This is a genomic window from Sphingomonas sp. DG1-23 (genome assembly GCF_030730875.1).
In the GTDB taxonomy this organism is placed as follows: Bacteria; Pseudomonadota; Alphaproteobacteria; order Sphingomonadales; family Sphingomonadaceae; genus Sphingomonas.
Genome location: NZ_JAVAMA010000012.1, coordinates 1 through 57,671, shown reverse-complemented (window position 1 = coordinate 57,671; position 57,671 = coordinate 1). Strand labels below are relative to the sequence as shown.

Sequence of the window (57,671 nt, the reverse complement as noted above, 5' to 3'; positions counted from 1 at the left end):
CGCTGGTGACGCAGACGATCGCCTTGACGCCGGGCGCCCGGCGCGCCGCCTCGAGCAGATGCACCGTCCCCATCACGTTGGTGGCATAGGTCTCGACCGGCTCGCGGTACGAAAGCCGCACCAGAGGCTGGGCGGCGAGGTGGAAGATCACTTCGGGCCGCGACGCCTCGACCACCGCACGGACCGCGGTGAGATCGCGGACATCGCCCTGGTGATGCTCGATCAGGTCGGCGATCCGCGCCGCTCCGAACAGGCTCGGATCGCTGGGCGGCGGCAGCGCGAAGCCGGTGACTTCGGCGCCGAGCGCGTGCAGCCACAGGCTCAGCCAGCTGCCCTTGAAGCCGGTATGGCCAGTGATCAGGACCCGGCGGCCGCGCCAGCCGTTCACCAGCGCTTCCACGGCGCGTTGCCGGCCTTCCACAATTCGTCGAGATAGAGCTTGTCGCGCAGCGTATCCATCGGCTGCCAGAAGCCTTCGTGGCGATAGCCCATCAATTCGCCGCCGCGCGCGAGACGCTCGAGCGGCCCGGCCTCCCAGACGGTGTCGGGTCCGTCGACCAGGTCGAGCACCGAAGGATCGGCGACGAAGAAGCCGCCATTGATCTGGCCGCCGTCGCCCGCAGGCTTCTCCTTGAAATCGACGACCTTGCCCGCATCGAATTCGAGCGCGCCGAAGCGGCCGGGCGGCGAGACCGAAGTGATCGTCGCGCGGTGGCCGTGCGCTTTGTGGAAATCGACGAGGGCGCCGACGTCGATATCGGCGACGCCGTCGCCATAGGTGAAGCAGAACGGCTCGTCGGGATCGAGATAGGGACGGATCGCCGCCAGCCGTCCGCCGGTCATCGTCGAGGCGCCGGTCTCGACCAGGGTGATCCGCCACGGCTCGCTGCGGGCATAATGCACCTCCATGCCGTTGCCGCCGCGCAGATCGATCGTCACGTCGGAGGTGTGGAGGAAATAGTTCGCGAAGAACTCCTTGATCAGATAGCCCTTATAGCCGAGGCACACGACGAAGTCGTTGAAACCGCTCGACGAATAGATCTTCATGATATGCCAGAGGATCGGCATGCCGCCGATCTCGACCATCGGCTTCGGCCGCACCGACGTCTCTTCGCCGAGCCGGGTGCCCAGACCGCCGGCCAGGATTACGGTTCGCATCGTCACTCCACGTCATCACTTCAGCACGATGACGGAACCCTCCCCCCCAGCCCGTAAGCCGAATGGCGATTCCTGGACGCAGCGCGGCCTATTGCTGCTGATATTGCTGGTCGCGGCCGGGCTGCGGGTGCGCGGGATCGGCTTCGGGCTGCCCGCGCTCAACGATCCCGACGAGCCGCTGTTCATGATGACCGCGATCGAGATGCTGCGGAACCACAGCCTCAACCCCGGCTGGTTCGGCCATCCGGGCACGATCACGCTCTATTGCCTCGCGGCGGTCAGTTTCGCGGTCGGCGCGATCGGCATCGCCACCGGGCATTATGCCGATAGCGATGCGTTCGTGCGCGCGGTCTATGCCGATCCCGGGATATTGTTTCTCCCTGCCCGGCTGCTGATCGCGGCGTGCGGCGTGCTCTGCGTCTATCTGACGTGGCGGCTGGGACGGCGGATCGGCGGGGTGCGGACCGGGCTGATCGCCGCCGGCTTTCTCGCGGTCAATTCGCTGCACATCGACTATTCGCAAGTGATCCGCACCGACATCCAGGTGAGCATCTTCATGCTGCTCTGTCTGATGTCGTCGCTGGCGGTCGCGGAGAACGGCCGGCTGCGCGACTATCTGCTGGCGGGGCTGTTCGTCGGGCTCGGCTGCGCGACCAAATGGCCCGCCGCGACGATCGCGGCGAGCCCGATCGCGATCGGGCTGTGGCGGATCGCGCGGGGCAATCGCGATGCGCCCAGATTGCTGGCGTTCGCGGCGACGGCGGTGGCGGGGCTGCTGCTCGCCTCGCCCTATCTGCTGCTCGATTATCCGACGGTGATCCGGAACCTCGGCGGCGAGGCGCGGCCGATCCATCCGGGTGCCACCGGCGGCGGGCTGCTCGCCAATCTCGGCTGGTATCTGGGAGGCCCGATGCTCGAGTCGTTCGGCGTGGCAGGTCTTGCGCTCGCCGGGCTGGGCATCGTGCTGCTGCCGCTGCGCAACCGGGTCGCTGCGGTCGCGATACTGCCCGGGGTCGCGGCGTTCGTCGTGCTGATCGGCATCCAGGCGCTGCGCTGGGAACGCTGGCTGATCCCGCTGCTGCCGATCGCGGCGATCGCGGCGGGTTATGCGCTGACCTGCAGTGCCGACTGGCTGCGGGCGCGATCGGGCCGGCAGCTGCGCGGGCTCGAGCCGGTCGCGGCGCTGCTGCTGATGGTGCCGATGGTGTCGGCGGCGCAGGCGCGGGCGGATGCGCGGGCGGACGACACCCGCCAGCGCGCCTCGGCCTGGGCGCGCGCACACATTCCGGCGGGAAGCAGCATTCTCGTCGAGCATGCCGCGATCGATCTGATCCACGGACCGTGGCACTTGCTGTTCCCGCTCGGCACCGCCGGCTGCATCGACGCCCGCGCCGCGCTCGCCGGCCGCATCCGCTATGCCGAGGCCGAGACAAGGCGCGCGGGGAGTCCGCTGGTCGACCTCGGCAGCGTCACGCTCTCCCGCCTCCCCGGCTGCCGCGCGCGCTTCGCGATCCTGAGCCACTACGACCGCTATCGCGACGATCGAGCGCAGTTTCCGGCGGAGTGGCGGCGCTATGCCGAGCTCAGCCGGGGGAGCGCATTGCGGCAGGTGATCGCACCCGTCGCCGGCGTGCGCGGCGGCCCGACGATCTACATCTTCGAGATCGCGCCCGCACCCTGAACGATCGGCAAGGTGACGGCGAAGCGCGTGCCCTGCGCCACCGGCACGAGCGTGAGACGGGCGTGCTCGGCGCGGAGCAGCGACATCGCGATCGCCAGCCCGAGACCGGTGCCGCCCGCGGCGCGGCGCGTGGTGAAGAACGGCTCGAAGACCCGCTCGGCATCGGCCGGCGCGATGCCGCGGCCATTGTCGGTGACCGTCATGGCCAGATCACCGCCCATTTGCGCCAGCGCGATCGTCACCTCGCCGGCGCCTGCCTGCCGGGCATTCTCGATCAGGGTAGTGAGCACCATTTCGACGGTCGAATCCTGCACCGCGACCAGCGGCAAGGCCGCACCCGCATCGAGCCGCACGCGGAAGCCCGGCCCGTCATGCGCATCGGCCACCCGGCGGATCGCCGCCAGCGCATCGGCGGCGACGTCGGGGCCGGGCTGGGCCATGTCGGCGCGGGCGAGATCGAGCAGCCGGGTGACCAATTGCGACAGCCGCGCGGCATCGGCCTTGATATTGCCGAGGAAGCGTTCGCGCTCGGTCGGCGTCATGGTCGCGCCGTGATCCTCGAACAATTCGATCGCGCCCGATATGCCGGCGAGCGGCGTCTTGAACTCGTGGCTCACCGACGCGGCGAAATCGCGCAGATAGCGCGAGCGGCGGTCGATCGCCGCGGCCATCGCGCGAAAATTCTCGAACAGGGCGCGGATCTCGATCGCCGCGGTGACCGGCGTGCCGGGCACCGAACCCGTGCCCTTGGCGACGCCGCGGGTCGCTTCGCCGAGCGCCTCGATCGGCCTGGCGATGCCCCGCGACAACAATCCCGTCAGCAGCAGCAACACGACGAAGATCAGGCCGATGCCGAGCAATATCTTGCCGCGATCGTCATAGAGCCCGCGGAACAGCGCGCGCGGCGAGCGCGACAGCAGCAGCGCGCCGACGACGTGGCCGTCGACGACGATCGGCCGGACGTGGTGGATCCTGAGCGACGAGGCGCGGCTGAGCCATTCGAAAGCGTAAACCTGGCTGTACGCGCCGTTGGTGCGCAGCACCGTCCGCACCCTGCCCCGCAGCGCCGCGGCGACCTCGGGGAGCCGGGCATAGGAGCCGCCGGCTTCATGCCCGATCAGCACCACGCCGTTGCGGTCGATCAACTGGAGCGAGGCGAGCGTGGTGCGCGCGGTCTGGGCGAGGATCGGATGCAGCCGCCCGGCCATCGCGAGCGCTTCGGGATCCGGCGCAACGGTACGCGGCACCGCGTGCGGACGCTCGGGCAGCACCTGCGTCGTGCGCAGGTCGATGGTCGAAGCTTCGGCGCGCCAAGGCCGCGGATCGGTCGAGCCGGGCGCGACTCCCGGCCACAGCGCCTGCGCCGCCCCGGCGAGCGCGGCGCCCTGCGCGATCAATTCGGCCTCGGTCTGGCGGACGAGGGTATTCTCATAGACCCGCAGGAACAAAGCTCCCACTCCCGGCAGCGCCGCGGTGAACAGCAGAGTGCCGAACAGGATCGTCCGCAGCCTGAGCGCCGGCCAGTGCCGCTTGAGGACCGCCTTGAACGCGCCGATCACGCCTGCGCGCCCGTGCAGCTCCCGATGCGATAGCCCACCCCGGCGCGCGTCTCGATCACGTCGGTGGCGCCGACCCCGGCGAACTTGCCGCGCAGATTGCGGATATGGCTGTCGATCGTCCGATCGGTCACGGCGAAGCCGGGGCCGTGGAGCCGATCGATGATCGCGTCGCGGCTGAACACCTTGGCCGGCATCACCGCCAGCGTGCGCAGGATCGAGAATTCGGTGACGGTCAATGCGATCTCGTCCCCCGCCCAGGTCGCGCGCCAGCCGTCGACGTCGAGCGCGAGCCGGCCATGCTCGATCCGCCGGCCCTCGTCGATTTCGGGCGGCCGCGCGCTCGCCCGCCGCAGGATCGCCATCGACCGCGCCACCACTTCGCGCGGCGAGAAAGGCTTCACGACATAATCGTCGGCACCCAGCTCGATCCCGAGCACGCGATCGATCTCGTCGTCGCGCGACGACAGGAACAGGATCGGCAGATCGCCGGCGGCGCGCAACCGCCGACAGGTTTCGAGCCCGTCCATCCGCGGCATGTTGATGTCGAGCACCACCAGATCGACCCGCTGCCGCGCGACCAGATCGAGCACTGCCTCGCCGTCATCGGCCTCGATCGTGTCGAGTCCGGCCTTGGCGAAGGCAAAGGCGAGCAATTGGCGAATGTGCGGATCGTCATCGGCGATCAGGATGGTGCGCGGCATGGGGCACATGATCATCGCACAGGCCCTTCCGTCAATGCCGGCATGGGCACGAGTTGCTCGGCAACCGATGCGGTCGGCTCGGGGGCCTCGGCCGGCGCCCGCTCCGCGGGAGCGGGCGGAGGCAGCAGGAAGCCGTTGCAGTCGCGTCCTGCCGGTCCGGCGGAGGGCACCGACAGCCTGCTTCCGGCGAGCATGGTCCGGACCTGCCGCAACCGGCGCGAGTCCCGCCACGTCCAGTCGCCGCCGCGCTGGCGATCGAGCGTCTGGTGGAGCGCGCGGTGGCGCACCCACGCGACGCGATCGGCGAAATCGGGCTTTAGGTCGGGACGCAGCTCGAGCGCGACCAGCGAGGTCAGCGCGGAAGACCCGAGGCCGTCGAGATAGCAGAGGTCGAGCGCCGCCCCCTCGCCGCCCACTTCGCGCGCATGGCGGACATTCCACGCCGCGGCGGTCGCGCCGAGATCGATCATCGTGGCGCCGCCGAGCACAGCCAGCGCAGCGGCGACATTGGCGTTGATCAGCCATCCGGCGCTACGCCCGTGCAGCATCCGCCAGACGATCAGCATCAGCCCGAGCGCGACCAGCGCCATCCAGATCAGCGCGGCGATGCGCAGCCCGGTCAGCGAATAGGCTTCGATATAGTCGATCGTGCGCAGGATGCTGGAGGCGACGAGGAACACGTTCTGCGCGATCCACAGCACCACCAGCCGGCGGATCGCCGGAACCGCCGCCGTGGCCGAGCCGGGCCGCAGCGCGACGAGGACGAAAAGCCCGGCGAGCAATGCGGTGGCGATCAGCGGATAGGCGCCGCGATGGGCATAATCGGCGAGAGTCACGCCTTCGGGCAGCGGCGCGCCGCTCCACAGGAACGCGATGTCGAGGCCGTTTTGCAGCGCGAACAAGGCGTTGAAGGTAAGCAAGGCGAGCAGCACCGATCCGGTGGAGATTCCGGGCAGCGTCAGCGGCGCGCCGGCCGAGGGCGCGATCGCGGGGAGATCGATCCGGCGCGGGCGCAGCGTCGCCCAGACAATGGTCAGGATCGCGATCCAGAACAGGAAGCGGCCGATCGATTCATCGTCGAGGCGCGGCGCACCGATATTGTACAGCGCGTCCCCGATCACCGGGTTGGCGCTGGCGAACAGAGCGAGGAACACGGCGCCGCCGATCAACGGCAGCGGCAGCAGGGGCAGGATTCGCCGCTTCGGCAGGTTGCGGCCGAGCGGCCGGCGGAGCTGCAAGAGATCCTGCCACGGGCCAACTGCGCTCGCGATGGCGTGCAGGATCAGCCGCAGCACCCAGCGACCGGCATGATCGAAGCCCGGCGCGCGCGGCAGCAGCACCGTCATCGTCAGGCTGGTCCAGAACAGGATCAATGCGACCAGACCGGGCGCGTCGAGCAACGGCGCCGCGAGCAGCAACGCACCGATCGCGGCAATCCAGCTGCGACGGTCGCGCCGGATCCTCGGCGCGAGCGCGAGCGTCGCGACGACCCACGCCAGCGCGAAGAAGCCGAGCGTCGAGCCGGCGCCTTTCTCGACCCAGAACAGCCGGTCGGCCAGCACGACCAGAACCGCCGCGGCGAAAGCCTTGGCAAGGAAACGCGACGATATTCGCAGCAGCATAGGAAGCTCCCCAATGTTCGGGGTGCTTCCTCGCGCCTCGGTGTGCGGATCGCGCGGTGGTTGGTGTCAGCCTGTCATGGGCTTGTCGTGCAGATCCGGTGCAGACGCGATCTAGTGCACCGAAGTCGTCGCCTCCCGCCGGAGGATCGGGGCGCGGCCCGCGAGAAACGCGAACGCGCACAATGCCGCATAGCAGGCTGCGGGGACGATCAGCGCAAAGGCATAGCCGTTGCCGTCGGACACTGCGCCGACCAGCAACGGCAGCAGCGCGCCGCCGACGATCGCCGTGCACAGCAGCCCCGAGGTCGATTCCACCGTGCCCGTCGAGCGCTCGAGGGTCAGGGTGAAGATCACCGGGAACATGATCGAATTGAAAAGCCCGATCGACAATGCGACGAAGCCCGCGGTGACTCCGCCGACGGCGAAGACGTAGAAGCACATCGCCGCGGCAATCGCCGTGAACAGCGCGAGCAGCAGATGCGCGCGGACCACGGCGAGCAAGCCCGAGCCGATCGCGCGCCCGACCATCGCGCCAAGCCAGTAGAGCGCGACGGCCTTGCCGGCTTCCTGCAGCGAAACGCCGGGGACGCCGTCGCTGCCCATCAGATAGCCGAGCACCGGCACGCCGAACGCAGCATCGGACTGGCCCCAGACGCTGTTGTCGTTGAGCAAGAGCGCCATCTGGGTGCCGATCGACACTTCGGCGCCGACATAGAGAAAGATCGCGAGCCCACCGAACAATGCCCAGCGCGAGTTGAGCGCCGAGAACAGGCCCGCGGTCGAGGCGACCGGCGGTGCGGCTTCGGTGACGACGCGGCGGCTGAGCCAGAAGAACAGCGCCAGAGCCGCGATCAGCCCGCAGATCCACAGATAGGCCGAATCGATCCCGGCGAGCGCCTCGGCGCGCACCGCTTCGGTGATCACCTCGCCTTTCTTGACCTCGACGCCCTTGAGAAACAGGTGCGCCCCGAGCAGCGGCCCGAGAAAGGTGCCGAACGAATTGAAGGTCTGGCTGAGCGTCAGGCGAAGATGGCTGCGGCGCGGATCGCCCAGCGCCGCGGCGAGCGGATTGGCGGCGACCTGCAGGATGGTGATCCCGCTGGCGAGGATGAACAGGCCGAGCAGCACGAGAGTGAACACCGCGAGATTGGCCGCGGCGAGCATTACCAGACAGCCGGCGATCATCAGCCCCAGGGCGATCAGGATGGTCGGGATCGATTTGGCGCGCGAGAGCAAGGCCGCCGCCGGAAACGAGACGAGGCCGTAAGCGATGAAGAAGGCGAAGGCCGCGGCCTGCGCCTGCAGATTGCTGAGCGTGAAGATCCCCTTCACCGACGCGACCAGGGGGTCGATCAGCGAAGTGATGAACCCCCATGCGAAGAACAATGTCGTCACCGCCGCGAATGCCAGCGTGGTGCTCCGGGAGCTCGATCGCGCCAAGGCCTTATCCTTCCTGATGCCGCGGGTGCCGGTTCGCACCCGCATTTCTTATGTTTGTTTCGCTAATTCGCACGGCTTCGCCGGCTTGGCCAGACGCCGTATCGGTCAAGCGGCACGCACCGCGGCGGCGGCCAGCGCGATCGATCCCAGCGGCCCCGCCATGTCGCCCAAAGCGGGCTGGGTCACGTAATGCTCGCCCTCCGGCATCTGCATATAGCCGTTGAGGCTATCGAGCAGCGTGCGTTCGATCCGCTCCAGCAGATGCGGCTGGGCGGTGAGCACGCCGCCGCCGATCGCGATGCGCCGGGGCGCTGCGCCGCAGACCAAAGCATGCGCCATCGCGGCGATATAGCCGACGATCGGGTCCCAGACCGGATCGTCCGCCGCCACTTCGCGGACCGCGCGGCCGGCAAGGCGCGACACCAGCGCCGAGCCCGAAGCAAGCCCCTCGACGCAATCTCGATGGAAATTGCAGACGCTGGGATGATCGTCGGATGCGAGCCGCGGCACCCGCATATGGCCCCACTCGCTGTGCGCGAAGCCGCGGGTCGGCTTGCCGTGCACGACCAGCCCGACGCCGACGCCGGTGCCGATCGTGACATAGGCGAAATCGTCCATCTCCTTGCCGCAGCCCCAGGCGATCTCGGCCAGCGCCGCGCCGTTGACGTCGGTGTCGAAGCCGACCGGAACCCCGAACGGCGCCGACAGCACGCCGCGAACGTCGGTGCCCGGCCAGTGCGGCTTGTTGGTCGCGAGGATCTGGCCGTAAAGCGGCGAGCGCGGATCGAGCTCGATCGGGCCGAACGAGGCGATGCCGAGCGCGGCGAACCCGCCCGCGGCGTGCCATTCGCGCAGCACCGCGAGCAAAGCCGGGAGCGTTTCCCCCGGGCTGGTCGTCGGCACGGTCCGCTGATCGAGCACGCGATCGGGCCCGAAAGCGAGCGTGCACACGCATTTGGTGCCGCCCAGCTCGACGCCCGCATAGGGTTTTTCGCCCGTCACAGCGCCGTCCGAAACGCTCACTTCACCGGACGACGGCAAACCGTTCGACATTCCCCCTCCATTCGCGGCTATTGTCCGCCTGAGAATCCTTGGGCATGTACAGGCCCGGAGCCGGCATTAATAATCCAAATTACATAATTCAACGGCCGAGGAGAGGATTGCGATGAGTGCAACCAACGGCAAGCTGAACCCCTCGGCGATCATCGCCGCCAGCCTTGCGGGGCTTTTGTTCGGATTCGACACCGCGGTGATCGCGGGGGTGACCGAGGCGCTGCGTGGTACGTTCGATCTTTCGGCGGCGCAATTGGGGGCGGCGGTATCGGCCGCCCTGATCGGTACCCTGGTCGGCGCGCTCGGCGCGGGCCGGCCGGGCGACCGCTATGGCAGCCGCAACATCCTGTTGTGGATCGCAATCGCCTATATCGTCTCGGCGCTCGGTTCGGCGCTGAGCAGCGGGCTGGCGATGCTCGTCGCCTTCCGCTTCCTCGGCGGGCTGGCGATCGGCGGATCGTCGGTGCTGGCGCCGGTCTATATCGCCGAAGTGAGCCCGCCGGCACGGCGCGGCATGCTGGTCGGCTTCTTCCAATTGAGCATCGTGCTCGGCATTCTCGGCGCCTATGTCAGCAATTTCCTGATCGGGCAGGCGAGCGAGGGCGAACTGGAGTGGCGGCTCAAGCTCGGCGTCGCGGCAGTCCCTGCGGTGCTGTTCCTGCTGCTGATGCTGCGCGTGCCGCAGAGCCCGCGCTGGCTGTTCCATCGCGGCCGCGCCGCCGAGGCGAAAGCGGCGATCGAGACGCTGTCGATGGGCGATCCCGACACGCTCTTCGCGCAGTTCGGCCAGGGCCCCGCGGGAAGCGACAGGCTCAGCTGGCGCGCGCATTGCCGCCCGATCCTGCTCGCGATCGCCCTCGCCATGTTCAACCAGCTCTCGGGGATCAACGCGATCCTCTATTATCTCGGCGACATCTTCGCCGCAGCGGGGTTCGACACGGTCTCGGCCGATCTGCAGGCGGTGGCGATCGGCGTGGCCAATCTCCTCGCGACGATGCTCGGCATGGCGATCATCGACCGGGTCGGGCGCAAGCCGCTGTTGCTGATCGGCGCTGTCGGCACCGCCGTGGCGCTGGCGGTGGTCGCGGGGATCTACAGCTCGGGACAGGGGCAGCATTGGCTGCTGCCGGCATTGATCGGCTTCATCCTGTTCTTCGCGATCTCGCAGGGCGCGGTGATCTGGGTCTATCTGTCGGAGATCTTCCCGACCGCGGTGCGCGCGCGCGGCCAGTCGCTCGGCAGCGCGACGCATTGGGGGATGAACGCGCTGATCGCCTTTGGCTTTCCCGTAGTGGCACAATATACCCAGGCGCTGCCGTTCTGGCTGTTCGCTGGCGCGATGCTGGTGCAGGCTGTAGTGATCTGGCGATACTTCCCCGAAACCCGCGGTGTCGCGCTGGAGACGATGGAAAGGACAGTCGAGGGTCGAGGATGACAGGCGTGCAAGAAATGGCTTCGATTGCTGATAGCGCTACCGGCCGGGAAGCGCGGACCGGCGCCAAAATTCGTCCCGTTCACGACGTGATTCCCCGCGCATGACGGCAACCTCGCCGCGCGAACGCCCGCGTCTTTCGGGCACCAATCTCGAACGGGCCGCCGATCACAACCAACGCGTGACGCTTCACGGCATCCGCGTGCTCGGCCCGCTCACCCGCGTCGAACTCGCCGGGCTCACCGGGCTCACCGGTCCGGCGATCGCCAACATCACCAAGCGCCTGCTCCAGGACGGGCTGATCGAGGAAGCCGGGCAGCGCCGCGGCGGCCGCGGCCAGCCGCCGACCAAGCTCGTGGTGCGCGCCGACGCCTGCTATTCGATCGGGATCAACGTCGACCGCGATCACATCACCATCGTGCTCGTCGATTTCTCCGGGCAGACGCTCATCCGCGTCTCCGAGGAAGTCAATTTCGCGCTGCCCGATCATGTCCGCGGGCTCTACCGCCGCTCGATCCGGAACATGCTGCGCAAGGCCAAGGTCGATGTCGACAAATTGGTCGGCATCGGCGTCGCGGTGCCCGACGATCTCGGATTGGTCGACCTGCCCGGCCGGCCGGCCGAATATGCCACATGGGACAGCGTCGACGTCGCCGATCTGTTCAGCGAGCCGCTGCGGCTGCCGGTGTTCGTCGAGAACGATGCCGCCGCCGCGGCGATGGGCGAGATGCAATTGGGGCTCGGACAGAAGAACAACAGCTTCTTCTATATCCTGATCTCGTCGGGGCTCGGCGGCGGGCTGGTGGTCGACGGATCCTATCTGCGCGGCGCCGACGGGCGCAGCGGCGAGCTCGGCTTCATGCGCGCCGCCAACGGCACGGCGCCGGGCGAGCAGGTCCAGCAGATGGTCTCGCTATCGGGACTGGCGCGGCACCTCGAGCGCAATGGCTGCCACCTCGCCGACGTGATGGGCGATGCGGATCCCGACGCAAAGGCGCAGGCCTGCGTCGCGGCGTGGATCGAGGATGCGGCGCAACGGCTCACCGTTCCGCTCGACGCGATCAACTGCCTGATCAACCCGGCGGCGGTTCTGGTCGGCGGCCGGCTGCCGACCACGATCCTCGAGCGGCTGGCCGAGCGCGCCAACGAACTGATGCGCGCGCGCGCGGGGCTGCTGCCGACGGTGGCGCCGGTGATCCGCGCGGCCTTGTCCGAGGATGCGCCGGCGGTGGGCGCCGCGATCCTGCCGTTCAGCCACTTCCTGCTGCCCAAGCAGGGCGCGTTGTGGAAGGCTTCGGCTTAGCTTCCCTCTCCCATCGGGAGAGGGAGGGAGCCGACAAAGTCGGCGGAAGGGTGAGGGTGACTGACTGAGTCGTCGCCCTCACCCTTCCCACGCCTTCGGCGCGGGCCCCTTCCCTCTCCCGACGGGAGAGGGAGTTAGCCCGCCCCCCGCCCGAACGACGGTGGGCGATCCGCTTTCGCCGTACCGAAGCGCGAGGGCTTGGGGCCCATCACGAACTCCAGCTCGCCGCCCTTCGCCAGCTCGGCATGGCTGATCCAGTTCTTCGTCCACGGCTTGCCGTTCCAGCGCACCGACTGCACATAGGGCGCGTCGGGAGCATTGCCCTGGGCGACGACGCGCAGCGTCCTGCCCTGCCCCAGCCGCACCTCGGCCTTGTCGAACAAAGGCGAGCCCAGCACATAGACCGCGCTCACCGGGTCGACCGGATAGAAGCCCAGCGAACTCAGCACGAACCATGCGCTCATCTGGCCGCAATCGTCATTGCCGATCTCGCCGTCGGGATCGGCCTTGTACATCTCGGTGCACAAACGGCGGATCATCGCCTGCGTCTTCCATGGCGCGCCGGCATAGGCATAGAGATAGGCGACGTGATGGTTGGGCTCGTTGCCATGCGCATATTGGCCGACCAGCCCCGAAATGTCGGGCGGCGCATTCTCGGGCAGGGTCGACGGCGCGTTGAACAGCGCGTCGAGCTGCTGCTCGAACGCCGCGTCGCCGCCGAAATGCGCGATCAGGCCATGGACGTCGTGCTGGTTGAGGAAGGTCGCCTGCCAGCCATTGGCTTCGGTATAATCGCGATGCTTCTTGACGTCGTGACCGATCTGGATCGGGTCGTAATCCGCCCACCATTTGCCGTCCGAGAATTTGGGCTTCGCGAAGCGCGTCCGGGGATCGAGCACGTTGCGATAGTTCCGGCTGCGTTCGCGCAATTTGGTGGCGTCGTCCGTCGCCCCCGCCGCCTCGGCGAGCACCGCCATCGCCCAATCGTCATAGGCATATTCCTGGGTGCGGCTGACCGATTCCCAGATCTTGTCGGCGGGGATGTAGCCGAGATCGTAATAATAGCCGCGGCCGAGCGAGCCGTCGCTGTCCTTGAAGGTCCGATCGAAGGCGCGGCGGCGGATATTGGGCCACGCCGCGGCGTAATCGGCCTTGATCCCCTTGGCATGCGCCTCGGCGAGCACCGATACCGAATGCCAGCCGATCATGCAGCCGGTCTCGACGCCCTGCAGCTGCCAGACCGGCGGGCCATAGGGGCTCTGCCGGGTCTGGCGGACCAGATCGCGGGTGAACATCGCCGCGCGCTCGGGCTGCACCAGGGTCAGCAGCGGATGCAGCGCGCGATAGGTGTCCCATAGCGAATAGGTGCTGAACGCCGGCGTGTCGGCGGGCGCGCGATGCACCTCGCGGTCCATCCCGACATAGCGGCCGTCGCGATCGGTGAAGAGCGTCGGCGCGAGGAAGCAATGATAGAGCGCGCTCGCCATGATCGTGCGCTGGTCCGGGGTGCCGCCCTCGACCCGGACGCAATCGAGCTCCTTCGCCCAGGCCCGTCGCGCGGCGGTGGCGGCGCGATCGAAGTCCCAGCCCGGCGCCTCGCCCGCCAGCGCCGCCTTGGCACCCGCGACGTCGATCGCCGAGATGCCGGTCTTGACGAGGATCGGAGCGCCGCCCGCCTCGTCGAAGAACAATACCGCCTTGAGCTTGTTGCCGCTGACCGCCTTCGCATCTTTCGGCGCGGGCTTGTTGTCGTCGCCGAAGAACTCGACCCGACTCGGGCGGCGCGACAGCTGTATCGCGAAATGGATGTGCCGGCCCTTGGCCCAGCGATGCACCCGGCGGCTGCCGGTGAGCATGCCGTCGGCGTCGATCGCCAGCGAGGCCTGGTCGACGATCGTCCCCTTGTCCCACACGTCGAGGATCATATGCGCGAAATCGATCAGGATATGCCCCGCGCCCGGGGGGAAATGGTACCGGTGGAGCCCGGTGCGCTCGGTGACGGTCAGCTCGGCGAGCACGCCGGATTCGAGCTTGACCCGATAATAGCCGGGCTCGGCATGCTCGGCGGAGAAACGCTGGCGATAGCCCTTGTCGGGATCGTCGAGCTTGCCCGGATCGAGCTCGAGCGGCCCGCGGGTCGGCACCACCAGCACGTCGAGCATGTCGCCGATGCCGGTGCCCGAGAGATGGGTGTGCGAGAAGCCCATGATCGACGTATCGGTGCGGTGATAGCCCGAACAGGCGTCCCAGCGGCTATTGTCGGTATCCGGGCTCAGCTGGACCATCCCGAACGGCAGCGACGCGCCGGGGAAGGTGTGCCCATGCCCGCCGGTGCCGATGAACAGATCGGGCTTGGTCGCGGCGGCGCCCTGCCCGCGCGCAAAGCCCGGCGCGGCCGAGGCAAGGGCTACGAGCCCCGAGCCCGCGAGCAACTGGCGACGATTTGCGGCAATCATTTCGGTATTCCGATCAAAGGCGTTGGCTGAGCAGCGCGGGCGCACGCTTCTCGATGTCGAGGACGAGGTCGCCGAACAGGCCATTGGCCCAGGCGAACCAGCTGCGCGTGAACTTCGTCGGATCGTCCTTGTGGAAGCTCTCGTGCATGAAGCCGGTGCCGCCATGCGTCGCGACGAGCCGGCGAAGGCACTCGCCTACCACGCCCGGATCGTCGCTCATCAGCCCGCGGGTGATCAGCGACATCGGCCAGATCATGTCCATGCCGACGTGCGGCCCGCCAATCCCTTCGGCGACCTTGCCGGCGAAGAAATAGGGATTGCGCGGGCTCCATGCGAGCGCCGCGGTGCGGCGATAGAGCGGATCGGTCCGGTCGGCCGCGCCGAGCAGCGGCAGCGCCGACAGGCTCGGCACATTGGCGTCGTCCATGAAGATCGCATTGCCATAGCCGTCGACTTCGAACGCCCAGACCTCGCCGCCCTGCCCGTCGGGCATCTTGCCGTGCGCGTCGAGCGCCTGACGGACCTCGGCGGCGAGCGCCTCGGCACCCTGCGCCGCGGCGGCATCGCCGCGCGCCTCGCGCAGCACCGTCGCGAGCATCTTGAGCGCCGATACCGCGAACAGGTTCGACGGGATCAGGAACGGGAAGACGCAGGCATCATCCGAAGGACGGAAGCCCGAATGGATCAGCCCGACCTTCTTCGTCGGCGCGCCATAACCGCCGAACATCAGGGTCTCGGTCGGCGAAGTGTCGCGGCGCTGGAAGCGATAGCCGCCCGGCCCATCCTTGCGCTGCTGGTCGCGCAGCGTCGCGACCGCCAACGCCATTCCCTTCGCCCAGAGATCGTCGAACGGCGCCTTGTCGCGCGTCGCGGTCCAATAGGCATGCGCCAGCCGCATCGGATAGCAGAGCGAATCGATTTCCCATTTCCGCTCGGCGACGCCGGGCCGCATCTCGGTCCGGTCGTCGATCGCCGGCAGGTTCGATTTGGCCGCCGGATCGCGGGTATAGGCGTTGGCGAAGGGATCGATGAGGATGCAGCGCGCCTGGCGCTGGAACGCGCCGTGGAACAGCCGGCGCAGATCGGCATCCTTGGGCGTCAGATGGACATAGGTCTGGAGCTGCGCCGAGCTGTCGCGCAGCCACATCGCGTCGATGTCGCCGGTGATCACGAACGTGTCGGGCTTGCCGTCGACTTCGCCGAGCGTGACGGTGGTGTCGAGCGTGTTCGGATAGCAATTCTCGAACAGCCAGGCGAGCTCGGGATCGGCGATCTTCTTCTTCACGCGGGCGATCTCGGCCTCGACCGCCTTGCTGGTGAAGCGGCGCTCGGCTTTGGGCGGGCGCTTGCTCACCAGCCCCTGCGCGAACGCCATTCCGGGCAGTCCGGCCGCCAATGCGAGCGTGCCTGCGCCTGCGATCACTTCACGACGATTCATCTCACTCTATCCTTACTTGACCGGGGCGCTCATCGAGAAAGGCGCCGCGGCCTTGCTCGCGCCCCATTGCTTGTTCGGCGTCGCGCCCATTTCGAAGCGCAAGGTGCCGCCGGCCTGCAGCGCCTCGCGGGTCAGCCACGTCTTGTCGTGGCGCTTGCCGTTGAACGTCACCGACTGGATGTAAACGTTTTTCGGGCCGTTATTGGCCGCCTCGATCTTGAGCTTGCGGCCGTTCGGCATGCTGAGCTCGACATTGCGGAACAACGGGCTGCCGATCGCATATTCGCCGACTGCCGGGGTGACCGGGTAGAAGCCCAGCGCCGAGAACACGTACCAGGCCGAGGTCTGGCCGTTATCCTCGTCGCCCGGATAGCCGTCGGGCGCCGACGAATAGAGCCGCGCCATCACGTCGCGGACATGGAACTGCGTCTTCCACGGCGCGCCGGCCCAATCGTAGAGATAGGTCATGTGCTGGATCGGCTGGTTGCCATGGGCATAATTGCCCATGTTGACGAGCTGCATCTCGCGGATCTCGTGGATCGTCTGGCCGTAATAGCTGTCGTCGAACAGCGGCGGGGTCGAGAAGATCGAGTCGAGCCGGTCGACGAACGCCTTGTCGCCGCCCATCAGATCGGCGAGCCCCTGCACGTCCTGCATCACCGACCAGCTGTAATGCAGCGAATTGCCTTCGGTGAAGGCGTCGCCCCATTTGAGCGGGTTGAACGGCGTGGACCAGCTGCCGTCCTGGTTGCGCCCGCGCATCCAGCCGCTCTCCTTGTCGTACAGCTTGCGGTAATTCTGCGCCTGCGCGGCATATTTCCGCGCATCCTCGGTCTTGCCGAGCGCCGCGGCGAGCCGCGACAGCGCGAAATCGGCGGTGGCATATTCGAGCGTGCGCGCGGCATTCTCGTTGATGCCGACGTCATAGGGGACGTAGCCGAGCTTGTTGTAATATTCGACGCCCTCGCGGCCGACCGCAGTCAACACCCTGCCCCGCGCGTCGCGCGGGCGGCCCTCGGAGGTCGTCGCGTTCTTGACCATCGCTTCGTACAGGGTCTCGACGTCGAAGCCGCGCACCCCGTTGAGATAGGCGTCGGCGATCAGGATCGCCGAGTTGGATCCGATCATCACGCTGCGATGCCCCGGGCTCGCCCATTCGGGCAGCCAGCCCGATTCCTTGTAGGTGTTGACCAGACCCTGCATGATCTGGCTGTCCTGCTCGGGATACATCAAGGCGAAGAACGGGAAGACCGCGCGCCACGTGTCCCAGAAACCGTTGTCGGTGAACATCGGCCCGGGATGCACCTTGCCGTCATAGGGGCTGTAATGGACGGTCTGCCCTTGCGCGTCGACTTCGTGGAAGGTGCGCGGGAATTGCAGCATCCGGTACAGCGCCGAATAGAAGATGCGGCGGTTCTCGAGGTCGGGATCGCTCACCTTGATCCGCGAGAACTCCTTCTCCCACACCGCCTTGGCCTTGGCCTCGGTCGCGTCGAAGCTGTCGCCGCCGACCTCGCGGGCGAGGTTGCGTTCGGCCTGTTCGAGGCTGATGAAGGAAGAGGCGACCTTGACCCCGACCTGCTCGCCCTTCTTCGTCTTGAAGCTGACCACCGCGCCGACATGCGCGCCTTCGCTCCTGGCATTGTCGCGGAGCTGCCAATTCTCGTCCCAGGTGCGGGAGACGGTGAAGTCGTGGTCGAACTCGAGCACGAAATAATTGTGGAAATTGGCCGGCACGCCGCCGCTATTGTTGCGGACATAGCCGGTGATTCGCCGCCGCGCCTTGTCGACTGTCACCATCGAGCCTTCGTTATAGGCGTCGAGCAGGATATGGGCGTCGTCGCTCTCGGGGAAGGTGAAGCGGAACTGCGCGGCGCGGCTGGTCGGCGCGACTTCGGCGGTGACGTCGTAATCGGCGAGATAGACCTGATATTTATAGGCCCTGCTCGTCTCGGCCTTGTGGCTGAACCACGAGGCGCGTTCCTTCTGCTTGAGCTTGACCGGGCCGGTCATCGCCATCAGCTCGAACGCGGCGTAATCGTTCATCCACGGGCTGGGCTGGTGGGTCTGCTTGATCCCGCTGATCTTGTTGGCGTCATAGGTATAGCCCCAGCCATTGCCCATCTCGCCGGTGACCGGCGACCAGAAGTTCATCCCCCACGGCACCGCGACCGCGGGATAGGTATTGCCATAGGACAATTCGTAGTTGGAATCGGTGCCCATCAGGGGATTGGCGAGGTCGACCAGCGATTCCTGCTGCGCACTCTGGGCGAGGGAGGCGGCGCCGGGCAGGCACAATCCGGTGGTCGCGAGAAGCGCGACGGCGCCACGCAGCGATCGAGCAACACTCTTCAACGCAGGTCTCCCCTCGAAATCGAAACAATATCAGCGGCCATGGCGCGCGGCGATCGGGCGCGGCGGCACGCCTTCGTTGGTCATCACCACCGGCCTGATCGTGCCGTCGGGATTGAACTCCATCCGGTCGAGCGCTAGCTGGCGGCGCTCGCCGCGATCCTCGCTCAAGGGGCGGCGATGATAGGCGATCACCCATTCGTCGGTGCCGGGCACGTTGACCACCGAATGGTGCCCTGCCCCGCGCGCGATCTTGAAATCCTGCTGGAGGATCTTGCCCATCGGCTTGAACGGACCGGTGGGGCTCGGCCCCATCGCATAGGCGACGCTGTAGTCGGGACCGGTCCAGCCGCCCTCGGACCACATCAGGTAATAGACGCCCTTGCGCAGGATCATGAACGAGCCCTCGACATAGCCGGGGGGCGTGATTTCCTTGAACAGCGATCCGTCCGCATGCGGCACCACGGTCCTCAGGTCCTTGCTCAATTTGACGACGTTGCAGTGCTGCCAGCCGCCATAATAGAGATAGACCTGCCCGTCCTTGTCGCGGAAGGCGAAGGGGTCGATCGGCTGCGCGCCGTTGTGGAACTTGCCGATCAGCGGCTTGCCGATCGCGTCCTTGAACGGCCCGCCGGGCTTGTCGCTCACCGCGAGGCCGATGCCGCCGGTCTCGCCATCCTTCTGGATGTCGTTGGCGCTGAAGAACATGTAATATTTGCCGTTCGCCTCGATCACCGAAGGCGCCCAGATCGCGAAGGCCGCCCAGGCGGCGTTCTTCACGTCGAAGACATGGTCGTGCTTCGTCCAGTGGACCAGATCGGGCGATGAAAAGGCATTGAAGAAGGTCTGGAAGCCATAAGACGGCCGCACCATTTTCTGCCGCCGAAGCTCTTCCTGCGCGGGGGAGAAGCGCCGGACGCCGTCCGGGGTCGCGCCGTGATCCGAATAGGTCGGATAGATCCAGTAGCGCCCGGCGAAGACGTGGATCTCGGGATCGGCATACCAGCCGGGCACGATCGGATTGGGTGCCGGCGCCGATCCCGCCACGAGCAGCGCCGCGGCCGCCGCCATACCGATCTGCATTATACGCCGCATGCCGCCTCTTCTCTCAAATCTCTAAAGCGCATCTGTGTCGCACGCATTGCCGCCGCCGCACAAAAGCGGAGGTGGCCCGGGGGAAGGGCCACCTCCTAGGTGCCTTGGGGGGCATCGGGGTGCGTCGGATGCGACGCGTCAGAACTTGTACGACAGGCCGAGATAGGCGCGACGACCCGAATAGACGTTCGAGATGAAACGATCCTTCGTGTCGTTGCCCAGATGCGCGCGCTGCTCCGACTTGGTCAGGTTGATGACCGAGCCGGTGATCTGGAAGTTCTCGAACACGTCGAACGCAGCGTTGAGATCGACCTGGTCGTACGGGTCGTCATAGACGTTGAGGCCCGAAGCCAGTCCGCGCACGACCTCGCCACGACGATTGTACGATGCACGCAGCAGGACGGGACCGTGTTCGTAGAAGACCGACGCGTTGAGCTGGGTCTTCGCGCTGCCGACCAGGGCCGATTCACCCAGCTCGGTGCCGTTCAGCGTGACAGCGGCCTGCGAAGTGTCGTTATAGGTGAAGTTCACCTGCGCGCCGAGGCCGAAGTCCAGCGTGTGCTGGGCATAGACTTCGATGCCCTGCGACACTGCGCTCGTACCGTTCGCCTGAGTCGAATATTGCTGGACCGTCACGGTCTGGCCGGCGACTTCCTGCTCCAGATCGATCACGACCGGCACGATGAAGTTCGACACGTCCTTGCGGAACAGCGTCATGCCCAGCACCGAGCCGCGGTTGAAATACCATTCCGCGCCCAAATCATACTGCCACGCGCTGAACGGCTTCAGGTCGAAGTTTCCGCCATTGCCGAACCAGCCCGCCCGCGCGCCGAATTCGGCGCGATCGAACACGAACGGATCCGAATTGAACGTCAGACCGCGCGAACCCGCCAGATCGCCATAACCCGGGCGCGCGATGACCTTCGACGCCGCCGCACGCAGCACGAGGTTCGGCGTCACGTCCCAGGAAATGTTGAAGCTCGGCAGGAAGTCCGTGTAGCTCTTGCTCTCCGAATTGGGGCTGAACACGCGGACCTGGCGCTGCGATTCCGGGATCACGGTGCAATTGCCGTCGGCGCCCACGGGCTTGTTCGGGTCGAACGGACCACCGGGCCCGTTCACGCAATATTCGTTCTCGTAGGTGATGCGGTCGGTCGAGGTGCCGTCCTGCTTGGTATTGACCACGCGCAAGCCGATATTGCCGCGGACATTATCCGTCTTGAAGTTCGCCTGAGCATAGCCGGCCCAGATCCGCTCCCGAATGTTGTAGAGGTTCTGCGGCTCGGGAACGCGAACCGGCCCGCTATAGGTCTTGTTCAGATAGTTGATGTAATTCTTGATGTTGATCGCCGGGAAAGCGGTCGTCTGGAACCCGCCGGCGATGTTGCCGAGCGAATCCGGATAGAAGATCTCCGGCAGCGCCAGTGCGCCGCCCGGGGTATCCTGGAAGCGTAGCGTATTGGCGGCGTCCGAATACCATTCGAACTTGCCGGTCTCGCGATGGATGCGGCCGTCGCGCCACTTCGCGCCGACCTGGATCGAGTCGAGGAAATTCGAGTCGAACTTCCGGGTCACGTCCACCTGCGCGTAACGCTGGGAGATCGAGCTGTTGGTAAAGCCCGAGCCGGTCGAGCCGAGATCGATCTGCGCGACGCCGTTCAGCATGTTCTGGATCACGTTGGGCGAGAATGCCATCGCGATCGACTGATCGGTGAAGTTCCACTGGCTGAGCGCATTGCCGTTGACCGTGCCATTGCGCGGCTTGGCCTGGGCAAAGAACTGGAACGACGGGCCGCCCGTGGATTTGGTCTTGCCGAACACGAAATCGACGTTGAGGTGGCCGAGTTCCCAATTGCCGCGCACGTCATAGGTGTTCGAGACGGTCTTCTCGCGGACATAAGTATCCTGCGGCGCCGGGGTTTCCATCGTGCAGAAGGTCACCCGGCAGCCGGTGCCTTCGGGCGGAACCGTGAAGGTCGCGCCGGTCATGATCGTGCCGCTCTCGTCGAACGTCGCGTCGGAGAAGAACCGGCCAAAGCCCCATTCGGGGACCTTGATCGTGCTGCGCGTATAGTCGCCGTTGAGCTGGAACCGGAAATAGTTCGCGGTGATCTCGAGATTGTCGAACGGCTTCGCCTGCATCGTCGCCTGGATGCCGAGGCGCTTGCGCTTCTGGTCGGTGATCGTCTCGCTGACCGACTGGGGCGCCCAATAGCCGCTGTAGCGCGTGCCGCCCAGCGTCGTCTGGCCGGCATTGTTGCCGTCGTTCCAATAGTCGATCGCGGAATCGTTGGCGAAGGTGTTGCCGTCCACGTCGGTCGCGGGGTCGGTGGCCTTGTTGTCGGTCCACCAGTGCCAGCTGTCGCTGTTCGCGCTGAGCGAGCGATTGGTGCGGATCTGATAGGTGCCGCCGACGAGGAAGCCGAGGGTCTTGTCTTCGTTATGCCACGAGAGCAGCCCCGACACGTTCGGCTCGGCCTTCTTGGTAACGTCCGAATAGGTGCCTTCCGCCGAGACGCTGCCCGACCAGGGATCGAGGTCGAACGGCTTGCGCGTGTGGTTGATGATGACGCCGCCGACGCCGCCTTCGTCGAGCCGCGCTTCGGGCGACTTGAACACCTCGACGCTGCCGATCAGCGACGAGGGTAGCAGCAGATAGTTGAACGAGCGCGAGGGATCGTCGCTGTCGGCGCCCGCGATGAAATTGCCGTTGAGCTCGGTCAGCGTCAGGTCGGAGCTGAGCCCGCGGATGCTGACCCGGCTACCTTCGCCGCCATCGCGATCGATGATGACGCCGGGCACGCGCTGCAGCGAATCCGCGACGTTCTTGTCGGGGAATTTGCCGACGTCCTCGGCGGTGATCACGTCGACGAACGCGTTGGCGTTGCGTTTCTGCGACAGGCTCTGCTCGATCGAGGCGCGATAGCCGGTGACGACGATGTCGCCTTCCTGACCCTCGGCCTGCGGCTCCGCGTCCTGCGGTGCGCCGGCACCCTGGGTTCCGGCCGCCGCGCTGTCGACTGCCGTCGCGTCCTGCGCCTGTGCCGTGCCGCAAAGCGCGACCAGCACGCTCGCCGAAAGCATCAGATCGCGGGCGATCCGCTTGCGCGACGCACCGCGCAGTTGATTGCTGTAGAACTTCATCCCTCTCTCTCCTCCCTGTGCCGCGACGTTCTCGCCTCCGGCAGTTGGTATCGCGCGCGGCCCATGCCGCCGTGATCTCTCTCGCCCAATCCTGAATATAAAAAACAATTTGTCAATTGGATCGGGCCGGTTTGTGTTTCGCCCCCGACGACCCGTTGGAACCGGTCGCCCGACAGTCGCGAATGATGCTCGAATCAGGGTGCCGGCGGTGATGCGCCGGTGGAATCCGCGCCTTCCCACAGCGGCTTCGCCATCGCGGCAAACGCCTCGGCCGGTGCCTTGGCAACGGCACGATCATAGGTCAGCAGGCCGTTGATCTCGCCCTCGACATCGGTGGTCTGGGTATAGACCGCGGCGCTCAGGCCATGGACCTTGGCCTGCCGCACGATCTCCTCGAACTTGCGGCGATAGCGCGCGAGATAGTCGTCGGCGTCTCTGGCGACCTGATAGCTCCAGTTGCGCTTGCCGGCGCGCCAGAGATGGCCGTCGATCGGGCGCCCCACCCCGCCATATTCGCCGATCACGATCGCGCGCTCGGCCTGGCGGGTCGGCACTTTGGGCACGTCCTCGTAAGTGTGGATGTCGAGCACGTCGGAATCGCGCGACGCGACGTCGAGCCAGCCGCTGTCGGCGTTGACCAGCCGGCTGGGGTCCATGCCCTTGACGAAGCGAGTCAGCGTGGCGGAGTCGTACTGTCCCCAGCCCTCGTTGTTGACCACCCACATCACGATCGACGGGAAGGCGCGCAGATCGCCGATCATTTGCGAAAGCTCGGCCTGCTGGTCGCTCATCACGTCCGACGAAAGCACTGCCTGACTCTGGCTGGTGCCCGCGAGAAACTGGTCCTCGCCGCCGCCCGAGGGCATGTCCTGCCAGACCAGCATGCCCATATGATCGGCGTCGTAATAATAGCGCGCGGGCTCTACTTTGATGTGCTTCCGGACCATGTTGAACCCGGCTTTCTTCAGGAACTCGAGGTCGTAGCGCATCGCCTCTTCCGAAGGCGGGGTCAGCAGCCCGTCGGGCCACCAGCCCTGATCGAGCGTGCCGTTCTGGAAATAGGGCTTGTTGTTGAGCAGCAGCATCGGCTGACCGGTGACGCTGCCCGGGCCGACCGAGATCTTGCGCATCGCGAAATAAGCTTTGACCTTGTCGCGCGACGCACCGGTCACTTGCGCGCCGGCATAGGCCTCGGTCTCGCCCGTCGTGAAGCGCGAGTCGTAAGCGACGCGGTTGCGTTCGGGCTTGCCGGCATAGGGATCCTTGATCGTCACCAGCTCGGCATCGAGATCGTAGAGGAACGGATCCTCGGGCGACCAGAGATGCGCGTCGGGAATGGCGATGCTGGCATGGCGATTGGCACGGACGATCGTCGAGGCGATCGGCTGGCCACCCGAACGGACGGTAAGCCGCACTGCATCGGTGTCGTTCGCCCACGCGCTCAACGCGACATCGACTTCGACCTCGCCGGTATCGATATTCGGCGTGGCGCGGACATCGGCGATGTGGAGCTTCGACACCGGCTCGAGCCACACCGTCTGCCAGATCCCGCTCGACGCGGTGTACCAGATGCCCTCGGGCTCGAGGATCTGCTTGCCGCGCGGCTGGCTGCCGGCGCTGGTCGGATCGGCCACCTGCACCATGATCTGGTTGGTCCCCGGCTTGAGCGCCGCGGTGATGTCGAAGCCGAAGCTGTCCGATCCGCCCTTGTGCGCGCCGACCAATGCGCCGTTGACCCAGACCGCCGCCTCGTAATCGACCGCGCCGAAATTGAGCTTCACATTCTGCCCCGCCCAATCGGCAGGCACGGTGAATTCGCGGCGATACCAGATCCGATCCTCGGGCAGGACCTTCCGCGCGACGCCAGAGAGGCGCGATTCGACCGCGAACGGCACGAGGATCTTGCCGTCCATTTGCTGCGGCTGCGGCGTGCCGGCCTTGACGATGGCATAGTCCCACAGCCCGTTCAGGTTCAGCCATTTGTCGCGCTGAAGCTGCGGGCGCGGATAGCTGCGCCACGCATTTTCGGGCGTGACCGCCTTGCCCCAGCGCGTCGTGATCGCACCGGTATAGACCTTGTCGCCTTGCTCCTGCGCAAGCACCGCGGTCGCCGGGAGGAATGCCAGCATCGAGGCCAGGATCATCGTACGCATCAATCTTCCCCTTAACGGCGCGACATGGAAGGCGGCGCATCGCCCGGCGCGCTGCCCCAGCCCTTGTTCGGCTTCGGCCCCATCACCAGCACCAGCTTCGCGCCGTCGGCGATATCGGCGTGGCGGAACCATGGCTTGTTCCAGGGCCGGCCGTTGAGCGTCGCCGACTGGATGTAGAGGTTCTTCGCCGAATTGTTCTTCGCAACGATCTCGAGCGCTTTGCCGTTGCCCATCCGGAGCACCGAACGATCGAAGATCGGGCTGCCGATGATATATTCGTCGCTCGACGGATCGACCGGATAGAAGCCGAGCGCCGCCATCGCATACCAGGACGAAGTCGCGCCCTGATCGTCCATCCCCGAATAGCCATAGCCGCTGGCGTCGCTGCCATAGAGATCGCCCAGCACGCGGCGGGTCAGTTCCTGCGTCTTCCACGGCTGACCGCTCCACGCATAGAGGAACGGCGCCTGCTGATCGGGCTGGTTGCCATGGACATATTGGCCGATCATCCCGGTGCAGTCGCGGCAGATGCCCTTGGGATTGTACGGCCTGGTGAAAAATTCATCGAGCTTGGCGTTGAACGCGGCGCGGCCGCCGAGCGCATCGATCAGCCCCTGCACGTCGTGCGGCACCAGCCACAAAGTCGACCAGCCCGACGCTTCCTTCATCATGAAGTTGTAATAGGGCTCGGCCGGATCGAACGGGCTGATCCACTTGCCGTCGGCGGTGCGTCCGCGGACGAAGCCGATCGAGCGGTCGAACACGTTGCGCCAATTCGCCGCGCGCTTGCGGAACCGCCGCGCATCGTCGTGCTTGCCGAGCCGCTCGGCCATTTCGGCCATTGCGTGATCGTCCCACGCATATTCGAGCGTCTTGGCCGCGCCCGCCTTGCCGCCGGCATAAGGCGGGCTGGGATTGCCCGCCGGAATCTCGTCCGAGATCCAGCCCTGCTTGTCATATTCGGCGAGGAAATCGCGCGGCCCCTTGGGGTCGACGGCGTTCTTGCGGAGATATTCGTAGGCCGCTTCATAATCGAACGCGATCCCGCGCCGCATCGCGCCGAGATAGAGGAACACCGCATTGTCGGCATGGAACGAGGTGTTCATGAAGCCGCGCTCGCGCGCCATGTCGAGCTCGGACCGCATGATGTCGCGGACGGTCTCGGGCTCCATCAGCTCGAGCAATACGATCTGGTTGCGGCCGGTATCCCAGAACGGCACCGGGCCGTAGCGGTCATAGGCCGCGGTCTGGGTCTTGCCCTTGCCGTCGGTGAAGTCTTCGCCCTTGCGCGCGACCAGCCGCGGGCTGGCAAACGACTGGAACAAGGTCGAATAGAACAGCATCCGCTGCTTCGGCGTGCCGCCGCTGACCTGCACCCGATCGAGCAATTGCGCCCATTCGGCCCGCGCCTTGCCGCGGATGCCGTCGAAGTCCCAGCCCGGGCTCTCGGCCCGAAGCCGCGCCTCGGCGACCTCGTAGCTGGCGCCGTGCGCGATCTTGACCAGCACCGCCTCGCCCTGCGCAGTGGTGAAATCGAGATAGGAGCCCGCGAAACCGCCCTCGATCGTCCGCGTATCGGGCAGCACCTCCTTGTCGCCGATGCCATAGCCGCGGGCATTGCCGGGCGACTTGCGGAAGGCCCCGAAGCGCTTGAACGGCTTGGAGAATTCGGCGACGAAATAGCGCCCGTCGCGCGCCTCATGGTCGTTGCGCGCGGCGACGACGCCGCGGACCTTGCGGTCGCCGACAATCTCGACCGTGCCGCCGCGCCCCTGCAGGTTGAGGATGACATGCGCGCGCTCGGTCGCCGGGAAGGTGAAGCGCATCAGCGCAGTCGCCTGCGTCGCGGTCAGCTCGACCTTCGTCCTGAACGTGTCGAGGAACACCGAATAATAGCCCGGCGCCGCTTTCTCGCGCGCCTTGTCGTAATATGCCTCGGTATAGACCGGCGGGACCGTCCAGTCGCCGACGATCGGCATCAAGGTCGGGGTCGCGCGCGCGCCATAGGTCGGTCCGCCGCCGCCGGTGAAGCCGATCATCGTCGGATTGGTGTAGTAATACGGCGTCGCGACGCCCCAGGGATAGCTCAGCTCGATATTCGCGTTGACCGGCGCCGCCTCGACCGCGCTGTGCGGCAGCCGCGCGCCGGGCGATGTCAGCCCCGAATATAGCGGCTCGCCCGCGGGCGGCGCGTTGCCGATCAGCTCGGGCCGATCGAGCGGTGCGGTGCCGACCAGCGGGTTGGCTTCGTCGACGCCCGATTGCGGGGCGCGCTGTGCGTATAATGGCGCCGCGAACGACAAGGCCGTGGTCGCCAGCAGGAGAAGGGAGCCAGATACGCGGCCTGTCGACGAACCCTGATTCGGCGTGCGGACACCCTGCTTCATCGTCGACCCCTTCTCCCGCGGGCCGCTTTTGCGACCCGATCTTTTATCGGCAGCAGGCCCCGGCCACGCGGCGAAACCTGTCAGCCCCGCGAAATTCGATTAAATAAAACATTTTGTCAATTGGTTTGACGCGCAGTTTTGCTTGGGGTGCCTGGTCAAACCCTCCCTCGCGTCAGCGGGGGGAGGACGAGAGTCGCCCATACGCAAACGGCCGCCCCGAAGGACGGCCGTGCACGCATAACGGAAAGCGGGGTTCAGGCCTGCTGGGCCGACGCTCCGCCAAGGTCGAGCTCGCGCTCGATCCATTGCCTGATGCCGTTCTTGGGCAGCGCGCCGATCTGGGTCGCGGCAGGCTGGCCGTTCCTGAACAGGATCATCGTCGGGATGCCGCGCACGCCATATTTGGTCGGCGCATCGGGATTCTCGTCGATGTCGAGCTTGACGATGTTGACCTTGTCGCCGAGCTCGGTGGCGAGTTCCTCGAGCGCCGGAGCGATGATCCGGCACGGCCCGCACCATTCGGCCCAGAAGTCCACGAGCACAGGCTTGTCGGCCTGGAGGACATCGGCTTCGAAGCTGGCATCGGTGGTAGCCTGGGTGGCCATGGAAAATCTCCTCTTGGGTCTTGGGCAGTATCTATGTGCGCGGCGGTCCCGGCTCAAGCGCGCGAGCCCAAGCTTTGCTCCGTCGCGACCAAGTCGGCCTTTTGCGCGGCCAGCACTTCCGGGGGCAGGATGTGGAGAGTCGGCCCCGCGGTGTAGAGCAACGCCGCCTCGATGCGCTTGCCGGGAAAGATCACCGTCAGCGCCGCGGCATAGGCCGCCATCTGGCGCAGATGATAAAGCGGGATCGCGTCGAGGCCGGCGGGCGCGCGCCGCGCAGTCTTGAAGTCGACCACCCGCACGACATCCGCTCCGACGACCAGCCGGTCGACGGTGCCCGACACCACCAACCCGTCGACCACCGCCGCGATCGGCGCCTCGGCGAGCGCATCGGAGGCGAAGAGCTCGGCGAACCGCGGGTCCCCGATCACCGCCAAAGCCGCCGCGGCGATTTCGCTGCGTGCCGCACCGTCCTCGACGCCGCCCGGCCCCGCCAGCCAGCGTTCGGCGGCATCGGCGCGCGCATCGGGCGTCAGCGCGGGCAGCCGTTCGAACAAGGCGTGGAGCAGCCGCCCGCGTTCGGCGGCGACGCGCAGCGCCGGGGTCGGCGGCGGATCGGCGGCGAGATCCTCGCCCAGCGACGACGGCGCGAGCGGACGCGGCGGCCGCGCCTCGGCGGGCGCCGGCTGCGCGATCCAGCCGGGCAGCGCCGAAGGTTCGACCGCGGCCTCGCTTTTCCCCGCCGAGACCGCGACGGGTGCCGACGGCCGGGTCCCGCGAAACGCGCGCAGCTCCCCCTCGGGCACACCGAGCGCATCGAACGCCCGCGCGCATGCCGCGTACCAGCTCGCGGGCGGCGCCTCTCCTTTGGCCTGCGGCCCCAGCGCGCCGGCGATCACCAATTGCTCCTCCGCGCGCGTCGCCGCGACATAGAATAGCCGCCAATGCTCCTGCAGCTCGCGCCGGTCGGCGAATTCGAGCACCGCAGCGAGCGGCCCGCCGCGCTCGGCGGCGCGCGGGCGGAAGATCGGGAACGGCGCCCCGGCATGATCCTCGGGCGCCCAGAGCAGGAAGTCGCGCGGACTCCGGGTCGGATCGACCGTCGCGTCGGCGAGGATCACCAGCGGCGCCTGCAGCCCCTTGGCGCCGTGCGCGGTCATCACGCGCACCGCCCCCGCCGGCTGCGCCGCATCGCGGACGATCTCGACATCGCCGCGATCGAACCAGTCGAGGAAGCGCTGAAGCGACGGCGTCGCGACATTCTGGAAATTGAGCGCGGCGTTGAGCAATTCCTCGATCGGATCGCGCGCTTCCTCGCCCAGTCGCAGCAGCAGTTTCCGACGCCCGTCGAGCGGGCCGGAGAGGATCTCTTCGAGGAAGCGATAAGGCGTGGTGAAATCGGCGCGGTTGAGCAGTGCCTCGAGCGGGCCGATCCGATCCTTCGCCACATCGCGCAGATGCGACCAGAGCGTGCGGTCCTTCGGCCGCAGTGCCGCGGCCATCAGATCGTCCTGACTCCAGCCGATCAGCGGCGAGACCAGCAACGACGCCAGCGACAGATCGTCCTCGGGCTGGAGCACGAAACGCACCGCGGCGAGCAGATCCTGCACCGCCAGCGGCGCATTGAGCCGCAGCCGGTCGACCCCGGCCACCGGCACGCCCTCGGCATAGAGCCGCGCGACGATCAGCGAGGCGAGCTCGCCGCGGCGCTTGACGAGGATCATCACATCCTCGGGGCGCAGCGCCCTCCCCTTGCTCTCGAGCATCAGCCCGTCGGCGAGCCATTTCCTGATCGCCCGCGCAATGTCGCCCGCCAGCTTTCGGATGGCGTCGCCAACCCATTCCTCCTCGTCGGAATCGCTGCCGCCCTCGACGGTCGCCGGCCACAAGGTGACCGTCCCCGGCCCGGGCACTTCGCTGGCATGCGGCTCGGCGTCGCTGAGGTCGCCCATCCCCGGTTCGGGCAGCCCGCCCAGCGCCGCGTCAACGAATTCGAGCACCGGCCGGGTCGAGCGAAAGCTATGGGTCAAAGACAGCGATTCGAGTTCGGCAGCCTCGACATCGAACTCCGCCTGCACCCGCGAGGCCCGCCAGAAGCGCTCGAACGCCGCGCGGAAATAGATCGGGTCGGTGCCCTGGAAGCCGAAGATCGCCTGCTTGTAGTCGCCGACGGTGAACAGGGTCCGCACCACCTCGCCGCGCGCGCCTTCGCCCGCGAAGAATTCATCGGCGATCGCGCTGACGATCGCCCATTGTTGCGGATTGGTGTCCTGCGCCTCGTCGATCAGGACATGCTCGGTGACCTGATCGAGCTTGTAGCGCACCCATTCGCCCATGCCGGGCTCGGCGAGCAACGCGACGGTCCGCGCGATCAGATCGTTGAAGTCGACGGCGCCCACCCGCCGCTTCGCCCGGCCCCAGGTCTCGGCATAGGCGCGACCCGCCTCGAGCCCGCGCGCGAGCAGATCGGCGAAGTCGGCCTGGACCTTCATGCCCAGCAGCGCACCGCAACGCCCGTGCATTCGCATCGCCAGATCGGCATAGCCGGGTTCCTGCGGCGCTTGCCCCTTGCCGAACGAGCGCGGTTCGCCTTTGGCGGTCGACCAGACCGAATGCAGATCGGCGAGCCGCAGCGCGCGCCTGCCCGGCGGCAAGGTCAGCCACATCGCGATCTCCTCGGCGCGCGCCAGCCCCGATTTGGTCCCCCATGCGGCATTCATCGCGGCGATCTCGCGCAGCCCCGCGCAGTCGAAATCCGCGTCGGCGCAGCAGCGCTCGATCTCCGCGGCAATGTCGCCAGCCGGCAATTCCAGCGCGCGGCGGAGGAAAGGCTGGATCCCGCTCGGCAGCCCCGCCATCGCCTCGGCGTTCGACGCGCAGAGCCTGAGAAACGCCTCGGCCTTGCCCTCGCCCAGCCGCAGGCTCAGCGCGCCGACCGCGTCGATCAGCGAAACGCGCCCCTCGCGCCCGGCATCGACCAGCATCTCGGCCAGTGCCTCGCGTGCCAGCACGGCTTCCTCGCGCTGGTCGAGCGGGCGGAAGCCGGGGACCAGCCCCGCCTCGACCGGGAACGCCGCGAGCAGCGACTGGCAGAAGCTGTGGATCGTCTGGATGCGGATCCCGCCTCCCGGCGCATCGAGCACCTTGGCGAACAGGGTACGCGCGCGGGCCCGGCCCTCGGGCGAAATGCTCTCGCCCAGCGCCTCGAGATCGGCGACCAGTTCGGCGTCGCTCGCCCGCACCCAGCGCGCCAGCCGGCTGGTGATCCGCTCCGACATTTCGGCGGCGCCCGCCTTGGTGAAGGTCAGGCACAGGATCGCGCCGGGATCGACCCCGGCGAGCAGCAATCGCCACACCCGCGCGGCGAGCACCTGCGTCTTGCCGGTCCCCGCCGAGGCGGACAGCCAGATATGCCGCGTGGGGTCGCTCGCGCGGCGCTGATTGCCCTTGAGGGGATGGAGGGGGCGGATTTCAGCCACAGACGCTTCCCAGCAAGTCACCCTCACCCTTCCCACCCGGCTGCGCCGGGCGGGCCCCTTCCCTCTCCCATCGGGAGAGGGAGGGAGGCGCCGCAGGCGCCGGAAGGGTGAGGGTGAGCGGAATGCGCTCAATCCCGCCCATACCACTCATCCCGCCGCATCAGCTGGTCATATTCGGCGTACGGCGCGTAATCCGGGTGCAGCTTCGCCGTGAACGGTTCGTCGCCGGTCAGCCACATCCGCGCCGCGCCCTCGAACTGCGCCACCGCGCGATCCACGAATTCATCCGCCGGCAGATAGTCGCGCCGTTTCGGATCGCACGGGCTCTCGACATAGCCGAACGCCCCGCGATTGTTCTTCGACAGCGACCAATATTCGAATTGCTTCGCCTGGCCCGTGATCCCGTCATAGCCGCCACGCTCGGCGATCAACCCGAGCAGTCCCAATTGCAGGCTGAACCCCTCGCGCACCGCGGCGAGGCTCGGCGGCTTGCCGGTCTTGTAGTCGACGATCGCGAGGCTGCCATCGCCCATCCGGTCGATCCGGTCGAAAGTGCCGCTGAGCTCGACCCCGGCGAACGGGATCATGCCGCGCTTCTCCACCGCGATCACTTTCCGGGCCGGATCGGCGGCGATCTGGACCGCGATCCAGTCGATCGCCTCCATCAATCGCGGCGCCCATAACGCGCGCATCATCGGGTGCGTCCGCTCGTCCGCCAGCATGGCCTCGGCTCGCGCGCGCAACCTATCCGGCGTGCAATCGTCGAGTTCGAACCACTTCTGAAGAACCTCGTGCACCGCGGTGCCGCGCCACGCCGCGCTCGGATCGGCATCGACCGGGTCGAGCGGCATCAGCCGCAGCATCCGCCGCGCGTAAAAGGCATAGGGATCGGCCTTGAGCCGGTCGACCTCGGTCACCGACAGGGCCTTGGGGCGCAATGCGACCGGCGGCTGCGGCGCGGGGCGCTCGGCGGGTCGATGCTCGCCGGGATCGTCGATCCCGCGCAGCCACGCCTCGATCTGTCGCGCGCGCTCCAGCCCGCCCGACAGCGCTTCCAATCGCAGCCAGAAGCGCGAGGCGATCGTCGGCGCGCTGGCATCTCTTCGCGCCCTTGTCAGCAACACCTGCGGCGCGCCCAGCGCCCCCGCGAGATCGTGCGCCGAAAGCCCGATCCGGCGCTCCAGCCCCGGCAGCCCCAGTTCGGCGCGGATCCGCGGCGCCAGCCACGGATCGGGCGCGGGCAGCCCCGGCCACACGCCTTCGTTCAGTCCGGCGAGGATCATCAGATCGGCGGTCTGCAGCCGCGCCTCGATCAGGCCGAGGATCGCCAGCCGCGGATGCCCGCCTTGCGGCGGCCGCACCGCGACTTCCTCCATCAAGGTGCGCAGCATCGGCGCGAGCGCTTCGGGCTCGGCACGCGGCGGGCCGTTGGCCGCCTCGCGCTCGGCGGCATCGAGCAGGTTCGCCGCCTCGCGCCCCTCGGTCCGCGCCCATAGGGCATCGCCCCCCAGAGCCTGCGCAGTCTCGCGCAGCGCCGCTAGCAATGCCGGAACCGGCTGCGCGCCGCCTGCGAACACGTCTTCCATGGGTGCGAGCAGCGCCCGCGCCTCGGGCCACCAGCGCCGGGCGGCGCGACGCAGGTGCCCGTCCCTGCCCTCTTGCTCGGCGAAATGACGGTCGATCCCCGCCAGACCCGGGGCCGGGCGCGGCCCGCGCAGCGCGCGGTCGAGCAGGCGAACGCCTTCGAGCCATTCCCCACGCCGCTCCGCCATCACCAACGGATGCTTGAGCAAGGTCAGCAACGGCAATGGCGCGAAGCCCTGCGCCGCGGCATCGGCGAGCGCGAGCAGCAAAGTCCCCGGCGGCAGGATCGAGAGCGGCTGCCCCGCCGAATCGTCGACTGCGATTCCCCAGCGCGCGCAATGTGCCGCCACCCGCCGCGCCAGCGCGCGATCGGGGGTGACGAGCGCCGCGGTCCGCCCCGGCTTTTCGAGCACTTCGCGCAGCGCCAGCGCGATCCCCTGCGCTTCCTCGGCCGGAGTCGCGACCTCGAGCACGCGTACGCCGTCGAGCCGCCGTTCGGCGGCGGGCAATGCGGTCCAGCCGTAGGTCAGCTCGGGCGGCGCCATCGCCGATGCGATCGCCTTGCTGCGCGCAGGCGGCGCATCATGCTCGCTGACCACGCGCCACGGATCGAACTCGCTGCGATGCACGCCCATCCGATCGAGCAGCAATTTGAGATGATATTGCGGATGGCTTTCGAGGCTGCGCCGCCGCCGTCCGGTGACCGGATCGGGCCTGTGCGGCCCGAGCGCGTCCCATTCCGCGTCGCTGATCCCGGTGGCGAGTCCGGGCAGGACCACCATCCCCTGCGGCATCTCCGCAATGCTGCGCAGCAACCGCGCGAACACCGGTGCCGGTGCCGCCACGCCCGCGGCGCAGACGAAGCCCGCGGGCGGTGCGCTCCGCCAACGTTTGGCCATCTTGTCGATCAGCCGCCGCCGCCGCTCGGCGAGGTCGATCCGCCCGCGCCGTGCCAATTCCTTCGGCCAGCGGGTCAGCACCACTTCGAACAAGGCCAGCGAGCGTTCCCAATGCGCCGACAATTCCTGGCTGAGCTCGATTTCCTTGAGCGCGCCCGGGTGCACTTCCTCGATCAGCAACTGGTCGAGCGTGCTCGCCAGATCGCCCGCCAGGCGCACCGCCTCGGCGGCGTCGACCGGGGAGCCCGCGTCCTGGATCAGCCGCGCGAGGATCATCCGCCGCTGCAGCGGATCGACCGCGGGGGGAACGGGCATATCGTCGCCCGCGGCGTCGAACACCGCCTCGTCGAGCTCGGGATCGCCGACCGCGACCAGCCGCGGCAACAGCAGCCCGCCTTCGCTGGCGCGGACGAAGGCGTCCTGGATCGCCCGCCTGGCGCGATTGTTGGGGAGCAGCACCAGCCCGCGCGCCAGCTTGAGCGGGTCGCCGCCGAACCGCCGGATCAGCCCGATCGCCAGCGCATCGGCAAACGCGCGGTGCGGCGGGATGGTGTAGAGATGGAGCCGTTCGGGCATTGATCCAATCGCTAGCCGCCGAAGGGGCAAACGCCAACGTCAAGAATCTCAAAAGCCGTCACCCCGGCCTTGTGCCGGGGTCCACCGCGCGGCTTGGTCACAGCCTCGAGCCTCAATGGGTACCATCGCGGCACCGTGGCTCCCGGCACAAGGCCGGGGTGACGTTTAGTGGCGACCGGGCTACCCCGTCACAGCTCCGCCAGCACCGCCTCCGCCGCGCCCACCGCGGCCGGCGTGCCGACGTCGAACCACAGCCCCTGATGGACCACGCCCCATAGCCGCCCCGCCTCGAGCGCGCGATTGAAGAACAGGTTCGTCGAGAACGGGCCCTCGGGCCAGTCGCGGATCAGCCGCGGCGACAGGATCGACACGCCGATGAACACGAACGGCGCGAGCCGGCCCGGCGTGCGCCGTTCGGTGATCTGCCCCATCGCGTCGAGCCGGAAATCGCCCTGCCCCTTGTGACAATTGGCCCGCGCCAGCGGCACCACCAGCAGGAGCGCGTCCATCCGCGCATCGTCCCACTGCGCCGCGAGGGCGCGGATTGCGTCGACCGGCCCGTCGATCCACAGATTGTCGCTGTTGACGCACAGAAACGGCGCATCGCCGATCAGATCGCGCGCCTGGACGATCCCGCCGCCGGTCTCCATCAATCGCTTGCGCTCGTCGGAGATCAGCACCTCGACGTCGCTCGTCCGCGCGCGCAGATGCGCTTCCATCTGGTCGGCGAGATAATGCACGTTGACGATCGCGCGCTTCACCCCGGCGCTGCGGAGATGATCGAAGGTATGATCGATCAGCGTCTTGCCCGCCACCTCGACCAAGGGCTTGGGCCGCGTCGCGGTGAGCGGGCGCATGCGTTTGCCCAGTCCCGCCGCCATCACCATCGCCGTCTCGGGCACTGCGGCATCGGGCTGCGGCCGCAGCGAATAGATCGCGCTCATTCGCCGACGATCGCCAGCGGATCGCCGCGCAGCTCGGCGGGAACCTGCGCGCTGAACCAGTCGGCGACCGGCTTGAGCGCCGGATGCTCGAGGTCGCGCTCGAGATAGCCCCAGACGCGCGGACACAGCCCCGCATAGCGCTGCTTGCCGTCGCGCTTCCACAAACGGGTGAAGATCCCGACGATCTTGGCGTTCCGCTGCGCACCGAGCACGTGATAGGCGATGTCGAAGCTGTCGCCGGCCCCGGTGATGCGCTTGTAGCGATCGAGCATTGCCGTCTCGAGCTCGGGCGCCACGTCGCGCCGCGCGTCCTGCAGCAGCGAGACGAGATCATAGGCCGGGTGGCCGGCGAGCGCATCCTGGAAGTCGAGCAGTCCCAAACTCTCGCTGCCCTCGATCAGCATGATGTTCTCGGCGTGGTAATCGCGCAGCACCGTGACCGGCGTATGACCCGCGAGCACCGGCGCGAGCACCTCGTCCCATGCGTCGACATAGCCCTGCACGTCGACCTCGAGCCCGACTGCGGGCGTATACCATTCGGGCAGCAGCCCGACCTCGCGCTGATATTCGGCGAGATCATAGGGGCGGAGGTCGGCCGCTTCGTGCTGCCCCAGCCGGATCAGCAGGTCGACCGCTTCCTCGTATAGCCGCAGCTCGCTCTCGGGCGCTGCATCCACGGTCTCGCGCAGCCGGGCATCACCGAAATCCTGCAGCAGCACCAGCCCCTCGGCCAGATCCTCGGCAAGGATCCCGGGCGCCGCGAAGCCGCGCCCGGCGAGCCAGCGCGCGATCGAAATGAACGGCCGCGGGTCTTCGTGCGGCGGCGGCGCGTCCATCAGGATCGCGCTGCGATCGTGATGCACCACGCGGAAATAGCGGCGGAACGAGGCGTCGCCGGCGAGCGGCCGTATCTCGGCTCCCTCCCATCCGGCGGCGATCAGAAATTCGGGCGCCGCGGCGGGCGGGTTCATGTCAGGAGCCATCGGTCCCTCCATGCCGCCGGGACCTTCGCTGTCAAGACGCGCGCGCCGTCCGGCATGGGTTCCAGGCTGAGCCACAGCGCGTCGCGCCAATATGCGTCGGCGAACCGTTCGGGCCATTCGACGATCAGCAGCGAATCGTCGCGCGCATCGTCGAGCCCCAATTCCTCGGCCTCTTCCGGATCCTCGATCCGGTAGAGATCGACGTGCAGCACCGGAAACCGCACGTCCGGCGGATCATAAGGCTGGACGATCGCGAAGCTGGGAGACGGCGCCTCTTCCTCCAGTCCGAGCGCAGCGAGCAATCCCCGTGCGATGCTGGTCTTGCCTGCGCCGAGCGGGCCCGAAAGCGCGATCACATCGCCGGGACGGACGAGCGCCGCCAGTCGCGTGCCAAGCATGAGCGAATCTTCGGGAGAGGAGAGCCGCATCTAGAAACCTCCCCGAGCTCGTCTCGGGGAGGGGGACCAGCCGCAGGCTGGTGGAGGGGCGGCGGCGCAGCCGCCGTCTTCGACGGCGCCCCTCCACCACCGCTGCGCGGCGGTCCCCCTCCCCGAGCAAAGCTCGGGGAGGAATGAAGAGCCCCCCATCACCGCGGCAGCTCCACCGTCACCAGAGTCCCCGCGCCCGGCTCGGACAGCATCTCGATCCGTCCGCCATGCGCCTCGACGAATTGCTTGGCCAGCGGCAGCCCCAGCCCGAGCGCGCGCTCGCCGCTGCGCGAGATGCCGTGCTGGGCGAAGCTGTCGAACGCCCTGGCCACAGCGTCGGCGCGCATCCCCGGGCCATTGTCCGAGACGATCACCCGCGCCACCCGCGCATTGCCGTCGAGATGGAGCAGCACCCGTCCGTCCTCGGGCGTGCACGCCACGGCGTGGCGCAGCAGATGCTCGATCACTTGCCGCAGCCGCTTGAGGTCGCCGGTCACCACGCCCGCGGTGCCGGCGTCCTCGACGACGAGGTCGATCTTCTTGGCCTTGGCGAGCGGCGCGATCGCCTCGGCGGCGGCATTGGCGGCCAGCTCGAGATCGACCGGCACCTTCTCCAGCGGCGCGCCCTCGCTCTGGGTCAGATCGAGCACGTCGTCGACGAGCGCGCTCAGCCGATCGACCGAAGTCAGGATCGCCTCGGTATATTCGACTGCGTTCTTCGTCAGCCGCCCGGCAAAGCCGCCATGCAGCATTTCGGTGAAACCCTTGATCGAGGTCAGCGGGGTGCGCAGCTCGTAGCTCATATTGGCGACGAACGCGGTCTTGACCTGGTCCGCCGCCTCGAGCGCCTCGTTGCGGTCGCGCAGCGCCCGCTCGGCGCGGTGATGATCGGTGGTGTCGAGCATCGTCACCAGCGCATTGCCGTCGGGCAAGGGCACCGCGGTGATGTCGAAATGCCGGCCATCGGCAAAGGCGATCGTGCTCCCGCGCGTCTGCCGGTCCTTGGCCGCGAGCCGGATCAGATCGCCCAGCACCTCTGCACGCCCGGGATTGGTCAGCTTCGGGCCTGCCGCCTTGACCAATTGCCCGATCTGCGGATGCCCGTCGAGAAACGCATCCTCGAAGTCCCAGACCTGGCGGAACTTGCGGTTCCACAATTGCAGCCGTCCCTTGCCGAACACCCCGACGGCCTCGGCGAGGCTCTCGAGCGTCGCGGTGCGCACCTGCTGCATCTCGCCATGCTCGCGCTGCAGCTCGAACTGCTGGGTGCGATCCTCGAAGATCAGCAGCAGCCCGCCCTCGGGCAGAGGCTGGGCGACGACGCGGAGATGCGTCCCCGCGACGCTCCACGTCTCCTCGACGGCGTCGGGCGCGGTGAACCATTCGCGCCGCTCGGCCTTCCATGCCGGATAGTCGCGCACTTCGGGCAGGCGGTTGGCCTCGCGCATCCGATCGAGCACCCGATCGAATTCGGGGCGATCGGCCAGCCACTCCATCTTCATCGCGAACATGCGGCGGAACGGCTGGTTGCAAAAGGCCAGCCCGCGATCGGGGGCGAATTGCGCGACGCCCGCCGAGAGCCGGTCGAGCATCGCGCGCTGTGCCTCGCCGAAGCGCTTGAGCCCGCCGCGCAATTGCTCGAAATCCTCGATGTCGATCGCGAAGCCTGCGACGCCGCCGGTCGGCAGCGGCACGTCGTGGAGCCGCAGCATCCGCCGCGCCCCGCCGATCGTCGCCGGCATCGCCGAGGTCTGCGCCTCGCCGGTATCGCGCGCGATCGCGGCGTTGGCGAGCGGCCCGCCCAGCCCGGCGCCTTCGACCAGTTCGAGCCCGTGCGCCACGACATCCTCGCTGTCGCCGCCCTCGACCGCGCGGACATAGGCCGAATTGACCATCAGCAGCTTCAGGTCGGGGCCGCGATACCACATCGGCATCGGCGCCGCCTCGATCAACGCGGTCAGCGCGTCGAACGCGGCGCGCAGCCGGGTCGTCTCGTGCCGCAGCCGGTCGATCTCGCTCTGGCTCTCGGTCGCGTCGAGGAACCACAGGACCACCTGATTCTGCCCGCGCCCCGCATCGGGCGCGCGCTCGCCGATCACCAGCAATTCGCGGCCCGAACCTTGCGCGCGGACCGGCAAGGTGAACGGCTGCCCGGCTCTCTGCACGGCGAGCACCTGATTTTCGAGCAAAGCCGCGTCGCCCGCGACCAGCCCGCTCTCGATCCCGGCGAGATCGGAGAGTTCGCGCGGCAGCAGGTCGAGACCCAGCCAGTCGGCCAGCCGCCGCGGCACCTCGACGCGCCCGTCGGCGCGGACGATCATCGCCTGCGCCGGCGATCCGGCCATCAGGGCGGTCAGGCGCGCGTTGCGATCGGTCGCCTCCCGCGCTTCGGCGCGCGCGCGCAGCCCGGCGAACAGCATCCACGTCGCGCCGAGCACCAGCAAGGCGAGCACCGCGCCCGCCAGTATCGCCGCCGATTGCGGAAGCTCGATCAACCCGCCACTCCACGGCTTCGCATTGCCATCATCGCCAACCCTTAGGCAAAGCGTCGCGGATCGGAAAGCGGCTTGCGCGCACTAGACGCGCGCATCTCCGTCGCTTCTGCGCAACAGGCGACGCAGCAGGGGCTGGCGCGGGGCGGCGGCGGGCGCGGCGCTGTCCGCCGCGGGCGCAGCATTTTCGGGCGGTTCGATCGAGAGGTGCAGCATCAGGCGCCACGTCTCGTCTTCGAGCCCGTCCTCCTCGGGAGCGCCCAGGGCGGTACGCAGGATCTCAGCGATCCGTTCGCGTGCGTGCCCGGCATCATGATTGGCTTCGCTGTTCCTCACAATTCAGCGGTCGAACGAAGCAAGTGCCTCCTCAGCCGCAAGCGATTCCGCTCCGTCGCGACGGTCCGACGCAAATGCCAGATCGGCGGACTGGAGCATGGTCGGCTGCGCCGGAAGCTCAGGCTCCCAGGCGGATGCCGTGCGCTGCTTGTAGAATTCGAACGATCCGGACGCGGCATAATTGGCAAGCCCGACGCCCGCCAGGCTGCCGCACAAACCGATGCCGGCGCATCCCAGCGCCAGCTTCGCAATGAATTCGCGTCGCATCACAGACTCCCTGTCGGGAGCAGAACGTAGGTCGGACGATCGGCGTTCCGCGCGGTCCGGCCGAAAGAAAAGGGGCCCGGCGGACGCGGCCCCCTTCGCTTTTACCCGCCGCGCCTCAGAGGCTCGGCAGCTTCACCCGCGCCCCGACGAAGCCGAAGCGGCCGATCGAGTCGACCGGATAGGTGTTGGTGCCGATGTCGGGACGCTGGCCCCAGAGGTTGCGTACGCCGCCATAGATCTGGAACCGGTCGCTGACGTCGTAGCTGGCATAGATGTCGTGCTGCCAGCGCTCCTTGAGGTACATATATTCCGGGGCGACGATATCCGGATTGCCCGCGACTTCCTGATTGGTGAAGCGCAGCGTCTTGCTGAACCACAGAATGCCATAGTTCAGCGTCAGCCCGCCGGTCTGCCACGTCAGATCCGCGTTGACGGTGTATTTGGGCGCGAACGCCTCGCCGCGGCTGTTGGTCACGTCGGCGCCGGGGGTGCCGACGAATTCCAGCCGGTCGAGATAATTGCCGACCACGCTGAGATTGAACGTGCCCAGCTTCGCGGTGCGCAGGCGGTAGTTGAAGTTCACGTCGAGGCCCGCGGTGCTGAACTGCGCGACGTTCTGCGGCGTCACCGTGAAGCTGGTGATCAGGCCGGGATTGGCGCCGCCATTGTTGCGCACGATGCCCGAGCAGAACCCGTTGTTGAGATCGGGCTGGTCGACGCAGAGCTGCGCGAGCTGCTCCGGCGTGACCGTGTTGATCGCGTTCTTCAGCTTGATGTCATACCAGTCCGCGCGCAGCGAGAGGCCCGGCACGAAGCTCGGCTGGATGATCGCGCCCGCGGTCCAGGTGGTCGCCTCCTCTTCGGAAAGGTTGCGGTTGCCGCCCTGGAAGCCCGGCAGGTTGGTCGAGCGCGGATCGGTGAAGGTCGCCGGATCGGCGACGCCCAGCGACGCGAGCAGCGCCTGGCAGTTGGCGGCGCGATATTGCGTGCCGTTCTGGAGCTCGTTGGCGTTGCACGGATCGGTGATGAATTCGAAGGTCTGCGAATTGCCCGCGAACAGCTCGCCGATGTTCGGCGCGCGCACGGCCTTCGAATAGGTGCCGGTAAAGGTCACGTCGCGGATCGGCGCGAAAGCGCCGTCGACCTTCCACGACGTGGTGCTGCCGATCGTCGAATAGTCCGAATAGCGCACCGCGCCGCCAACCTCGAGCCGGTGGACGAAGCCGTTCTTGACCAGCGGCACGCGCAGCTCGCCGAACACTTCCTTGACGTCATATTCGCCGGCATCGACCGAGAGCGCGTTGGTGAAGGTCAGCCCGGCCGCGGCAAGCGGATCGGGAGTGAAGCTGCTCTTCTCCTTGCGATATTCCGCACCGACCGAGAAGCCGACCGCCCCGCCCGGAAGCGTGAACAGGCCGCCGAGGTCGCCGCTCAGATAGGCCGAGGCGACATGCTGCTCGATCCGCGAACGGTCGGTCGTGTCGGTGAGGATCCAGTCCAGCGCCGCCTGGCTGTTTCGGTTCTCGCCGAACAGGTTGATCGGAACGCACTGACCCGGCTGGAAGGTCGTCGGGGGGAATTCGTCCCGGGTCGAGTTGTACGGCTGGTTCGGAGTCCAGGCGGGATCGACATTGACACGGCAGGTCGGCCCGTTCGGCCCCTGCACCACGTCGATCGCCGCATAGAAGCGGTCGTCGAGGATGTCGTTAACGTAGCGGCTGCGCACGTCGGTGCGGCCATAGGTGTACGACGCTTCGTAGTTGAGATGGCTGCTCAGCTCGCCGCGCAGCCCGATCACGCCGCGCCACGTCTCGCGGCGGATGTCCTCGCCGCGCTGGCCGAAGTCGAAATTGTCGCGGTTGACGAGCACGCCGCCAAGGCCTTCGGCCGCCACGAGCGGCTGGAGCGCCGCGGGGATGAAGGGATTGTCCTCGGGGATCAGCAGATAGTAATCGAAAGTCGGCTGGGCGAGCGAGAAGCTGCGGATATTGGCGTATTTGCCCTCGGCGAAGATCGTCACGGCATCGGACACGTCGAAATGCGCGACTGCGTTGACCACGTGCCGCTCGACCTTGGGCAGCAGATCGTTGCCATAGTCGGAGACGAGCGTGGCGTTGCCGCCCTGCTGGTAGAAATTGGGGACGAAGCTGCCCGGATCGAACGGAGTCACCGCGCCGTTCGCACCGACGAGATAATCGGGGAAGCCATCCTGGTCGATGTCGATCCCGCCCTCGCGATTGGTATCGAAATAGCGGATGTTGGCGAGCGGCACATTGTCCGGGATGCCGTTGTCGGCGGGGCCGGTATAGCCGCCCTGGTTCTCGGGATCGTCCGGGTTCAGGAAAAAGCCGGTCGAGCGCGTGCCGCGCAGGCTGGGCCGGTCGCGCGTCTCGAGCCGGTCGTCGATGCCATATTCATAAGCGAGGGCGACGTTGCCGCGGCCGCCGGCGAAGTTCTTGCCCGCGGTGACCGAGATGAAGCGCTGGCCCGCATCGCCATGCTCGGAAATGCCGGCCTGCGCCCGCGCGGTGATCCCGTCGAAATCCTTCTTGAGGATGAAGTTGACCACGCCGGTGACGCCGTCGGCGCCGTAGATCGCCGAGGCGCCGCCGGTGAGCACCTCGATCCGCTGGACGAGATCGTTAGGAATGGTGTTGATGTCGATCGCCGCGCTGCCCGGCACGCCCGCGACATGGCGGCGGCCGTCGACCAGCACCAGCGTGCGCTCGGTGCCGAGATTGCGCAGGTTGAGCAGGTTGAGGCCGGTATAGCCGATGCCCGCGCCGCTGCCCGAATTGTCGGCCGAGGTCGACGAGCCCTGCAGCGCCGGATAGCCGGTCAGGAAGTCGGTGAGATTGGTCGTGCCCGAGGCCTGCAGCGTCTCCGAGCCGATCGAGACCACCGGGTTGGGCGTGTCGAACCCGGGAGTGACGCGGATGCGCGAGCCGGTCACGACGATGTCGGGTGCGGGCTCCTCCGCCTGGTCGCTCTGCGGATCGTTGGCGACGGTGGATTCGGGGACGTTGTCGTCGCTCTGGCCGGGTGCCGCGGTCTGTGCCCAGGCCGGAGCGCAGGCCAGCGCCAAGGCGGCGGCAGAGACGGTGAACAATCCGCGCGTGCGGAGAACGGAATACGCCATCGAGAAACCCCTCTTCGAATATGGCTCACGCCTTCCGCTGCTACGTTTCCCGAGTGTTTCCGATCCTCGCCGCGAAGCGCGCACCGCACGGTTTCTGCAACAGTGTCTCCGTTCTGCAACACGCTGCCTCGGGGCGCAACGAAAAGGGCCGCGCCTCCAGTAGAGACGCGGCCCCTGTTTCGCCGATGCCGAAAAGGCTCAGTAGCGATAGTGATCCGGCTTGAACGGACCTTCGACCGGCACGCCGATATAGCCTGCCTGCTTGCTCGTCAGCTTCGACAGCTTCACGCCGAGCTTTTCGAGGTGCAGCGCCGCGACCTTCTCGTCGAGATGCTTCGGCAGGACGTACACTTCGTTCTTGTAGTTCTCGCCCTTGGTGAACAGCTCGATCTGCGCCAGCGTCTGGTTGGTGAACGACGCCGACATCACGAACGACGGGTGGCCGGTCGCGCAGCCCAGGTTCACCAGGCGGCCCTTGGCGAGGATGATGATCTGCTTGCCGTCGGGGAACTTGACCAGGTCGGTGCCCGGCTTGACCTCGTCCCACTCATAGTTCGACAGCGCGGCGATCTGGATCTCGCTGTCGAAATGGCCGATGTTGCAGACGATCGACATCGGCTTCATCGCCTTCATGTGATCGGCGGTGATGACGTCGGCATTGCCGGTCGCGGTGACGAAGATGTCGGCGCGCTGCACCGCCTCTTCCATCGTCACGACCTCGAAGCCCTCCATCGCCGCCTGCAGCGCGCAGATCGGATCGACTTCGGTGACCATCACGCGCGCACCGCCGTTGCGGAGCGACTGGGCGCTGCCCTTGCCGACGTCGCCGAAGCCGGCGACCACGGCGACCTTGCCGGCGAGCATCACGTCGGTGGCGCGGCGGATCGCGTCGACCAGCGATTCCTTGCAGCCATAGAGATTATCGAACTTCGACTTGGTGACGCTGTCGTTGACGTTGATCGCCGGGAAGGGCAGCTCGCCCTTCTTGGCGATCTCGTACAGGCGGTGGACGCCGGTGGTGGTCTCTTCCGAGACGCCCTTCAGATTCTTGACGGTCTCGGTCAGATAGCCCGGATATTTGGCGATGAACGCCTTCAGCGCGCGCTGGAACTCGACTTCCTCGTCATTCTCCGGCTCGCCCAGCGTCGCGCCGGCTTCGAGCTTGGCGCCCCACAATGCGAACATGGTGGCGTCGCCGCCGTCGTCGAGGATGATGTTGGCGGTGGTGCCATCGCCGTCCGCGCCCCAGTTGAAGATGTCGCCGACATAGTCCCAATATTCGGCAAGGCTCTCGCCCTTCACCGCAAACACCGGCACGCCGCTCGCGGCGATCGCGGCGGCGGCATGGTCCTGCGTCGAGAAGATGTTGCAGGTCGCCCAGCGGACCTGCGCGCCGAGTGCGGTCAGCGTCTCGATCAGCACCGCGGTCTGGATCGTCATGTGGAGCGAACCGGTGATCCGCGCGCCCTTGAGCGGCTGCGACGCGCCGAATTCGTCGCGCAGCGCCATCAGGCCCGGCATCTCGGTCTCGGCGATCTCGATTTCCTTGCGGCCGAAAGCGGCGAGTTCGATGTCCTTGATGACGTAATCGTTCTTGTCGAGCACGGTAGCCACGGGCTGCATCTCCAGCAGGTAAAAGGGTCGGCGCGCCGGACTCGCCGGCCGCGATTGGCGCGCCCTACCGCGTCGGACGGGAATGCGCAAGTCAGATATAAAGATATCTTTATATGTACGGAAGCCGCCGCCCGGATCTGCGCCGGCGCACATCGGCCGGCGCGGCTGATCGCCCCGGAAATGCGGCGAAGCGCGTCGCCCGGACGCTGCGTTTCCGATAGGCCGCTTCGCAAGGCCAACGCTGCGGAGGATTCGATCTCATGCGCTTTCGTGTCGCGATCCTTGCCGTTGCCGGCCTCGCATTCCCCGCCGCGGCACAGGACATGCCGACGGTCCTGCCCAACGATTACGTGCTGTCGGACATCCTCAACCAGCAGCGGATCGACGCCGCGATCGCGCACCCGAGCCGTCCGGCAGACTCCGGTCGCAAGCGCGCGGCGCCCACGCCCCGCGCGGTGCCGGCCTCACGCGCGTCGACCAGCTACCGCCCTTCCCCCACGGTGAGCGCCCGCGTGCGGCGGCAATTCCTCGCAGCGATGAACGCGCGGATCGGCGCGGCCAAAGCGCGCCAGCTCGCCGCGGCGCTCGAGCGCGACGATCCGGTCGCCAGCTGGGCGCAGATCGTCGCGAGCGACGGGCTGCGCAACGGCGACGTGGCGGACGCGCTCGCCGCCTATTGGCTGCTCAACTGGGGGATGGCCAATGGCCGCGAAGGCAATCGGACGCAGATCCTCGCGGTCCGCGATCAGGTCCGCGCGATCATCGCCGCCAATGCCGGTCAGGCCGGCCTGAACGAAGCGCAGCGCCAGGAAATGGCCGAGACCTGGATGCTCAATTTCCTGATCCAGCACGCCGCCTATACTGACGCGGTCAAGCGCGGCGATCGCGACACCCTGCGCCGGCTGGGTGACGCCGCGGTCGCCCGCTTCCGCAGCGAGACGCGCCTCGATCTGCGCCGGCTCGAGCTCGGCGATACCGGCTTCACCCCGCGCGCGGGCACCTGATCACCGCACCAGCCGGTAGCTCACGAACGCCACCTGCTTCCCGTCGGGCGACCAGCTCGGCACGTTGATCGTCCCTTGCCCGCCGAACAATCGGGTCAACACCCGGGGCGGCGCGCTGCCGTCGGCCGGCATGATCTTGAGCGCCACGTCGGCGCGGTTGGGCGGGTGATCGGCCAGCGCCACGTCGAGCCCGAACGACACGAAGACGATCCACTTGCCGTCCGGGGAGAGATGCGGAAACCAGTCGCGCCGCTCGGGGTCCTTGGTCAGCTGCACCGGATCGCTACCGTCGGCATTGGCGCGCCAGATCGCCATCGCGCCGCTGCGGGTCGAGTTGAAATAAAGATATTTGCCGTCGGGCGAATATTCGGGCCCGTCATCGACCCCCGGCCCGACGATCAGCGGCCGCGCCGGACCGCCCGCCAGATCCTTGACCCAGATATCGTAGCTGTCGTCGTCGGTGCCGACCCGGACATAGGCCAGGGTCTTCCCGTCCGGGCTCCAGCCATGCCAGTAGGACCGCGCTCTGGCATCGCTCACCACTTCGCGCGGCCCCGCCGATCCCGTGAGCGGCAGCACGAAGATCCGCGACAGATTGTCGGGCTCGGACTGGTCCGAGATCACCAATTGCGTCCCGTCGGGCGAAATGCCGTGATCGTTGTTGTTGCGGATATGCCGCCCGGTCGGGATCGCCACCGGTTCGCCGCCTTCGACCGGGATCCGCCAGATCCGGCCGTCGGCATTGTATATCAGGGCCTTGCCGTCGCGAGTCCAGTTGGGCGCCTCGATCTTGCCGGGGAAATGGCGGACCACCCGGCGGCTCTGCACCCCGCCGACCTCGATCGTCTCGAGGCTGCTCTCGACCTTCGCGGCATAGCCGGTGTCGGGCACGTAAGCGAGGCTCGGCACCTGCAGTTCGACGTTCGAGAAGGTCGCGGTCTCGGTGACGCCGTTATCGTGCGCCGACAGCGCCAGCCCGACCATCACCGGCGCCTGAAACGCGATCCGGTAACTGCCGCCGCCGTGCTCGAGCGAGCCGTTCGGCCAGTCCGCTGCATCGCTCGCCTCGGCCGCCGTATCGCCACCATGCCCGAGTATGATTTGTCGCGGCCCGACCGAGAAATAGACGAAGTCGCCCTCACGCTCGAGCCGCACCCGCGCGGTGCTGGCCGTCATGCTCGAGATGATCTGCCGTGTCGGCCCATCCTGCACCTCGCGATATTGCATCGCAATCAGACCGTCGCCGTGGACCATCACATCGGCATAGGGCGATCCCGGCGTGCGGTTCTGCCGTATCATCAACCCGGCCTTGCGGTGCGGGTCCTTGCCCTTGCCTTCCCATGCAATATCGGCGGCGATGTGGAGATCGCCCGATCGTTGCACCCAGGCAAAGTGGAACGCGTCCTTTTCGCCCCAGATATTGGCCCCGCTCGCCGTCATCCGGTAGCGGCCGGCGTCATGGCTGACGCTGCCCGGAGTCGCGGTCTCGCCGATATCGGCATGGCTCGAAAAGATCCCGACGGTCTGCGCTGGCACCGGGCTCGCACACAGCGCCACCGCACACGCAAGCAAATGCCGGATCATATGCCCCTCTCCTCCCCTCCAGTGCTCCGGCGAAGGCAGGAGCCCAGGGTCGTTTAGTAGCCGCCATCCCGGACTCCCGCTTTCCCAGGAGCACGACATTGCCCTGACGATGTTAGCGTTACCTCAAGCGAATGCGAAGGCATTTCCCGGATACGCACGCCGCATTATCGTGGGCACTGTGTCCGATCATACCGCCCCGCTCCTCCGTGCCCTCGAATCCCATGCCGATCCGGCGTTTCGCGACGCGCTCGGCCCGCGCTACGGCATCGTCACTGCCGATCGCGTGATCGGCGTGGCGATGGCGAAGATTCACGCCGTCGCCAAACCGCTCGGCCGCGATCCCGCGCTCGCGGAGTCGCTATGGCAGACTCGCGTCTACGAGGCGCGGATGCTGGCCTGCATGGTCGACGATCCCGCCACGGTGACACCCGAACGGATGGATCGCTGGCGCGCCGATTTCGACAATTGGGCCGTCACCGACACGGTCTGCTTCAAGCTGTGGGACCGAACCCCGCACGCCTTCGCGGCGATCGATCGCTGGGCGACGCTCGACCATGAATTCGGCAAGCGCGCTGCGTTCGTGCTGCTCGCCAGCTGCGCGGTGCATCGCAAGGGCACGGATGGGGAGTATCTCGCCCGCCTGCCGCTGATCCGCGCCGCAGCAGGCGACCCGCGCAATTTCGTCAGGAAAGGCGTCAACTGGGCGCTCCGCGCGATCGGCGGCAAGAAGAGCCCGCCCCTGCGCGCCGCCGCCCGCGACCTCGCCGCCACCCTTGCCGCTTCCGCCGACAAGACCGCACGCTGGATCGGCAAGGACGCCGCCCGCGCCTTCGCCAAAGCCGATGCCAAGGCGTGAGCTCCCGGTTCGGATCCGCTACCGTCATCGCTGATCGTCATCCCGAAAGCCGCCTTTCTTCAAATCTCTGATTTGATCAGAAAAGCGAGCTGTCCGGGATCCACCAAGAGGCAGGTGTCCGCGGAGAGGTGGATCCCGGATGACGGGAATAGCAATTAGGGTCGAAGCCTGAACCATGATCCCGGCGAGGCGGTCCCTTTCCTACAAGCCCCTCATCCAGTATGTTCTACTTATGTTCCGTTCGCAGATCTTGCGCGAATTCGCTGTCCTGTATCCGCCCCTGACCTGCACCCGTAGGAAATTTACGTGCGCCATTGCGCAACGGAATTGCGCGATTGCCGTGCAAACCGTGAATCTTGCCCCGCCGAATCCTATTTCCGCGCACCTGCCGCGCGACCGCGACTCACGCCGTCCCGGTGCTGTTCGCCAGCAGCCGCGGATCGATCCCTGCAATCTCGAAGCCCTTCACCCAGCGCCGCCGCGCGTCGACATCGTAGAGCAATCCGGTGTCGCCGCTGGTGCTGAACCAGCCGTGCCGCGTCATTTCCGCGTCGAGCTGGCCCTCGGCCCAGCCGGCATAGCCCAATGCCACCAGCCAGCGGCTCGGGCCCTTGCCCTCGGCGATCGCCTTGAGCACGTCGATCGTGCCGGAGAGCGACCAGCGCCCGCCGACGTCGATCGTGTCCTGTCCGCCCCAATCGGTCGAATGCAGCACGAAGCCGCGCCGCGGCTCGACCGGTCCGCCGAAATGCACCGGCGCATCGGGCACCGCGCCGGGATCGATCTCGAACTGCCGGAGCAATTCGTGCAGCCCGAGCCCCTCGATCGTCTCGCCGATGCCGATGCCGAGCGCGCCTTCGTCGTCATGCGCGCACATGGCGATCACGGCGCGCTCGAAGCGCGAATCGCCGATCCCCGGCATTGCGAGGAGGAACTGGCCGGTGAGATTGGGTGTCGAATCCATTCCCGGTCAACTTATCGCTTCGATTTCGGGTCCGTCACGCTTGAAAATGTCATCGACCGCGCCAATTGGTGCGCTGACCTCAAGAGGAGAGTGAAATGACCATCCAGGTTGGCGACCGTATTCCCAGCACCCAGCTCGTCAAGGTGGGCGAGGAAGGCCCCGAGCAGATCGGTTCGGACGAATATTTCGCCGGTCGCAAGGTCGCGCTCTTCTCGGTGCCCGGCGCGTTCACGCCGACCTGCTCGGCCAAGCACCTTCCCGGCTTCGTCGAAAAGGCCGACGAATTGAAGGCCAAGGGCGTCGACGAGATCGCCTGCACCGCAGTCAACGACGCCTTCGTGATGGGCGCATGGGGCAAGGCATCGGGCGTCGACGGCAAGGTGACGATGCTCGCCGACGGCAACGGCACCTTCGCCAAGGCCGTGGACCTCGAGATGGACGGCAGCGGCTTCGGCCTCGGCACCCGCGGCAAGCGCTATTCGATGCTGGTCAACGACGGCGTCGTCGAGCAATTGCATGTCGAGGCGCCCGGCCAGTTCGAGGTCAGTTCGGCCGATTATCTGCTCGCCCGGCTGTAACGCCGTACCCGTAACGGAACTGCTCCGCCGGTGCGTGAGTTGACCCAGGGTACTTCTGTGAAAGGGAAGCTTCATGGCCAACAGCAACAGCAACAGCACGAGCAATTCCGGCGATAGCGCGAGCCAGAGCCAGGGATCCGAAAAGTCCTTCCTCGCCTCGGCGCAGGAAACCGTTGCCGGCGCAGTCGATGCGACGGTGCAGGCAGTGAAGGATCACCCGGTCGCGGCAGCGGCGGTCGCCGCGGGCGCTGCGGCCGCGGTCGGCGGCGCGGTCTATGCCGCCACCCAATTGGGCAGCGAGAAGGAAAGCTCGTCGAAGAAATAAGCCGTTCGGCTCCTTCCTGCGGGAAGGAGCCGCTCGACTGTCCCAAGTCTTGCCAGAGTCATCTTCGCGCATTAGCGGTCGAAGATGACTCAAGCATCCGACATCGTCGCCGAGCTCGACCGCCTCTACCGCGCTTCGGTCGAGCGCCTGCAGACCGCCCTCAACCGCTATCTGACCGACGGCACGCCGCCGGCCCCGTCGAGCCGCAGCGACGGCTCTTTCGCCTATCCCGAGATCCGCCTGACCTATCGCGGCGGCAATGATCGCCCCGCCCCTCCGCGCTCGTTCGGCCGGCTGGTCGATCCCGGCGAATATCGCATCAGCGTCACCAAGCCCGCGATGTTCTCCGACTATCTGATCGAGCAGCTCACCTTCCTGATCGAGGATTACGACGTCGAGGTCGACGCGACGACCGGACGGCAGGAGATCCCCTTCGCCTATGTCCTCGATCCCGGCCACGCGCTGCGCCTCGACGAGGTGTCGGCGACCGAGCTCGCGCGCCACTTCCCCGCGACCGAGCTCGCCCATATCGGCGACGAGATCGCCGACGGGCTGTGGATGTCGTCCGACGGAATCCGCCCGCTGGCATTGTTCGACGGGCTGCGTACCGATTTCAGCCTCGCGCGCCTGCGCCATTACACCGGCACCCCGACCGAGCATGTCCAGCAATATATCCTGTTCACCAATTATCACCGCTATGTTGACGAGTTCGTCCGCTGGGCATGTAGCCAACTCGGCGAAGGCAGCCGCTTCACCGGCGTCTCGGGCGCGGGCGGGATCGTCGTCGAGCGCGCCGACGACATGGACCGCCTGATCTCGGACAGCGCGTGGCGCCGCCACCAGATGCCGGCCTATCATCTGATGGCCCCCGGCCGGACCGGGATCACCCTCGTCAATATCGGCGTCGGTCCCTCGAACGCGAAGACGATCGCCGATCACCTCGCGGTGCTGCGGCCCGAGGCGTGGCTGATGATCGGCCATTGCGGCGGGCTGCGCCCGAGCCAGCGGATCGGCGACTATGTCCTCGCCCATGCCTATCTGCGCGACGACCACATCATGGACGATGTGCTGCCGCCCGAAATCCCGATCCCCGCGATCGCCGAGGTCCAGCTCGCGCTCGCCCGCGCTGCCGAGACGGTGTCGGGCCAGTCGGGCGACGAATTGAAGCAGCGGCTGCGCACCGGCACGATTGTCACCACCGACGATCGCAACTGGGAGCTGCGCTATTCGGCCACCGCGCTGCGCTTCTCGCTCAGCCGTGCGGTCGGCGTCGACATGGAATCGGCGACGCTCGCCGCGCAGGGCTATCGCTTCCGCGTCCCCTACGGCACGCTGCTCTGCGTCTCGGACAAGCCGCTGCACGGCGAATTGAAGCTGCCCGGCCAGGCCAATCGCTTCTACGAACGCGCGATCAACGAGCATCTCCGCATCGGCATCGAGACGGTCGAGGAACTCCGCCGCGAAGGCGCCAAGCTGCACAGCCGCAAGCTTCGCGCGTTCAACGAGCCGCCGTTCCGCTGAGACCGGAGACGGGGTCGTGCGTTGAGCTCCCGAAGGAGAGCCTCGATGATCGATCCCGAGAACCAGCCCGAACCAGCGACCGAAGGCGCGCACGCGCATCAGCCCGACGGCACCGATTCCTCCGCCTCGTTCGAAGCGGGGATCGCGGACGAAAACACGATCCCCGACGAAATGCCCGAATGAGCCGCCTCAGCGGTTGAGCTGGAATTCCACCACGAGGCTGGCGTTGACGTTGACCTTGTCGAGCTCGCCGTCCTTCTTGGGCGCGACGATCGACACGAGGTCGCCGATCAGCGCGAGCGCGCCGGCGGTCGGGTCCTGCTTTTCGCTGACCTTGACGATCGCGCTGCGCTTCAGCCCGAGCGTCGCGGCATAGGCGTCGGCCTCGCCCTGCGCTTTCCGGATCGCCGCCGCCTTGGCCTGCCGGATCGGGCCGACATAGTCGTTGAGCAACGGCAGGACGTCATCGTCGAGCTTGCCGCCATTCGCTTCGATCGGGGCCTTGGCACTCTCGATCACAGCGCGCGTCGGCGCGTCGAAGCCCAGCGTCTCGGTCGCGGTCGATTGCGGCGTCTCCTCGCTATCCTCGTCGAGCGTCTCGAGGCTGAAGCTCGGCTTCGACTTGGTGCCGGCGAAGGTCGAGATCAGGCCCATCAGCGAGTTGGTCGTCCCGATCTCGCCCTTGGCTTCGCCGATGCCGAGCGCGGCGAGCGCCTGGGTCAGCCTCGCCTTGTTGGCCGCCAGCACCGCGCCGGCCGCAGCCTCATCCTTGCCCTTGGCAGTGAGCGTCACCGAGATCCGGTAGCGCTGCGCCGCCACGCTCACCTGCCCCGTCGAGACGATCTCGACCGAAACCGGGCCCGTCGCCGCCGTCTGCGCCTCGGCGGCGAACGGCGCGCCGAGCAGCGCCAGCGCTAATGCATATTTCATCATGATACGAATCTCCCCTTCGCAGTCAGCCTTAGCCGAGCCCGGGCGAACTAGTCGATCCTCGCCCCCGGGCAATCGTCGATTGCCATCGCCCGCCGCTCGATCATGTCGAGGAGGAAGGCCCCCCGGCGCGGTACGATGCTGCCGTCGCCCCGCTCCGACGGGAGCCCCGATTCCGCGACCAGCACGCAGGTGTCCGCACCGATCTTTCCCAAGGCGATCCGCCGGTTCGCGATGCTGGCGAGCTTCGGCGATCTTCCCGCCATGCCGCGGTCGAGATCGCTCTGGATCCGATCCACGCCGACCTCCGACGGTCCGAGCGTGAAAGCGTAGATTTCAGCGAAGCGCGCATTGCGCTGGATCAGCAGTACCTTGTCCGAGGCGGCGGGCCAGGACACGTCGATCTCACGCGCGAAGCGCATCAGCTCGCGGTCGCGCACGCCTGGACCGTTGAGCCGCGCGACCGCAGCCTTACGCTCGGTGTCGGCGTCGGCCGGCGCTGCCCAGACCGCCCATTTGCCGTCGGGCGAGGTCACGCGCCCGCCAGCGAACGCCGAGATCCCGTCCGAAGCCGGGGCCGCGGCGATCGCCAGCGCGAGCAGCAGCTTCACCACCCTTGCGGCTGTCCCTTGTTCTGCTGATCGAGCCACTTTTTGAGCGGCGCGAAATATTCGGCCATCGCCTTGCCCGAAATCTCGCGGCTGCCGGTGAACGCCTCGAGCGCGTCGGGCCACGGCTTGGACGCACCCATTTCGAGCATCTTGTTGAACCGCGCGCCGACCTGCTTGTTGCCGTAGAACGAGCAGCGATGCAGCGGCCCCTTCCAGCCGGCCTGGTCGCACGCGGCCTTGTAGAACTGGAACTGGAGCAGCCGCGCGAGGAAGTAGCGGGTATAGGATACGCTCCCCGCGACGTGATATTTTCCGCCGGCGTCGAAGCGCGTCTCGTCGCGCTCCACCGGCGGCGTCAGGCCCTGATATTGCAGGCGAAGCTTGTCCCAGCCGGCCTGATAGCCGTCGGGCTTGATCTCGCCCGAGAAGATCTGCCAGCGATATTTATCGACCAGCAGGCCGAAAGGCAGGAACGCGACCTTGTCCATCGCCTGACGCAACAGCAGCCCGGTATCCTTGTCGGCCCCCGGCACGGCGCTCTTGTCGAGCAGGCCGATCTGGACGAGATATTCGGGGGTGATCGAGAGCGCGACGAAATCGCCGATCGCCTCGTGGAAGCCGTCGTTCGCGCCGTTGCGGTAGAGCTGGGGCTGCGCCTTGTACGCGCGCTGATAATAATTGTGGCCGAGCTCGTGGTGGATCGTGACGAAATCGTCCGAATTCACCTTGATGCACATCTTGATGCGCAGATCGTCCTTCTCGTCGAGGTCCCAGGCCGAGGCGTGGCAGAGCACTTCGCGGTCGGCAGGCTTGAGGAACAGCGAACGCTGCCAGAAGCTCTCGGGCAAAGGCGCGAGGCCGAGCGAGGAATAGAAGCCCTCGCCGGTCTGGACCATCTTCTTCCAGTCATAGTTCTTGGCCTTGAGCAATTCGCCGACGTCATAGCCGACATCGCCGGCGCCGGCGGGCGCGACGACGTCATAGATGTTGCCCCATTCCTGCGCCCACATATTGCCGAGCAGATCGGCGCGGATCGGCCCGGTCTTCGACTGGACCGAATCGCCATATTTCTCGTTCAATTTGCGGCGGACATAGGTGTGCAGCGCGACGTAGAGCGGCTTGACGTCGTTCCACAGCTTGTCGGTGAGCTTGGCGAACTCCTCGGGCGGCATGTCATAGCCCGAACGCCACATCGTGCCGGTGTCGGGGAAGCCGAGGCCGGTGGCGCCCTGATTGGCGATCGCGGTCATCCTGGCATAGTCGCCCCGCATCGGCGCGCCGACATTGTCGTTCCAGCTGGTCCACATCTCCTTGAGCGCGGCCGGATCGCGGCTCTCGCCCATCGCCGCCTCGATGTCGCTGCCGTTGATCGGCTTGCCGTTCAGCGTGCCCTTGCCCTTGGCGTACATCGAGCCGAGCCGGGTCGAGATGTCCGAAAGCTGCTGCGCCGCGCCCGGCGTGGTCGGCGCGGGGAGCGTGATCGCGCTGCGCAGGATCGTGAGCTGGCGCTTCTGTTCGGCGCTCAAACCAGGCGCATTCTGATACTTCGCCGCCTCGAGCGCATAGCGCACCGCCATTTCGGTGCCGCGCGCCCCATATTCGGCGGCGAGCGCGTCGGTATCGTCGGTGATGTAGGTCGCGTTGATCCACGCGACGCGCGACGCGACGAGATTGAACTCGGTATATTCCTTCTGAACGCGGTCGATGAACGCCTGCGCCTCGGCGGCGGTGGGTGCGGTCTGCGCGGCGGGCGCCGCGGTCTGCGAAACAGCGGGTGTGGCGAGCAACGCGGCAAGCGCGAGCATCGAAATGCCGGTACGGATCATGTGAGAGGCCCCTGCGGATCTATGGATGGCGCGACAGTTGCGCGCCACCCGGCGGGGCGTCAAGCAGTGGCAGCGCTCCTATGAAGAGAAGAGCGTGCCGCGCTCCCCCGGGCCGTCACCCCGGACTTGTTCCGGGGTCCACCGCGCCTCATTCGGCCAACTCTCGCCTCGCGCTTTCAGTTTGCCTCCCGGTGGACCCCGGCACAAGGCCGGGGTGACGATCCAAGGTCGGTCAGTCCGCCAGAAACTCCACGATCGCGTCGCCCAGCTCGGGGCGGGTGACGGCACTCATGTGATTGCCGGGAATTTCGACGAACCGGCCCTGCGGCAGCAAGTCCGCGACTTCCTGTGCCGATCCGTTGTCGAAATCCTCGGCGCCGGTGACCACCAGCGTCGGCACGTCGATCGCCGCAATCTCGTCCTCGGAAGTATCGACGAAGGTTTGCAGGATCAGCAGCAGCGCCTCGGGATCGCCTTTGGTGGTCTTGAGAAACGCTTCGGTCATCCACTCGGAACTGCCGCGCTCGAAGCTGCCGAGATTAGTGAGCACGCGCCTGAAATAGGTGCCCCGCCCATGCGTGTCGGTCAGCCCCGCGAGACCCATGCCGCACAGCACCGCGCGCCGCGGCTTCGCGCCATGGACGAGCATCCGCAGCGTCGTGCGGCCGCCCAGCGAATAGCCGCCGAGATCATAGTCGCTCAGCCCGAGATGCTCGATCAGCGCGAAGCCGTCGCGCATCAGCACGTCGGGCGGATAGGCGGCGGGATCGTGCGGCCGATCGCTCAGCCCATGTCCGCGCAGATCGGGCAGGATCACCCGGAAGCCGCGCGCGGCGAGCTTGGCGGCGTGCCCGTATTTGATCCAGTTGACTTCGGCGGTGGAGAAATAGCCGTGGATCAGCACCACCGGCCTGCCCTCGCCCATTTCGTGCCATGCCAGCTCGACGCCGTCGAAGCTGGTGAAGCGGTGCGTCTCAATCGGGAAGTTTGCCAACTTTATCCATCCAGCGCTGAACCAGTCCCTGGTTCTGGTCGGTCCGTGACGCCGGCAAGTGGCTGGTGTCAAGCCAATCGCGGTGCCAGCTCTCGCATGCCGAATGCTCGGTCGGCTTGAAACGATATGGCTGGTCGAAGCTGCCGACGGTCAGATCCATCCGGTCGTGGTCATAGGCCTCATAGGTGAGCGGCGTGCCGCAGGATGCGCAGAAGCCGCGCTGCGCGATCGGCGAGGATTCGTAGCGATCGGGATCGCTGTCCCAGCGCACATCGGTCTTGAAGAGATTGACGAAAGCGATCGAGACGCCGCCGGTCGCCCGCTGGCACATCCGGCAGTGGCAGAGATACGCCTCGTCGTCGTGCACCGTAGCGCGATAACGCACCCGCCCGCACTGGCACCCGCCGGTCATTTCCTCAGCCATGATTGCTCTCCCTGCAATTGCTGCGGCGCACAATGCAACTCCGTCCTCGATTGCAATCTATGAGCCTGCTTACTATATGTGTGCTATGGCCGAGAATGTAGGATTTCTGATGGGCGATGTCTCGCGCCTGATGCGTCGCCGCTTCGACGAGCGCGCGCGCAAGAGCGGCGCGACCGGTCCGCAATGGCGAACCCTCAAGATGCTCGAACGGCATGAGGGGTTGAACCAGGGACAGCTCGCCGAGTTGCTCGAAGTCGAACCGATTACCTGCTGCCGCATGATCGACCGGCTGGAAGAGGCCGAACTGGTCGAGCGCCGTCGCGATCCCGCCGACCGCCGCGCGTGGCGCATCTATCTGACCGACAAGGCCCGTCCGGTGCTCGCCGAGCTCCACGATGTCGCCAGCGAGATGATCGAAGCGGCGCTTCACGGGTTGAACGCGGCGGAGCGCGACGCGCTGACCGCCGCGCTCAACACGATCCGATCCAACATAACCCAGCTTCCCGAGACCAAAGAGGCCGCCAATGGCTGACGCAGATCCCAAAATCGAAAAGGCACCTGAAGCGGTGATCGTCGAGCCCGCTGCCGCCGAGACCGCCGAGCCGCGCGCGAAGCGCAGCTGGCTGCGCCCGCTTTTGCTGTTCGGCGTGCCGCTGGTGCTGATCGGCGTGGTCGGCTTCTTCTGGCTGACATCGGGCCGCTTCGCGTCGACCGACAATGCCTATGTCCAGCAGGACAAGGTCTCGGTCTCCGCCGAAGTCGCCGGCCGCATTGTCAAGGTCGCGGTTCGCGAGAACCAGCGCGTCAAGAAAGGCGATCTGCTCTTCGAGATCGATCCTGCTCCGTATCGCATCGCGGTCGCACAGGCCGATGCGGCGATCGCCAACGCGCAGGTCGAGCTCCAGACGCTGCGCACCTCCTATGCCGGCACGGGCGCCGACATCGAGGCGGCGCGGGATCGCATCGCGCAGGCGCAGGAGGATTATGTCCGTCAGGCGGCGCTGATGAAGCGCGGCTTCACCACCCGCGTCAATTTCCAGGCGGCCGAGCATTCGGTCGAGCAGGCGCGCGCCGCGCTCCAGAGCGCGCAGGCCGACGCCGCCGAGGCCCGCTCGAAGCTCGCCACCGGCGCCGCCGTCCCCGGCGAGAACCCGCAGATCGCATCCGCCCGCGTCCAGCGCGAGCAGGCGTTGCTCAATCTCAGCCGCACCAGGGTCTATGCGCCCGCCGACGGCATCGTCAGCCAGGCCGATCGCCTGCAGGTCGGCCAGCAGATGATGACCGGCCTACCCGCGGTGACGATCGTCACCAGCGACCTTTCCTGGGTCGAGGCGAACTTCAAGGAAACCGATCTCAACAAGATGCGCGTCGGCCAGTGCGCCGAAATCAGCTTCGACGCCTATCCCGGGCTCAAGCTCAAGGGCCATGTCTGGTCGATCGGCGCAGGCACGGGATCCGAATTCTCGGTGCTTCCGGCGCAGAACGCCAACGGCAATTGGGTCAAGGTCACCCAGCGCGTGCCGGTGCGCCTCGCGATCGACGAAAAGAGCCCGCGCGCACTGATCGCCGGCCTGTCGTCGGACGTCGAGGTCGATCTGCGGAACCAGTGCAAATGACCCGTCGTGGGGCCCGCCGGAGGGGGGGGGGGGGGGGAAAAAAAGGGAGGCGTGGGCGCCGGCCCCCCCCCCCGGGGCGCCGGGGGGGCCGCCGCGGCGCCGGCCGGGGGCCGCCGCGCTC

Annotated in this window: 43 protein-coding genes (1 of these 43 running past the window's edge); 11 read left to right on the top strand and 32 right to left on the bottom strand. The window is 67.1% G+C overall.

Annotated features, from left to right (window positions below; genetic code table 11):
• Together rfbG and rfbF are read right to left on the bottom strand one after the other, a co-directional pair.
• A protein-coding gene (gene rfbG, locus Q9Q95_RS17660; RefSeq protein ID WP_306098466.1) for a CDP-glucose 4,6-dehydratase crosses the window boundary here: on the bottom strand, window positions 1–388 show its 5' end (the start). 701 nt of this gene lie to the left of the window's left edge; 388 of the gene's 1,089 nt are visible here — the first part of the coding sequence; its start codon is at window positions 386–388; the stop codon falls past the left edge of the window.
• On the bottom strand, window positions 385–1,158 hold the full coding sequence (rfbF, locus tag Q9Q95_RS17655) for a glucose-1-phosphate cytidylyltransferase (protein WP_306098465.1): 774 nt from the start codon (window positions 1,156–1,158) through the stop codon (window positions 385–387). The genes rfbG and rfbF overlap by 4 nt, the downstream gene beginning before the upstream one ends.
• Window positions 1,159–1,249: 91 nt before the next feature.
• Here rfbF and Q9Q95_RS17650 point away from each other — a divergent pair, with 91 nt between their 5' ends.
• A complete protein-coding gene (locus Q9Q95_RS17650; protein ID WP_306098464.1) occupies window positions 1,250–2,839 on the top strand; it encodes a glycosyltransferase family 39 protein in 1,590 nt (529 codons plus the stop codon).
• Here Q9Q95_RS17650 and Q9Q95_RS17645 read toward each other — a convergent pair.
• The 5 genes from Q9Q95_RS17645 to Q9Q95_RS17625 form a co-directional block, all read right to left on the bottom strand.
• A complete protein-coding gene (locus Q9Q95_RS17645) occupies window positions 2,809–4,398 on the bottom strand; it encodes a HAMP domain-containing sensor histidine kinase (protein WP_306098463.1) in 1,590 nt (529 codons plus the stop codon). The two genes, Q9Q95_RS17650 and Q9Q95_RS17645, sit on opposite strands and share 31 nt — an antisense overlap.
• Window positions 4,395–5,114, bottom strand: coding sequence for a response regulator transcription factor (locus Q9Q95_RS17640; RefSeq protein WP_306098462.1), 720 nt, complete (start codon window positions 5,112–5,114; stop codon window positions 4,395–4,397). Before Q9Q95_RS17640 ends, Q9Q95_RS17645 begins: the two co-directional genes overlap by 4 nt.
• A complete protein-coding gene (locus Q9Q95_RS17635; protein WP_306098461.1) occupies window positions 5,111–6,721 on the bottom strand; it encodes a DUF4173 domain-containing protein in 1,611 nt (536 codons plus the stop codon). The genes Q9Q95_RS17640 and Q9Q95_RS17635 overlap by 4 nt, the downstream gene beginning before the upstream one ends.
• Before the next feature lie 111 nt (window positions 6,722–6,832).
• Window positions 6,833–8,161 (bottom strand): MFS transporter, encoded by a 1,329-nt coding sequence (locus Q9Q95_RS17630; RefSeq protein WP_306098460.1) that lies wholly within the window; start codon window positions 8,159–8,161, stop codon window positions 6,833–6,835.
• Window positions 8,162–8,266: 105 nt separating this feature from the next.
• On the bottom strand, window positions 8,267–9,214 hold the full coding sequence (locus Q9Q95_RS17625) for an ROK family protein (protein ID WP_306098459.1): 948 nt from the start codon (window positions 9,212–9,214) through the stop codon (window positions 8,267–8,269).
• Between the two features lie 106 nt (window positions 9,215–9,320).
• Here Q9Q95_RS17625 and Q9Q95_RS17620 point away from each other — a divergent pair, with 106 nt between their 5' ends.
• Both Q9Q95_RS17620 and Q9Q95_RS17615 read left to right on the top strand, forming a co-directional pair.
• Window positions 9,321–10,649, top strand: a complete 1,329-nt coding sequence (locus Q9Q95_RS17620) for a sugar porter family MFS transporter (RefSeq protein WP_306098570.1) — start codon at window positions 9,321–9,323, stop codon at window positions 10,647–10,649.
• Between the two features lie 100 nt (window positions 10,650–10,749).
• Window positions 10,750–11,949, top strand: a complete 1,200-nt coding sequence (locus Q9Q95_RS17615; protein ID WP_306098458.1) for an ROK family transcriptional regulator — start codon at window positions 10,750–10,752, stop codon at window positions 11,947–11,949.
• 134 nt (window positions 11,950–12,083) lie between these two features.
• Here Q9Q95_RS17615 and Q9Q95_RS17610 read toward each other — a convergent pair whose 3' ends face one another.
• The 18 genes from Q9Q95_RS17610 to ahcY form a co-directional block, all read right to left on the bottom strand.
• Complete coding sequence (locus Q9Q95_RS17610) at window positions 12,084–14,405, bottom strand: GH92 family glycosyl hydrolase (protein ID WP_306098457.1); 2,322 nt, start codon at window positions 14,403–14,405, stop codon at window positions 12,084–12,086.
• A 13-nt stretch (window positions 14,406–14,418) separates the two neighbouring features.
• Window positions 14,419–15,843 carry a glycoside hydrolase family 125 protein gene (locus Q9Q95_RS17605; protein WP_306098456.1) on the bottom strand — a complete coding sequence of 475 codons (1,425 nt, stop codon included), beginning with the start codon at window positions 15,841–15,843 and terminating at the stop codon, window positions 14,419–14,421.
• Between the two features lie 12 nt (window positions 15,844–15,855).
• Window positions 15,856–18,198 (bottom strand): GH92 family glycosyl hydrolase, encoded by a 2,343-nt coding sequence (locus tag Q9Q95_RS17600; protein ID WP_306098455.1) that lies wholly within the window; start codon window positions 18,196–18,198, stop codon window positions 15,856–15,858.
• A gap of 30 nt (window positions 18,199–18,228) precedes the next feature.
• Window positions 18,229–19,290, bottom strand: coding sequence for a glycoside hydrolase family 43 protein (locus tag Q9Q95_RS17595; RefSeq protein ID WP_306098454.1), 1,062 nt, complete (start codon window positions 19,288–19,290; stop codon window positions 18,229–18,231).
• 138 nt (window positions 19,291–19,428) lie between these two features.
• Window positions 19,429–22,434, bottom strand: coding sequence for a TonB-dependent receptor (locus tag Q9Q95_RS17590; protein WP_306098453.1), 3,006 nt, complete (start codon window positions 22,432–22,434; stop codon window positions 19,429–19,431).
• Window positions 22,435–22,628: 194 nt separating this feature from the next.
• The gene (locus Q9Q95_RS17585; protein ID WP_306098452.1) at window positions 22,629–24,587 is read right to left on the bottom strand and encodes a glycoside hydrolase family 2 protein; all 1,959 of its coding nucleotides are present in this window, start codon (window positions 24,585–24,587) and stop codon (window positions 22,629–22,631) included.
• An 11-nt stretch (window positions 24,588–24,598) separates the two neighbouring features.
• Entirely contained in the window at window positions 24,599–26,974 is a 2,376-nt protein-coding gene (locus tag Q9Q95_RS17580) for a GH92 family glycosyl hydrolase (RefSeq protein WP_306098451.1), read from the bottom strand.
• 254 nt (window positions 26,975–27,228) lie between these two features.
• On the bottom strand, window positions 27,229–27,579 hold the full coding sequence (gene trxA / locus Q9Q95_RS17575) for a thioredoxin (RefSeq protein ID WP_306098450.1): 351 nt from the start codon (window positions 27,577–27,579) through the stop codon (window positions 27,229–27,231).
• A 53-nt stretch (window positions 27,580–27,632) separates the two neighbouring features.
• The gene (gene addA / locus Q9Q95_RS17570; RefSeq protein ID WP_306098449.1) at window positions 27,633–31,055 is read right to left on the bottom strand and encodes a double-strand break repair helicase AddA; all 3,423 of its coding nucleotides are present in this window, start codon (window positions 31,053–31,055) and stop codon (window positions 27,633–27,635) included.
• A gap of 128 nt (window positions 31,056–31,183) precedes the next feature.
• Window positions 31,184–34,114 (bottom strand): double-strand break repair protein AddB, encoded by a 2,931-nt coding sequence (gene addB / locus Q9Q95_RS17565; RefSeq protein WP_306098448.1) that lies wholly within the window; start codon window positions 34,112–34,114, stop codon window positions 31,184–31,186.
• A 188-nt stretch (window positions 34,115–34,302) separates the two neighbouring features.
• Window positions 34,303–35,058: a nucleotidyltransferase family protein gene (locus tag Q9Q95_RS17560; protein ID WP_306098447.1), complete on the bottom strand. Its 756-nt coding sequence runs from the start codon at window positions 35,056–35,058 to the stop codon at window positions 34,303–34,305.
• The gene (locus tag Q9Q95_RS17555) at window positions 35,055–36,029 is read right to left on the bottom strand and encodes an aminoglycoside phosphotransferase family protein (RefSeq protein WP_306098569.1); all 975 of its coding nucleotides are present in this window, start codon (window positions 36,027–36,029) and stop codon (window positions 35,055–35,057) included. Before Q9Q95_RS17555 ends, Q9Q95_RS17560 begins: the two co-directional genes overlap by 4 nt.
• Window positions 36,026–36,469 (bottom strand): tRNA (adenosine(37)-N6)-threonylcarbamoyltransferase complex ATPase subunit type 1 TsaE, encoded by a 444-nt coding sequence (gene tsaE / locus Q9Q95_RS17550; protein ID WP_306098446.1) that lies wholly within the window; start codon window positions 36,467–36,469, stop codon window positions 36,026–36,028. The genes Q9Q95_RS17555 and tsaE overlap by 4 nt, the downstream gene beginning before the upstream one ends.
• 158 nt (window positions 36,470–36,627) lie before the next feature.
• Window positions 36,628–38,964 carry a PAS domain-containing sensor histidine kinase gene (locus Q9Q95_RS17545; RefSeq protein ID WP_306098445.1) on the bottom strand — a complete coding sequence of 779 codons (2,337 nt, stop codon included), beginning with the start codon at window positions 38,962–38,964 and terminating at the stop codon, window positions 36,628–36,630.
• An 81-nt stretch (window positions 38,965–39,045) separates the two neighbouring features.
• A complete protein-coding gene (locus tag Q9Q95_RS17540; protein WP_306098444.1) occupies window positions 39,046–39,297 on the bottom strand; it encodes a hypothetical protein in 252 nt (83 codons plus the stop codon).
• Between the two features lie 3 nt (window positions 39,298–39,300).
• A complete protein-coding gene (locus Q9Q95_RS17535; protein ID WP_306098443.1) occupies window positions 39,301–39,564 on the bottom strand; it encodes a hypothetical protein in 264 nt (87 codons plus the stop codon).
• Window positions 39,565–39,679: 115 nt separating this feature from the next.
• Window positions 39,680–42,703 (bottom strand): TonB-dependent siderophore receptor, encoded by a 3,024-nt coding sequence (locus Q9Q95_RS17530; RefSeq protein WP_306098442.1) that lies wholly within the window; start codon window positions 42,701–42,703, stop codon window positions 39,680–39,682.
• 198 nt (window positions 42,704–42,901) lie between these two features.
• Complete coding sequence (gene ahcY, locus Q9Q95_RS17525; RefSeq protein WP_371876803.1) at window positions 42,902–44,326, bottom strand: adenosylhomocysteinase; 1,425 nt, start codon at window positions 44,324–44,326, stop codon at window positions 42,902–42,904.
• Between the two features lie 251 nt (window positions 44,327–44,577).
• Here ahcY and Q9Q95_RS17520 point away from each other — a divergent pair, with 251 nt between their 5' ends.
• The gene (locus Q9Q95_RS17520; protein ID WP_306098440.1) at window positions 44,578–45,321 is read left to right on the top strand and encodes a DUF6683 family protein; all 744 of its coding nucleotides are present in this window, start codon (window positions 44,578–44,580) and stop codon (window positions 45,319–45,321) included.
• On the opposite strand, the gene Q9Q95_RS17515 is transcribed toward Q9Q95_RS17520, so the two are convergent.
• Window positions 45,322–46,905 (bottom strand): hypothetical protein, encoded by a 1,584-nt coding sequence (locus tag Q9Q95_RS17515; protein WP_306098439.1) that lies wholly within the window; start codon window positions 46,903–46,905, stop codon window positions 45,322–45,324.
• A gap of 178 nt (window positions 46,906–47,083) precedes the next feature.
• Between Q9Q95_RS17515 and Q9Q95_RS17510 the strand changes: the two genes are divergently transcribed.
• Entirely contained in the window at window positions 47,084–47,761 is a 678-nt protein-coding gene (locus Q9Q95_RS17510) for a DNA alkylation repair protein (RefSeq protein ID WP_306098438.1), read from the top strand.
• A 403-nt stretch (window positions 47,762–48,164) separates the two neighbouring features.
• Here Q9Q95_RS17510 and Q9Q95_RS17505 read toward each other — a convergent pair whose 3' ends face one another.
• Entirely contained in the window at window positions 48,165–48,725 is a 561-nt protein-coding gene (locus Q9Q95_RS17505; RefSeq protein WP_306098437.1) for a YqgE/AlgH family protein, read from the bottom strand.
• Between the two features lie 95 nt (window positions 48,726–48,820).
• Here Q9Q95_RS17505 and Q9Q95_RS17500 point away from each other — a divergent pair, with 95 nt between their 5' ends.
• From Q9Q95_RS17500 to Q9Q95_RS17485, 4 genes are all read left to right on the top strand, one after another.
• The gene (locus tag Q9Q95_RS17500; protein WP_306098436.1) at window positions 48,821–49,303 is read left to right on the top strand and encodes a peroxiredoxin; all 483 of its coding nucleotides are present in this window, start codon (window positions 48,821–48,823) and stop codon (window positions 49,301–49,303) included.
• Window positions 49,304–49,376: 73 nt separating this feature from the next.
• The gene (locus tag Q9Q95_RS17495; RefSeq protein WP_306098435.1) at window positions 49,377–49,628 is read left to right on the top strand and encodes a hypothetical protein; all 252 of its coding nucleotides are present in this window, start codon (window positions 49,377–49,379) and stop codon (window positions 49,626–49,628) included.
• An 84-nt stretch (window positions 49,629–49,712) separates the two neighbouring features.
• Window positions 49,713–51,149 carry an AMP nucleosidase gene (locus Q9Q95_RS17490; RefSeq protein WP_306098434.1) on the top strand — a complete coding sequence of 479 codons (1,437 nt, stop codon included), beginning with the start codon at window positions 49,713–49,715 and terminating at the stop codon, window positions 51,147–51,149.
• Window positions 51,150–51,194: 45 nt separating this feature from the next.
• Window positions 51,195–51,332 (top strand): hypothetical protein, encoded by a 138-nt coding sequence (locus Q9Q95_RS17485; protein WP_306098433.1) that lies wholly within the window; start codon window positions 51,195–51,197, stop codon window positions 51,330–51,332.
• A gap of 6 nt (window positions 51,333–51,338) precedes the next feature.
• On the opposite strand, the gene Q9Q95_RS17480 is transcribed toward Q9Q95_RS17485, so the two are convergent.
• The 5 genes from Q9Q95_RS17480 to Q9Q95_RS17460 all read right to left on the bottom strand — a co-directional run bounded on the left by Q9Q95_RS17480 (window position 51,339) and on the right by Q9Q95_RS17460 (window position 55,934).
• The gene (locus tag Q9Q95_RS17480) at window positions 51,339–52,082 is read right to left on the bottom strand and encodes an SIMPL domain-containing protein (protein WP_306098432.1); all 744 of its coding nucleotides are present in this window, start codon (window positions 52,080–52,082) and stop codon (window positions 51,339–51,341) included.
• 47 nt (window positions 52,083–52,129) lie between these two features.
• On the bottom strand, window positions 52,130–52,693 hold the full coding sequence (locus tag Q9Q95_RS17475) for a hypothetical protein (RefSeq protein WP_306098431.1): 564 nt from the start codon (window positions 52,691–52,693) through the stop codon (window positions 52,130–52,132).
• A complete protein-coding gene (locus Q9Q95_RS17470; RefSeq protein ID WP_306098430.1) occupies window positions 52,687–54,516 on the bottom strand; it encodes a M2 family metallopeptidase in 1,830 nt (609 codons plus the stop codon). Before Q9Q95_RS17470 ends, Q9Q95_RS17475 begins: the two co-directional genes overlap by 7 nt.
• A 232-nt stretch (window positions 54,517–54,748) precedes the next feature.
• Entirely contained in the window at window positions 54,749–55,510 is a 762-nt protein-coding gene (locus Q9Q95_RS17465) for an alpha/beta fold hydrolase (protein ID WP_306098429.1), read from the bottom strand.
• On the bottom strand, window positions 55,491–55,934 hold the full coding sequence (locus Q9Q95_RS17460; RefSeq protein WP_306098428.1) for a GFA family protein: 444 nt from the start codon (window positions 55,932–55,934) through the stop codon (window positions 55,491–55,493). The genes Q9Q95_RS17465 and Q9Q95_RS17460 overlap by 20 nt, the downstream gene beginning before the upstream one ends.
• A gap of 109 nt (window positions 55,935–56,043) precedes the next feature.
• Here Q9Q95_RS17460 and Q9Q95_RS17455 point away from each other — a divergent pair, with 109 nt between their 5' ends.
• Both Q9Q95_RS17455 and Q9Q95_RS17450 read left to right on the top strand, forming a co-directional pair.
• Window positions 56,044–56,466, top strand: coding sequence for a MarR family winged helix-turn-helix transcriptional regulator (locus Q9Q95_RS17455; RefSeq protein WP_306098427.1), 423 nt, complete (start codon window positions 56,044–56,046; stop codon window positions 56,464–56,466).
• On the top strand, window positions 56,459–57,550 hold the full coding sequence (locus Q9Q95_RS17450; protein ID WP_306098426.1) for an HlyD family secretion protein: 1,092 nt from the start codon (window positions 56,459–56,461) through the stop codon (window positions 57,548–57,550). Before Q9Q95_RS17455 ends, Q9Q95_RS17450 begins: the two co-directional genes overlap by 8 nt.
• Window positions 57,551–57,671 lie beyond the last annotated feature (121 nt).

Coding starts and splice junctions, on each gene's coding strand:
- Q9Q95_RS17450 (WP_306098426.1), top strand. CDS start 56,459: ATGGCTGACGCAGATCCCAAAATCGAAAAGGCACCTGAAGCGGTGATC.
- Q9Q95_RS17610 (WP_306098457.1), bottom strand. CDS start 14,405: ATGATTGCCGCAAATCGTCGCCAGTTGCTCGCGGGCTCGGGGCTCGTA.
- Q9Q95_RS17590 (WP_306098453.1), bottom strand. CDS start 22,434: ATGAAGTTCTACAGCAATCAACTGCGCGGTGCGTCGCGCAAGCGGATC.
- Q9Q95_RS17480 (WP_306098432.1), bottom strand. CDS start 52,082: ATGATGAAATATGCATTAGCGCTGGCGCTGCTCGGCGCGCCGTTCGCC.
- trxA (WP_306098450.1), bottom strand. CDS start 27,579: ATGGCCACCCAGGCTACCACCGATGCCAGCTTCGAAGCCGATGTCCTC.
- Q9Q95_RS17580 (WP_306098451.1), bottom strand. CDS start 26,974: ATGAAGCAGGGTGTCCGCACGCCGAATCAGGGTTCGTCGACAGGCCGC.
- Q9Q95_RS17460 (WP_306098428.1), bottom strand. CDS start 55,934: ATGGCTGAGGAAATGACCGGCGGGTGCCAGTGCGGGCGGGTGCGTTAT.
- rfbF (WP_306098465.1), bottom strand. CDS start 1,158: ATGCGAACCGTAATCCTGGCCGGCGGTCTGGGCACCCGGCTCGGCGAA.
- Q9Q95_RS17470 (WP_306098430.1), bottom strand. CDS start 54,516: ATGATCCGTACCGGCATTTCGATGCTCGCGCTTGCCGCGTTGCTCGCC.
- Q9Q95_RS17490 (WP_306098434.1), top strand. CDS start 49,713: ATGACTCAAGCATCCGACATCGTCGCCGAGCTCGACCGCCTCTACCGC.
- Q9Q95_RS17505 (WP_306098437.1), bottom strand. CDS start 48,725: ATGGATTCGACACCCAATCTCACCGGCCAGTTCCTCCTCGCAATGCCG.
- Q9Q95_RS17605 (WP_306098456.1), bottom strand. CDS start 15,843: ATGAATCGTCGTGAAGTGATCGCAGGCGCAGGCACGCTCGCATTGGCG.
- Q9Q95_RS17515 (WP_306098439.1), bottom strand. CDS start 46,905: ATGATCCGGCATTTGCTTGCGTGTGCGGTGGCGCTGTGTGCGAGCCCG.
- Q9Q95_RS17530 (WP_306098442.1), bottom strand. CDS start 42,703: ATGGCGTATTCCGTTCTCCGCACGCGCGGATTGTTCACCGTCTCTGCC.
- Q9Q95_RS17625 (WP_306098459.1), bottom strand. CDS start 9,214: ATGTCGAACGGTTTGCCGTCGTCCGGTGAAGTGAGCGTTTCGGACGGC.
- Q9Q95_RS17560 (WP_306098447.1), bottom strand. CDS start 35,058: ATGAGCGCGATCTATTCGCTGCGGCCGCAGCCCGATGCCGCAGTGCCC.
- Q9Q95_RS17585 (WP_306098452.1), bottom strand. CDS start 24,587: ATGCGTACGATGATCCTGGCCTCGATGCTGGCATTCCTCCCGGCGACC.
- Q9Q95_RS17535 (WP_306098443.1), bottom strand. CDS start 39,564: ATGCGACGCGAATTCATTGCGAAGCTGGCGCTGGGATGCGCCGGCATC.
- Q9Q95_RS17555 (WP_306098569.1), bottom strand. CDS start 36,029: ATGAACCCGCCCGCCGCGGCGCCCGAATTTCTGATCGCCGCCGGATGG.
- Q9Q95_RS17615 (WP_306098458.1), top strand. CDS start 10,750: ATGACGGCAACCTCGCCGCGCGAACGCCCGCGTCTTTCGGGCACCAAT.
- Q9Q95_RS17635 (WP_306098461.1), bottom strand. CDS start 6,721: ATGCTGCTGCGAATATCGTCGCGTTTCCTTGCCAAGGCTTTCGCCGCG.
- Q9Q95_RS17640 (WP_306098462.1), bottom strand. CDS start 5,114: ATGATCATGTGCCCCATGCCGCGCACCATCCTGATCGCCGATGACGAT.
- Q9Q95_RS17520 (WP_306098440.1), top strand. CDS start 44,578: ATGCGCTTTCGTGTCGCGATCCTTGCCGTTGCCGGCCTCGCATTCCCC.
- Q9Q95_RS17455 (WP_306098427.1), top strand. CDS start 56,044: ATGGGCGATGTCTCGCGCCTGATGCGTCGCCGCTTCGACGAGCGCGCG.
- ahcY (WP_371876803.1), bottom strand. CDS start 44,326: ATGCAGCCCGTGGCTACCGTGCTCGACAAGAACGATTACGTCATCAAG.
- Q9Q95_RS17485 (WP_306098433.1), top strand. CDS start 51,195: ATGATCGATCCCGAGAACCAGCCCGAACCAGCGACCGAAGGCGCGCAC.
- Q9Q95_RS17495 (WP_306098435.1), top strand. CDS start 49,377: ATGGCCAACAGCAACAGCAACAGCACGAGCAATTCCGGCGATAGCGCG.
- addB (WP_306098448.1), bottom strand. CDS start 34,114: ATGCCCGAACGGCTCCATCTCTACACCATCCCGCCGCACCGCGCGTTT.
- Q9Q95_RS17595 (WP_306098454.1), bottom strand. CDS start 19,290: ATGCGGCGTATAATGCAGATCGGTATGGCGGCGGCCGCGGCGCTGCTC.
- Q9Q95_RS17500 (WP_306098436.1), top strand. CDS start 48,821: ATGACCATCCAGGTTGGCGACCGTATTCCCAGCACCCAGCTCGTCAAG.
- tsaE (WP_306098446.1), bottom strand. CDS start 36,469: ATGCGGCTCTCCTCTCCCGAAGATTCGCTCATGCTTGGCACGCGACTG.